General features: G+C 51.9%; 57 protein-coding genes (1 of these 57 running past the window's edge). 50 read left to right on the top strand and 7 right to left on the bottom strand.

Features of this window, described 5'->3' with window-relative positions; translation table 11 throughout:
* From B5E77_RS10595 to B5E77_RS10545, 11 genes are all read left to right on the top strand, one after another.
* On the top strand, positions 1–294 hold the 3' end of the coding sequence (locus B5E77_RS10595; protein ID WP_087165354.1) for a carbohydrate ABC transporter permease. The gene continues 591 nt to the left of window position 1, outside the view; 294 of the gene's 885 nt are visible here — the last part of the coding sequence; its start codon lies off the left edge, out of view; it ends in the stop codon at positions 292–294.
* A gap of 11 nt (positions 295–305) precedes the next feature.
* Positions 306–1,196, top strand: coding sequence for a carbohydrate ABC transporter permease (locus B5E77_RS10590; protein ID WP_087165353.1), 891 nt, complete (start codon positions 306–308; stop codon positions 1,194–1,196).
* Between the two features lie 9 nt (positions 1,197–1,205).
* Entirely contained in the window at positions 1,206–1,406 is a 201-nt protein-coding gene (locus tag B5E77_RS10585) for a DUF6903 family protein (protein ID WP_087165352.1), read from the top strand.
* Positions 1,407–1,422: 16 nt separating this feature from the next.
* The gene (gnpA, locus tag B5E77_RS10580) at positions 1,423–3,600 is read left to right on the top strand and encodes a 1,3-beta-galactosyl-N-acetylhexosamine phosphorylase (protein WP_087165351.1); all 2,178 of its coding nucleotides are present in this window, start codon (positions 1,423–1,425) and stop codon (positions 3,598–3,600) included.
* Positions 3,601–3,636: 36 nt separating this feature from the next.
* Complete coding sequence (locus B5E77_RS10575) at positions 3,637–4,806, top strand: ABC transporter ATP-binding protein (RefSeq protein ID WP_087165350.1); 1,170 nt, start codon at positions 3,637–3,639, stop codon at positions 4,804–4,806.
* A gap of 188 nt (positions 4,807–4,994) precedes the next feature.
* A complete protein-coding gene (locus B5E77_RS10570) occupies positions 4,995–6,800 on the top strand; it encodes an ABC transporter ATP-binding protein (protein ID WP_143468618.1) in 1,806 nt (601 codons plus the stop codon).
* The gene (locus B5E77_RS10565; protein ID WP_204248045.1) at positions 6,790–8,526 is read left to right on the top strand and encodes an ABC transporter ATP-binding protein; all 1,737 of its coding nucleotides are present in this window, start codon (positions 6,790–6,792) and stop codon (positions 8,524–8,526) included. Before B5E77_RS10570 ends, B5E77_RS10565 begins: the two co-directional genes overlap by 11 nt.
* Before the next feature lie 165 nt (positions 8,527–8,691).
* Entirely contained in the window at positions 8,692–11,106 is a 2,415-nt protein-coding gene (leuS, locus tag B5E77_RS10560; protein WP_087165372.1) for a leucine--tRNA ligase, read from the top strand.
* 78 nt (positions 11,107–11,184) lie between these two features.
* Positions 11,185–11,790: a transglutaminase-like domain-containing protein gene (locus B5E77_RS10555; protein ID WP_330394679.1), complete on the top strand. Its 606-nt coding sequence runs from the start codon at positions 11,185–11,187 to the stop codon at positions 11,788–11,790.
* A 46-nt stretch (positions 11,791–11,836) separates the two neighbouring features.
* The gene (locus B5E77_RS10550; protein ID WP_087165347.1) at positions 11,837–12,715 is read left to right on the top strand and encodes an MBL fold metallo-hydrolase; all 879 of its coding nucleotides are present in this window, start codon (positions 11,837–11,839) and stop codon (positions 12,713–12,715) included.
* Between the two features lie 73 nt (positions 12,716–12,788).
* Complete coding sequence (locus tag B5E77_RS10545) at positions 12,789–14,111, top strand: chloride channel protein (protein WP_087165371.1); 1,323 nt, start codon at positions 12,789–12,791, stop codon at positions 14,109–14,111.
* Between the two features lie 242 nt (positions 14,112–14,353).
* Here B5E77_RS10545 and B5E77_RS10540 read toward each other — a convergent pair whose 3' ends face one another.
* Entirely contained in the window at positions 14,354–14,743 is a 390-nt protein-coding gene (locus B5E77_RS10540; protein WP_087165346.1) for a hypothetical protein, read from the bottom strand.
* 87 nt (positions 14,744–14,830) lie between these two features.
* Here B5E77_RS10540 and B5E77_RS17015 point away from each other — a divergent pair, with 87 nt between their 5' ends.
* Entirely contained in the window at positions 14,831–14,989 is a 159-nt protein-coding gene (locus B5E77_RS17015) for a hypothetical protein (protein WP_162609683.1), read from the top strand.
* A 59-nt stretch (positions 14,990–15,048) separates the two neighbouring features.
* Here B5E77_RS17015 and B5E77_RS10535 read toward each other — a convergent pair whose 3' ends face one another.
* Positions 15,049–15,291: a chorion class high-cysteine HCB protein 13 gene (locus tag B5E77_RS10535; RefSeq protein WP_087165345.1), complete on the bottom strand. Its 243-nt coding sequence runs from the start codon at positions 15,289–15,291 to the stop codon at positions 15,049–15,051.
* Between the two features lie 209 nt (positions 15,292–15,500).
* On the opposite strand from B5E77_RS10535, the gene B5E77_RS10530 reads away from it, so the two are divergent.
* The 7 genes from B5E77_RS10530 to B5E77_RS10495 all read left to right on the top strand — a co-directional run bounded on the left by B5E77_RS10530 (position 15,501) and on the right by B5E77_RS10495 (position 24,340).
* The gene (locus tag B5E77_RS10530; protein ID WP_087165344.1) at positions 15,501–16,289 is read left to right on the top strand and encodes a zinc dependent phospholipase C family protein; all 789 of its coding nucleotides are present in this window, start codon (positions 15,501–15,503) and stop codon (positions 16,287–16,289) included.
* A gap of 79 nt (positions 16,290–16,368) precedes the next feature.
* Positions 16,369–17,607, top strand: coding sequence for an MFS transporter (locus tag B5E77_RS10525; protein WP_087165343.1), 1,239 nt, complete (start codon positions 16,369–16,371; stop codon positions 17,605–17,607).
* Positions 17,608–17,639: 32 nt separating this feature from the next.
* On the top strand, positions 17,640–18,554 hold the full coding sequence (locus B5E77_RS10520) for a S8 family peptidase (RefSeq protein WP_087165342.1): 915 nt from the start codon (positions 17,640–17,642) through the stop codon (positions 18,552–18,554).
* A 53-nt stretch (positions 18,555–18,607) separates the two neighbouring features.
* On the top strand, positions 18,608–20,305 hold the full coding sequence (locus B5E77_RS10515) for a S8 family peptidase (RefSeq protein WP_162609682.1): 1,698 nt from the start codon (positions 18,608–18,610) through the stop codon (positions 20,303–20,305).
* A gap of 175 nt (positions 20,306–20,480) precedes the next feature.
* Positions 20,481–21,698, top strand: a complete 1,218-nt coding sequence (locus tag B5E77_RS10510) for an NADP-dependent isocitrate dehydrogenase (protein ID WP_087165340.1) — start codon at positions 20,481–20,483, stop codon at positions 21,696–21,698.
* Positions 21,688–23,133: an MBOAT family O-acyltransferase gene (locus B5E77_RS10505; RefSeq protein WP_087165339.1), complete on the top strand. Its 1,446-nt coding sequence runs from the start codon at positions 21,688–21,690 to the stop codon at positions 23,131–23,133. The genes B5E77_RS10510 and B5E77_RS10505 overlap by 11 nt, the downstream gene beginning before the upstream one ends.
* Before the next feature lie 208 nt (positions 23,134–23,341).
* Entirely contained in the window at positions 23,342–24,340 is a 999-nt protein-coding gene (locus tag B5E77_RS10495; RefSeq protein ID WP_087165337.1) for a hypothetical protein, read from the top strand.
* On the opposite strand, the gene B5E77_RS10490 is transcribed toward B5E77_RS10495, so the two are convergent.
* The gene (locus B5E77_RS10490; protein WP_087165336.1) at positions 24,334–26,241 is read right to left on the bottom strand and encodes an ABC-F family ATP-binding cassette domain-containing protein; all 1,908 of its coding nucleotides are present in this window, start codon (positions 26,239–26,241) and stop codon (positions 24,334–24,336) included. The two genes, B5E77_RS10495 and B5E77_RS10490, sit on opposite strands and share 7 nt — an antisense overlap.
* 263 nt (positions 26,242–26,504) lie before the next feature.
* On the opposite strand from B5E77_RS10490, the gene B5E77_RS10485 reads away from it, so the two are divergent.
* The 16 genes from B5E77_RS10485 (at position 26,505) to B5E77_RS10410 (ending at position 42,023) form a co-directional block, all read left to right on the top strand.
* A complete protein-coding gene (locus B5E77_RS10485; RefSeq protein ID WP_087165335.1) occupies positions 26,505–27,176 on the top strand; it encodes a redox-sensing transcriptional repressor Rex in 672 nt (223 codons plus the stop codon).
* Positions 27,177–27,296: 120 nt separating this feature from the next.
* Positions 27,297–28,487 (top strand): alanine racemase, encoded by a 1,191-nt coding sequence (alr, locus tag B5E77_RS10480; protein ID WP_087165334.1) that lies wholly within the window; start codon positions 27,297–27,299, stop codon positions 28,485–28,487.
* Positions 28,488–28,616: 129 nt separating this feature from the next.
* Positions 28,617–28,964: a type II toxin-antitoxin system PemK/MazF family toxin gene (locus B5E77_RS10475; protein WP_087165333.1), complete on the top strand. Its 348-nt coding sequence runs from the start codon at positions 28,617–28,619 to the stop codon at positions 28,962–28,964.
* Positions 28,965–29,086: 122 nt separating this feature from the next.
* On the top strand, positions 29,087–29,815 hold the full coding sequence (locus B5E77_RS10470) for a YebC/PmpR family DNA-binding transcriptional regulator (protein ID WP_087165332.1): 729 nt from the start codon (positions 29,087–29,089) through the stop codon (positions 29,813–29,815).
* 12 nt (positions 29,816–29,827) lie between these two features.
* On the top strand, positions 29,828–30,613 hold the full coding sequence (locus B5E77_RS10465) for a CFI-box-CTERM domain-containing protein (protein ID WP_087165331.1): 786 nt from the start codon (positions 29,828–29,830) through the stop codon (positions 30,611–30,613).
* Positions 30,610–31,881 (top strand): O-acetylhomoserine aminocarboxypropyltransferase/cysteine synthase family protein, encoded by a 1,272-nt coding sequence (locus tag B5E77_RS10460; RefSeq protein ID WP_087165330.1) that lies wholly within the window; start codon positions 30,610–30,612, stop codon positions 31,879–31,881. The genes B5E77_RS10465 and B5E77_RS10460 overlap by 4 nt, the downstream gene beginning before the upstream one ends.
* Before the next feature lie 137 nt (positions 31,882–32,018).
* Positions 32,019–32,762 (top strand): ClpP family protease, encoded by a 744-nt coding sequence (locus B5E77_RS10455; RefSeq protein WP_087165329.1) that lies wholly within the window; start codon positions 32,019–32,021, stop codon positions 32,760–32,762.
* A gap of 201 nt (positions 32,763–32,963) precedes the next feature.
* On the top strand, positions 32,964–35,633 hold the full coding sequence (locus B5E77_RS10450; protein ID WP_087165328.1) for an FtsK/SpoIIIE family DNA translocase: 2,670 nt from the start codon (positions 32,964–32,966) through the stop codon (positions 35,631–35,633).
* 30 nt (positions 35,634–35,663) lie between these two features.
* The gene (locus B5E77_RS10445) at positions 35,664–36,614 is read left to right on the top strand and encodes a chitobiase/beta-hexosaminidase C-terminal domain-containing protein (RefSeq protein WP_087165327.1); all 951 of its coding nucleotides are present in this window, start codon (positions 35,664–35,666) and stop codon (positions 36,612–36,614) included.
* A 95-nt stretch (positions 36,615–36,709) separates the two neighbouring features.
* Positions 36,710–37,012, top strand: a complete 303-nt coding sequence (locus B5E77_RS10440; RefSeq protein WP_162609681.1) for a Dabb family protein — start codon at positions 36,710–36,712, stop codon at positions 37,010–37,012.
* A gap of 142 nt (positions 37,013–37,154) precedes the next feature.
* Positions 37,155–38,039 carry a sulfide/dihydroorotate dehydrogenase-like FAD/NAD-binding protein gene (locus B5E77_RS10435; protein ID WP_087165325.1) on the top strand — a complete coding sequence of 295 codons (885 nt, stop codon included), beginning with the start codon at positions 37,155–37,157 and terminating at the stop codon, positions 38,037–38,039.
* Positions 38,039–39,427 (top strand): NADPH-dependent glutamate synthase, encoded by a 1,389-nt coding sequence (gene gltA, locus B5E77_RS10430; RefSeq protein WP_087165324.1) that lies wholly within the window; start codon positions 38,039–38,041, stop codon positions 39,425–39,427. Before B5E77_RS10435 ends, gltA begins: the two co-directional genes overlap by 1 nt.
* A 187-nt stretch (positions 39,428–39,614) precedes the next feature.
* Positions 39,615–40,415 carry an MBL fold metallo-hydrolase gene (locus B5E77_RS10425; protein WP_087165323.1) on the top strand — a complete coding sequence of 267 codons (801 nt, stop codon included), beginning with the start codon at positions 39,615–39,617 and terminating at the stop codon, positions 40,413–40,415.
* Positions 40,416–40,422: 7 nt separating this feature from the next.
* On the top strand, positions 40,423–40,902 hold the full coding sequence (gene rlmH / locus B5E77_RS10420; protein WP_087165322.1) for a 23S rRNA (pseudouridine(1915)-N(3))-methyltransferase RlmH: 480 nt from the start codon (positions 40,423–40,425) through the stop codon (positions 40,900–40,902).
* Positions 40,903–41,080: 178 nt separating this feature from the next.
* Complete coding sequence (locus B5E77_RS10415; RefSeq protein WP_087165321.1) at positions 41,081–41,677, top strand: hypothetical protein; 597 nt, start codon at positions 41,081–41,083, stop codon at positions 41,675–41,677.
* A gap of 16 nt (positions 41,678–41,693) precedes the next feature.
* Complete coding sequence (locus B5E77_RS10410; RefSeq protein WP_087165320.1) at positions 41,694–42,023, top strand: DUF1648 domain-containing protein; 330 nt, start codon at positions 41,694–41,696, stop codon at positions 42,021–42,023.
* A 105-nt stretch (positions 42,024–42,128) separates the two neighbouring features.
* Here B5E77_RS10410 and B5E77_RS10405 read toward each other — a convergent pair whose 3' ends face one another.
* Positions 42,129–43,529: an alanine/glycine:cation symporter family protein gene (locus B5E77_RS10405; RefSeq protein ID WP_087165319.1), complete on the bottom strand. Its 1,401-nt coding sequence runs from the start codon at positions 43,527–43,529 to the stop codon at positions 42,129–42,131.
* Positions 43,530–43,647: 118 nt separating this feature from the next.
* On the opposite strand from B5E77_RS10405, the gene B5E77_RS10400 reads away from it, so the two are divergent.
* Positions 43,648–44,535 (top strand): LysR family transcriptional regulator, encoded by an 888-nt coding sequence (locus B5E77_RS10400; protein WP_087165318.1) that lies wholly within the window; start codon positions 43,648–43,650, stop codon positions 44,533–44,535.
* Here the strand turns inward: B5E77_RS10400 and B5E77_RS10395 are convergent.
* Together B5E77_RS10395 and B5E77_RS10390 are read right to left on the bottom strand one after the other, a co-directional pair.
* Entirely contained in the window at positions 44,487–45,845 is a 1,359-nt protein-coding gene (locus B5E77_RS10395) for an MATE family efflux transporter (protein ID WP_087165317.1), read from the bottom strand. The two genes, B5E77_RS10400 and B5E77_RS10395, sit on opposite strands and share 49 nt — an antisense overlap.
* A 5-nt stretch (positions 45,846–45,850) precedes the next feature.
* Positions 45,851–46,303, bottom strand: coding sequence for a MarR family transcriptional regulator (locus tag B5E77_RS10390; protein ID WP_087165316.1), 453 nt, complete (start codon positions 46,301–46,303; stop codon positions 45,851–45,853).
* A gap of 184 nt (positions 46,304–46,487) precedes the next feature.
* Here B5E77_RS10390 and B5E77_RS10385 point away from each other — a divergent pair, with 184 nt between their 5' ends.
* The 4 genes from B5E77_RS10385 to B5E77_RS10370 are packed head-to-tail and all read left to right on the top strand — an operon-like array spanning position 46,488 to position 48,478.
* Entirely contained in the window at positions 46,488–46,667 is a 180-nt protein-coding gene (locus B5E77_RS10385; RefSeq protein WP_087165315.1) for a hypothetical protein, read from the top strand.
* Positions 46,664–47,044: a hypothetical protein gene (locus B5E77_RS10380; RefSeq protein WP_087165314.1), complete on the top strand. Its 381-nt coding sequence runs from the start codon at positions 46,664–46,666 to the stop codon at positions 47,042–47,044. The genes B5E77_RS10385 and B5E77_RS10380 overlap by 4 nt, the downstream gene beginning before the upstream one ends.
* Before the next feature lie 16 nt (positions 47,045–47,060).
* Positions 47,061–47,312 (top strand): hypothetical protein, encoded by a 252-nt coding sequence (locus B5E77_RS10375; protein WP_087165313.1) that lies wholly within the window; start codon positions 47,061–47,063, stop codon positions 47,310–47,312.
* A complete protein-coding gene (locus tag B5E77_RS10370; RefSeq protein WP_087165312.1) occupies positions 47,309–48,478 on the top strand; it encodes a D-alanyl-D-alanine carboxypeptidase family protein in 1,170 nt (389 codons plus the stop codon). The genes B5E77_RS10375 and B5E77_RS10370 overlap by 4 nt, the downstream gene beginning before the upstream one ends.
* A gap of 67 nt (positions 48,479–48,545) precedes the next feature.
* Here B5E77_RS10370 and B5E77_RS10365 read toward each other — a convergent pair whose 3' ends face one another.
* The gene (locus B5E77_RS10365; RefSeq protein WP_087165311.1) at positions 48,546–48,884 is read right to left on the bottom strand and encodes a hypothetical protein; all 339 of its coding nucleotides are present in this window, start codon (positions 48,882–48,884) and stop codon (positions 48,546–48,548) included.
* 312 nt (positions 48,885–49,196) lie between these two features.
* On the opposite strand from B5E77_RS10365, the gene B5E77_RS10360 reads away from it, so the two are divergent.
* The 10 genes from B5E77_RS10360 (at position 49,197) to B5E77_RS10315 (ending at position 57,409) form a co-directional block, all read left to right on the top strand.
* On the top strand, positions 49,197–49,799 hold the full coding sequence (locus B5E77_RS10360; RefSeq protein ID WP_087165310.1) for a hypothetical protein: 603 nt from the start codon (positions 49,197–49,199) through the stop codon (positions 49,797–49,799).
* A gap of 36 nt (positions 49,800–49,835) precedes the next feature.
* A complete protein-coding gene (locus B5E77_RS10355; RefSeq protein WP_087165309.1) occupies positions 49,836–50,315 on the top strand; it encodes an NAD(P)H-dependent oxidoreductase subunit E in 480 nt (159 codons plus the stop codon).
* 21 nt (positions 50,316–50,336) lie between these two features.
* Positions 50,337–51,323 (top strand): diaminopimelate dehydrogenase, encoded by a 987-nt coding sequence (locus B5E77_RS10350; protein WP_087165308.1) that lies wholly within the window; start codon positions 50,337–50,339, stop codon positions 51,321–51,323.
* 33 nt (positions 51,324–51,356) lie between these two features.
* Positions 51,357–51,917, top strand: coding sequence for a DUF2284 domain-containing protein (locus B5E77_RS10345; RefSeq protein WP_087165307.1), 561 nt, complete (start codon positions 51,357–51,359; stop codon positions 51,915–51,917).
* Positions 51,914–53,128, top strand: a complete 1,215-nt coding sequence (locus tag B5E77_RS10340) for a zinc-dependent alcohol dehydrogenase (protein ID WP_087165306.1) — start codon at positions 51,914–51,916, stop codon at positions 53,126–53,128. The genes B5E77_RS10345 and B5E77_RS10340 overlap by 4 nt, the downstream gene beginning before the upstream one ends.
* Positions 53,129–53,221: 93 nt before the next feature.
* Positions 53,222–53,452, top strand: coding sequence for a YabP/YqfC family sporulation protein (locus tag B5E77_RS10335; RefSeq protein WP_330394678.1), 231 nt, complete (start codon positions 53,222–53,224; stop codon positions 53,450–53,452).
* Positions 53,446–54,684, top strand: a complete 1,239-nt coding sequence (yqfD, locus tag B5E77_RS10330) for a sporulation protein YqfD (protein ID WP_162609680.1) — start codon at positions 53,446–53,448, stop codon at positions 54,682–54,684. The genes B5E77_RS10335 and yqfD overlap by 7 nt, the downstream gene beginning before the upstream one ends.
* 25 nt (positions 54,685–54,709) lie before the next feature.
* A complete protein-coding gene (locus B5E77_RS10325) occupies positions 54,710–55,720 on the top strand; it encodes a PhoH family protein (RefSeq protein WP_087165303.1) in 1,011 nt (336 codons plus the stop codon).
* On the top strand, positions 55,698–56,198 hold the full coding sequence (gene ybeY / locus B5E77_RS10320) for an rRNA maturation RNase YbeY (protein WP_087165302.1): 501 nt from the start codon (positions 55,698–55,700) through the stop codon (positions 56,196–56,198). Before B5E77_RS10325 ends, ybeY begins: the two co-directional genes overlap by 23 nt.
* Entirely contained in the window at positions 56,195–57,409 is a 1,215-nt protein-coding gene (locus B5E77_RS10315) for a DUF3048 domain-containing protein (protein ID WP_087165301.1), read from the top strand. The genes ybeY and B5E77_RS10315 overlap by 4 nt, the downstream gene beginning before the upstream one ends.
* The last annotated feature ends 3 nt before the right edge of the window (positions 57,410–57,412 follow it).

Below are 57,412 nucleotides of genomic sequence, written 5' to 3'. Positions count from 1 at the left end.
GGGCGGCTTACACAGTTTTTTCAGATTACAATTCCATTGATTTGGACAAACATCCGGACCACGCTGACCTTTTTTATCATATCCACGATCAACATGGCGTTTCTGTTTGTGAAGGCCATGACCTCGGGCGGTCCAAACGGGGCTTCGGATGTGGCGCTGAATTATATGTACAGCCAGAAGGACGCGGGCCTCTACGGCTACAGCATGGCTATTGGAGTTGTGATCTTTCTGTTTTCCTTCGCGCTGTCCGCTCTGGTAAATAAGGTTACAGAGCGTGAGACTTTGGAATTCTGAGGAGGACGTATATGGGTAAGAAGAAAAATACAGCTTCCGGTGAGCGGCTCTACAAGGCGTTTATCTATGTGGTGCTGATTGCGCTGGCGGTCACGATCATAGTTCCGGTGGCCTGGGTGTTTATGGCGTCCATCAAGGAGAACAGTGAATTTTATGGTAACCCCTGGGCGCTGCCCAAGGGCTTTTACTGGCAGAATTTTGTGGACGCATGGAATTCTGCAAATATGGGAAGCTATATGCTCAATTCTGTAATGGTGACGGCGCTGGCTCTGGGTATTCTGCTGATCGTGGCGCTTCCGGCAGCCTACTGTTTGTCCCGCTTCCGGTTTCGGGGGAGAAAGCTTTTAAATACGGCATTTATGGCAGGCCTTTTTATCAATGTGAACTATATTGTGGTTCCGATTTTCCTGATGCTCCGGGATGGCGATTTGTGGCTGAGGAAGGTGTTTGGAAACGGCTTTCTGCTGAATAATCTGGTAGTCCTGGCAGTGGTTTACGCAGCTACAGCCCTGCCGTTTACGATTTATCTGCTTTCTGGGTATTTTGCGACCCTGCCTCATGATTATGAGGAGGCGGCCTATATTGATGGAGCGGGCTATGGCAGAGCTATGTGGAATATTATCTTTCCGATGGCGAAGCCTTCGATTATCACGGTGATTTTATTTAATTTTTTGTCATTCTGGAATGAGTATATCATTTCTATGACGCTGATGAGCTCGGCGACTGGACAGAAGACGCTGCCGGTAGGCCTTTTGAACCTGATGCAGGCCCAGCAGTCTGCGGCGGAGTACGGTATTATGTATGCAGGCCTGGTGCTTGTCATGCTGCCGACGCTGATTCTGTATATCTGTGTGCAAAAGCAGCTGACAGAAGGAATGACAGTGGGCGGATTGAAAGGATAAGGTGAAGGAATGAAGTTTTGGAAAGAGCATGTAACGCTGAGATGCGCGCTGATTGCGGCGTTTTTTATCCTTGGCCTGAGCCTTGTGATTATTGGATGGAAGATGACCGGGCAGCTTGCCGGGCTGGGCATCATGATTCTGGGGACGGCATGCCTGCTGGCGGCGCTTATGATTTACAACAAACCCTATGAGACACCCGCAGGGAAATAATAAGGAGAACATATATATGGCAGAAATAAGACAGGCAGAAAAGACAGGACGGGTAACAATCCCTACGGATCTGGATGTGGTTCCGGAGACAATAGAGATTCTGAAGCGCTGGGGTGCAGACGCGATTCGGGACTGTGACGGCACAGAATTTCCCGAGGAGCTGGTGAATACCGGGGCGAAAATCTATTCTACCTATTATACGACACGCAAGGACAATGCGTGGGCAAAAGCGAATCCGGATGAGATTCAGCAGTGCTATATTATGACAGGCTTTTATACAGCCGGAGACGGGAGCCTCGAAATTCCTCTGATGAGCGGAATATCCGGTGAGCTGCTCCAGGTAAATACCAGAGATGATATCCGGCGCTGGTGGGAGGTCATGGATCGTACGCTCGGAGAGGTGGTTTCGCCGGATGCCTGGAGCTACTGTGAAGAGACGGGCTGCGTAGTGATTCCGGATCCAAAGGCGTACCATGAATATACGGTAAGCTTTCTGGCTTATATTATCTGGGATCCGGTACATATGTACAATGCGGTGACGAATGACTGGAAGGATTTTGAGCATCAGATTACGTTCGATGTAAGACAGCCGAAGACACACCAGTACTCCCTGGACCGGCTGCGCCGGTTCTGCGAGGAGAACCCCTATGTGAATGTGATTCGGTACACGACATTTTTTCATCAGTTTACGCTGGTGTTCGATGAGCTGAAACGGGAAAAATACGTGGACTGGTACGGCTATTCTGCTTCCGTAAGTCCTTATATTCTGGAACAGTTCGAAAAGGAGGCAGGATATCCCTTCCGGCCGGAGTATATCATTGATCAGGGCTATTATAATAACCAGTACCGGATCCCGAGCAGGGAATACAAGGACTTTCAGGCGTTTCAGCGCCGTGAGGTGGCAAAAATTGCGAAGGAGCTGGTAGACATTACCCATGAGTATGGAAAAGAGGCCATGATGTTTCTGGGCGATCACTGGATCGGCACGGAGCCTTTTATGCCGGAATTCGCCAGCATTGGTCTGGATGCGGTCGTGGGAAGCGTGGGCAATGGCAGCACACTTCGCCTGATTTCCGATATTCCGGGCGTAAAGTACACGGAAGGACGTTTTCTTCCATACTTTTTCCCGGATGTATTCCATGAAGGGGGAGACCCGGTGCGGGAAGCGAAGGAAAACTGGGTGACAGCCAGGCGTGCTATCTTAAGAAGCTCTGTGGATCGTATCGGCTATGGTGGATATTTGAAGCTGGCACTGAAATTTCCTGAATTTGTAGAGTATGTGGAGAGCGTGTGCAGGGAATTCCGGGAGCTGTATGAGAATGCAAAGGGCACGACTCCTTATTGTGTAAAGACGGTGGCTGTATTGAACAGCTGGGGAAGGAGCCGAAGCTGGGGATGTCATATGGTACACCATGCGCTGTATCAGAAGCAAAACTACAGCTATGCAGGCGTCATAGAAGCTCTGTCCGGAGCGCCCTTTGATGTCAGGTTCATTTCCTTTGATGATATCCGGGAGAATGAAGGAATTCTGGATGAAATTGATGTGTTGATTAATGTAGGAGATGCGGATACGGCTCACACCGGCGGATATGAATGGGCGGATGAAGGAATCGTGACGGCAGTACGCAGGTTTGTGAGTAAAGGCGGCGGCTTCATCGGTGTGGGAGAACCTTCCGGTCATCAGTATCAGGGACATTTCCTGCAACTTGCCTGTCTGCTGGGCGTAGAAAAGGAGACGGGACTCACGCTGAATTATGACAAATATAACTGGGAAGAGCATCCGGAACACTTTATTCTGGCGGATACAAAGGAGCCTGTAGATTTTGGAGAGGGCAAAAAGGGAATTTATGCTTTTGAGGGAACGGAAATTCTGGTGCAGCGGGAAAAAGAGGTACAGATGGCCGTAAATTCTTTTGGAAGGGGACGGAGCGTCTATATCAGCGGCCTTCCCTACAGTTTTGCCAACAGCCGGATTCTTCTGCGGAGCATTCTCTGGAGTGCCCATGGGGAAGAGGAGCTTCACAGATGGTTCAGCACGAACTGCAGAGTGGAGGTCCATGCGTATGTAAAGAACGGAAAATACTGCGTAGTAAATAATACCTATGAGCCTCAGAGCACGATCGTCTACAGGGGAGATGGAAGCAGCTTTGAGCTTCAGCTTGAGGCGAATGAAATCAAGTGGTATGAGATTTAATATTTGGACTGCAGATACTGCAGAAAGGAATAAGAGATGGCAAGTTTATCTTTAAAAGAAGTGAAGAAGGTTTATCCGGTTTCCGCTGGCGGAAAAAAGAAGAAAAGGGGAGCGCAGGAGGAACAGAAAAGCAATCTTCTCGTAACAGAGGAGGGAGTAGTGGCCGTCCAGGAGTTTAATCTGGAAATTGCGGATCGGGAATTCATTGTTCTCGTAGGCCCCTCTGGCTGCGGAAAATCCACGACGCTGCGTATGGTGGCTGGCCTGGAGGAGATTACCAGCGGAGAGCTGTATATAGACGGAGTCCTGGTAAACAATGTGACGGCAAAGGACAGGGATATCGCGATGGTTTTCCAGAGCTATGCTCTTTATCCGCATATGACGGTCTATGAAAATATGGCGTTTCCGTTGAAGCTGAAAAAAATGAGCAGGGAGGAAATCGACAGCAAGGTTCAGGAAGCAGCTCGGATACTTGGCATTACCGAATATTTGAACCGCAAGCCCAAGGAGCTGTCCGGCGGACAAAGACAGCGTGTGGCGATTGGACGGGCCATCGTACGTAAGCCCAAGGTGCTGCTGATGGACGAGCCTCTTTCCAATCTGGACGCAAAGCTGCGCAACCAGATGCGGGCGGAGATTATCAAGCTGCGCAAAAGCATTGATACGACCTTTATCTATGTGACACATGATCAGACAGAGGCTATGACCCTGGGGGATCGGATTGTGATCATGAAGGACGGTGTAATTCAGCAGGTGGGAACCCCCCAGGAGGTCTTTGATCATCCGCTGAACCTGTTCGTAGCTGGTTTTATAGGAATGCCGAGGATGAATCTGTTTGATGCGGAGCTTGTAAAAGAGGGCGGAAAATATGCAGTGTCTCTTGGTGGAATTACAGTGGAGCTCTCTGAGGAAAAGCAGAAACGGCTGGCTGCGAACCATGTGGAGCCCAGGCCTGTGACTCTTGGTGTCCGCCCGGAGCATATTTCACTTCAGGGAACAGAGATGCTCCATGGAACTGTGGATGTATTTGAGATGATGGGTAGCGAAATTCATTACCATGTCTCTGTGATGGGACAGGATGTAATCATTATTGTTCCCACAATCAATAATTCTGTGATCAATATGGGACATGAAATTGCCTTTACCTTCGGTGGAAATGTAGCCCATGTATTTGACAAAAATACAGGGGTGAATCTGGAGGCTTAAGCTGAAGGCGTAAAAAGTAAAAACCAGACATCAGTCCTGCAGGAGGCTGTTTAATTGTTCCGGCATATTTCCGGTGTGATGCCGGACGGCCTCCTGCATTTTGTATGACGGCTTGTCATAACCGCCTTGTTGGTGTAAAATACCCTTGTTCTCCCGTTTCCCGGGAGCCAAAAGGAGGATTTTACCCAATGAGGCGGTTATTATATTTTATGAGAGACTACCGGAAGGAGAGCATTCTGGGGCCTCTGTTCAAGCTGCTGGAAGCCAGCTTTGAGCTGCTGGTGCCTCTGGTCGTGGCAGATATCATTGATGTGGGAATTGCAGCCGGCGATTCCGCCTATGTGCTTGGCAGAGGCGGGATTCTGATTCTGCTGGGACTGATCGGTCTCATAAGCTCCATCACAGCCCAGTATTTTGCGGCGAAGGCGGCAGTGGGCTGCAGCACCCAGATGCGGGGAGCCCTGTTCCGCCATCTGAACAGCTTTTCCTATAAAGAGCTTGATACTATCGGCACGTCCACGCTGATCACCCGGATTACCAGCGACATCAATCAGGTTCAGACGGGCGTGAATCTGGTTCTCCGCCTGTTTTTACGCTCCCCCTTCATTGTGTTCGGCGCCATGATTATGGCGTTTACCATTGATGTAAAAGCGGCGCTCATTTTTCTTGGCGTCATACCCATTCTTTTTGCGGTGGTTTTCGGTATCATGGGGATTACGGTTCCTGTATACCGGAAGGTTCAGGGGCAGCTGGACCGGGTGCTCCTTCACGTGAGGGAAAATCTTTCCGGCGTCCGTGTTGTGCGGGCGTTCAACCGTCAGCAGGACGAGCGGGCGGCCTTCCACGCGGACAGTTCGGTTCTGATGAAGACCCAGCTCTTTGTGGGAAAGATTTCAGCGCTTCTAAATCCGCTTACCTATGCGCTCATTAATGGAGCCGTGATTCTCCTGGTCTGGACCGGTGGAAAGCAGGTGGACAGCGGCGCCCTGACCCAGGGACAGGTCGTGGCTCTTGTCAATTACATGTCGCAGATTCTGGTGGAGCTTATCAAGCTGGCGAATTTGATTGTGAATGTGACACGTTCCCTGGCCTGCCTGTCCAGAATTAACGCGGTCTTCGATCAGGAAGCAGGCATGAGAGAGGGAAGCTATACAGGAGAAAAGGGCGTGAAAACAGGAACGACAGGAGCAGCAGGAGCAGGCAGCAGAGCGGCTGAACTGGAAGATGGAGCAGATGGCGTCCCTGTCGTGGAATTCCGGGATGTGAGCATGACGTATCAGCAGGGAGCGGAAGCCTCTTTGGAGCATGTAAGCTTTCAGGCATGGCCGGGCGAGACAATCGGAGTCATCGGAGGAACCGGTTCCGGAAAGTCTACGCTGGTCAATCTGATCCCGAGATTTTACGATGTATCAGAGGGTAGCGTGCTGGTGGACGGTGTGGATGTGCGAGAGTATGAATTTCAGGCGCTCCGCCAGAAAATCGGCGTGGTTCCCCAGAAAGCTGTGCTGTTTTCCGGCACTATCCGCGACAATCTGTGCTGGGGAAAGAAGGACGCTTCAGATGAGGAGCTTCTGGAGGCGCTGAAGACGGCCCAGGGACTGGAAATCGTGGAGAAGAAGGAAAAGGGGCTGGAGGAAGAGATCCTGCAGGGAGGCCGGAACCTGTCCGGCGGACAGAGACAGAGACTTACGATTGCCCGGGCTCTTGTACGGGATCCGGAGATTCTGATTCTTGACGACAGCGCTTCGGCCCTTGATTTCGCCACGGACGCAAGGCTCCGCCGGGCGCTCCGGGAGAGAAAGAAGGGAGCGGCTGTTTTTCTGGTATCCCAGCGGGCGGCCACAGTCCGGCAGGCGGATAAGATCATCGTGCTGGACGATGGCGAGGTCGCAGGCATCGGGACACACGGAGAGCTGTTTGAGACCTGCGAGGTTTACCGTGAAATCTGTCTTTCCCAGGCGTCGGCAGAGGAGGAAAAAGCACATGAAGCATAAATCGGCTCTGAAAAGGATTCTTCATTATATCGCGGGCTACCGCTTCTATCTGGCGGCCTCTCTTATCCTTGCCGTACTGACGGTAGCGCTGACTTTGTATGCTCCGGTACTGACCGGAGATGCCATTGACTATATGATCGGCATAGGACAAGTGGATTTCGAGGCGCTCACGGCGCTTCTGATACGGCTTGGCGTCGTGGTTGGAGCCACTTCGCTGTTTCAGTGGCTGATGAACCTCTGCAACAATCATATGACCTATAAGGTCGTCATGGATGTAAGGACAGAAGCCTTTGACCATATGCAGGATCTGCCCTTGAGTTATATCGACAGCCATCCCCAGGGAGATATTGTGAGCCGTCTCATCGCAGATATCGACCAGTTTTCCGATGGCCTTCTGATGGGATTTACCCAGCTCTTTACAGGAGTGATGACGATCTTCGGAACCCTTCTTTTCATGCTGTCCGTCAACGTGTGGATCACCCTGGTGGTGGTCTGTGTGACGCCGGTGTCCTTCCTTGTGGCGAATTTTATTGCAAAAAATACTCACAAAATGTTCCAGCTCCAGTCGGAGACGAGAGGAGAGCTGACAGGGCTGATTGACGAGATGGTGGGAAATCAGAAGGTGGTGAAGGCCTTTGGGTATGAGGAGGAGTCTGTTTCCCGTTTTGACAGCATCAATCGGAGGCTGGAAAAGCACAGCCTGCGGGCGATCTTCTTTTCCTCTATCACAAACCCGGCGACCCGTTTTGTCAACAGTCTTGTGTATGCGGGAGTAGGTGTGGCCGGAGCCTTTGCGGTCATCCGCGGAGCTTTAAGCGTCGGACAGCTTTCGATTTTTTTAAGCTACGCCAACCAGTACACAAAGCCCTTCAATGAAATATCCGGTGTGGTGACGGAGCTTCAGAATGCTTTTGCATGTGCAGCCCGGGTTTTTGCGTTTATCGATCAGGAGCCCATGACGCCGGATCCGGAGGAAGGACCGGTGCTCGAAAGGGCGGAGGGACGCGTGGACCTTTCGGAGGTGGAATTTTCCTACACGAAGGAGCGCCCGCTGATTCAGGACCTGAATCTCCATGTGGAGCCGGGCCAGCGGATCGCCATCGTGGGCCCCACGGGCTGCGGAAAAAGCACGCTGATCAATCTGCTGATGCGCTTCTATGACGTGGACGGCGGGCGGATTGCGGTGGACGGCTGCGATATCCGGGAGCTGACCCGGAAAAATCTGCGGGAGCAGTACGGGATGGTGCTTCAGGAGACCTGGCTGAAATCTGCTACGGTACGGGAAAATATCGCTTACGGAAAGCCGGACGCCACGGAGGAAGAGATCATTCAGGCGGCAAAAGCGGCTCACGCTCACAGCTTTATCCGGCGTCTGCCAAAAGGCTACGATACGGTGCTTTCCGAGGACGGAGGCAGCCTGTCTCAGGGACAGAAGCAGCTTCTGTGTATCGCCCGCGTCATGCTCTGTCTGCCGCCTATGCTGATTCTGGACGAAGCTACCTCATCCATTGACACCCGTACGGAGCTGAAGATCCAGAATGCCTTCGTTAAAATGATGGAGGGAAGGACCAGCTTTATCGTGGCCCACCGCCTGTCTACCATCAAAGAGGCAGACCTGATTCTGGTTATGCGGGACGGCCAGATCATCGAGCAGGGAACTCATGAGAGCCTGCTTGAAAGAAACGGTTTTTACGCGGAGCTGTACAACAGCCAGTGGGCGGTTTAGTCCGGCATTTGACTTGACAAATCGGCTCTGTATGATTATGATAAAATGCAGTGAAAGTCTGCGCCTGCAGACTCGCCGGCCGTAAAAATCTGCGGACAGGGCCGGCAGCGGCAAGACAATACCCTGCAGCAGGCTGTGGGAGTAAATAAGAGGAGTGGAATGAAAATGGCAGTACCCTTTAACCACCGCGCGGTGGAAGAGAAATGGCGTAAGAGATGGGAAGAGCATCCGGTAAACGTCAATGACGGCAAGAAGCCGAAATATTATTGTCTGGACATGTTCCCCTATCCGTCCGGAAACGGACTCCATGTGGGACACTGGAGAGGCTATGTCATCAGTGACGTGTGGAGCCGCTATAAGCTGATGCAGGGACACTATATCATTCATCCCATGGGCTGGGATGCGTTCGGTCTTCCTGCGGAAAACTACGCTATTAAGATGGGCATTCATCCGGCAGTTTCCACAGAGGAGAATGTAAAGAATATCAAGAAGCAGATTAACGACATCGCAGCGCTTTACGACTGGGATATGGAGGTCAACACGACCGATCCGAAGTTCTATAAGTGGACCCAGTGGATCTTTGTACAGATGTTCAAGAAAGGTCTGGCCTATGAGAAGGAGTTCCCGATCAACTGGTGTCCTTCCTGTAAGACAGGTCTGGCCAATGAGGAAGTGGTAAACGGCGTCTGCGAGCGCTGCGGAACCCCGGTTACGAAGAAGAATCTGCGTCAGTGGATGCTGAAGATTACGGCATACGCAGACCGACTTCTGAACGACCTGGACAAGCTGGACTGGCCGGAGAAGGTAAAGAAGATGCAGACCGACTGGATCGGCAAATCCTACGGCGCCGAGGTGGATTTCCAGGTAGAGGGGCGCGACGACAAGATCACTGTGTACACCACCAGACCGGATACCCTGTACGGAGCTACCTTTATGGTACTTGCTCCTGAGCACGCGCTGGCAAAAGAGCTGGCCACAGATGAGACGAGAGCAGCCGTAGAGGATTACATCTTCAAGTCCTCCATGCGTTCCAATGTGGACCGTGTGCAGGATAAGGACAAGACGGGCGTATTTACAGGAAGCTATGCCATCAACCCGATGAACGGAGCGAAGCTTCCGATCTGGCTGTCCGATTACGTTCTGGCTGATTACGGTACGGGAGCCATCATGTGCGTTCCGGCTCACGACGACCGTGACTTTGAGTTTGCGAAGAAATTCGACATTCCGATCATTCAGGTTATTGCGAAGGATGGAAAAGAAATTGAAAATATGACCGAAGCCTATACGGAGGCCAGCGGAACCATGATCAATTCCGGCGACTGGAACGGTATGGAATCCGCAGTCCTCAAGAAGGAAGCTCCTCATATCGTGGAGAAGATGGGCGTCGGAAGAAAGACGGTCAACTACAAGCTGCGTGACTGGGTATTCTCCCGCCAGCGTTACTGGGGCGAGCCCATTCCGATCATCCACTGCCCGCACTGCGGAAATGTTCCGGTGCCGGAGGATCAGCTTCCTCTGGAGCTTCCGGAGGTGGAGAGCTATCAGCCGACAGGAACAGGCGAGTCTCCGCTGGCAGCCATCGACGAGTGGGTAAATACCACCTGTCCGGTCTGCGGCGCTCCTGCGAAGAGAGAGACGAACACCATGCCCCAGTGGGCAGGCTCCTCCTGGTACTTCCTGCGCTATGTGGACAACCACAACGACAACGAGCTGGTAAGCCGTGAGAAGGCAGACAAGTATCTGCCGGTAGATATGTACATCGGCGGCGTGGAGCATGCGGTGCTGCACCTGCTGTATTCCCGGTTCTACACCAAGTTCCTCTGCGATATTGGAGTTATCGACTTTGACGAGCCCTTTACGAAGCTGTTCAACCAGGGAATGATCACCGGAAAGAACGGCATCAAGATGAGCAAGTCCAAGGGAAATGTGGTATCACCGGACGACCTGATCCGCGATTATGGCTGCGATTCCTTAAGAATGTACGAGCTGTTCGTGGGACCGCCCGAGCTGGACGCCGAGTGGGATGACCGCGGAATCGACGGCGTATCCCGCTTCCTGAAGCGCTTCTGGAATCTGGTTCTGGACAACAAGGACAAGGGAACCAAAGAAACGCCGGAGAGCGTGAAGCTGCGCCATAAGCTGGTTTATGATATCACCAGCCGTCTGAACAGCTTCAGCCTGAATACGGTTATCTCCGGATTCATGGAGTATAACAACAAAATGATCGATCTGGCGAAGCGCCAGGGCGGCATCGACAAGGAGACGCTGGAGACAGCCGTTACCCTGCTTGCGCCCTTCGCTCCCCATGTGGCAGAAGAGCTCTGGGAGCAGCTTGGACACAGCGAGACCGTCTTCGGACACGGCTGGCCGGATGCGGATGAGGAAGCCATGAAGGATGACGAGATCGAGATCGCCGTTCAGGTCAATGGAAAGACAAGAGGTACGGTAACGCTTTCCACCAGCGTTTCCAAGGAAGACGCCCTTGCAGCAGGAAGGGCCGCTGTACCGGAGTGGCTGAAGGGAACGATTGTGAAAGAGATTTACGTGCCCGGAAGAATCCTGAACTTCGTAGTAAAATAAAGAATAAAACACTTAGAGTGTAATGAGAAATGGCGCGGATAGTGGAGACATTATCTGCGCCGTTTCTCAAAAAGAGCTGTGAAGCGCACAAAAGCGGTTTATGAATTTGTCCGTGATGAAATCCGGTTTGGCTATAATATAGATGATCACATTCCGGCTTCCAGGGTGCTTGCAGATGGTTATGGACAGTGCAATACAAAAGGAATTTTGTTTATGGCGCTGCTCCGCGGAGTGCATATCCCCTGCAGGATTCATGGCTTTACAATTGACAAAAAACTGCAGAAAGGAGCCGTGACAGGCATTGTATATAAAAATGCTCCTCAAAATATCTTTCACAGCTGGGTGGAAGTATATTTAGAAAAGGTATGGTATGAGCTGGAAGGCTTTATATTGGATAAGCAATATCTGGCGCGGCTGCAAAGCATCCATGCGGACTGTCAGGGCCCTTTTTGCGGTTATGGTGTTGCTGTAAAGGATTTTCGTAATCCGGTTATTGAGTTTGAAAGAAATCATACTTATATTCAAAGTGAAGGAATCACGCGTGATTTCGGAATATATGACTGCCCGGATGATTTGCTTCAAGAGCATCACCAGGAAATGTCCGGATTAAAAATTTTTTTGTACAGATATCTGGGAAGACATTTGATGAATTGCAATATCAGAAAAATAAGAGATTCCAAATAGTAAATTATATTGTACAGGAAAACTATAATTCGATGGAGGAAACATCATGTATGAACTGATACAGATTTCGGAACACGATTATTACATACAGAGCCCGGCGAAAATCGGACTGGTAAAGCTGAACGATACGGAAGTCTGCCTGATTGACAGCGGGAATGACAAGGACGCGGGCCGGAAGGTCAGAAAGCTTCTGGATGAACATGAATGGACGCTGAAAGCTATCTATAATACGCATTCCAATGCGGATCACATCGGCGGCAATAAGTATCTGCAGGGACAGACAGGCTGTAAAATTTATGCGCCGGGAATTGAGTGTGATTTTACCAGGCATCCGATTCTGGAGCCTTCCTTGCTGTATGGCGGCTATCCATGCAAAGATCTGAGGCATAAGTTCCTGCTGGCGCAGGAGAGCGGCGCGGAATATCTGACGAAAGAGACGCTGCCGGAAGGCTTTGAACTGATTCCGCTGCCGGGACATTTCTTTGATATGGCAGGTTTCCGGACGCCGGATGATACCGTATATCTGGCAGACTGCCTTTCCAGCCGGGAGACTCTGGACAAATATCAGATCGGCTTTATCTATGATGTGGCGGCTTATCTGAATACGCTGGAAAAGGTAAAGACGCTGAAAGCCAGGCTCTTTGTGCCTGCTCATGCGGAAGCGGCGAAGGATATCACAGAACTGGCTCAGTATAATATAGACAAGGTAAATGAGATAGCGGATAAAATCGTAAGCCTCTGTAAGGAACCTCTTGGTTTTGAAGTGATTCTGCAGCGCCTGTTCACAGAATACGGCCTTGTCATGAATTTCGAGCAGTATGTTCTTGTGGGAAGCACCGTCCGTTCCTATCTGGCCTGGCTGAAAGACACAGGAAGACTGAACGCAGTATTTGAAAAGAATCTCCTGCTCTGGGAGAAGATATAAGAAAAGAGGGGGAGCCGGAAGACAAAGCTTCAGGAACAAACAGGAAGAAAGCAGGATTCCGGCGGTGTGCATTATGAGTGAAGAAAGAAATGAAAAAACAGAACATAAGGAATCAGAGTTGAAAGACCTTGTGCCTCAACTGGAGGAGCGGTTCCGGGTGACCATCTGGAACCGTCTGCTGATGCTGGCCCGGTGGCTGATTTTTGCGGCGCTTACAGGGGTGATTCTGGGACTTGTGGGAACTGCCTTTGGAAAGGGTGTGGAGCTGGCTACAAAGTTCCGCGTGGCCCATTCATGGATTCTGTTTGGCCTTCCTATAGCAGGACTGGTGATCGTCTGGATGTACCACTGGGAGAGAAAACAGGAGAGAAGCAGTACCAATATGGTGCTGGACGCGATTCACGCGGAGAGGGAGATTCCCCTGAAGACAGCTCCGCTTATCTTTGCGGCGACGATTCTGACCCACCTGTTCGGAGGCTCTGCGGGACGTGAGGGAGCGGCTCTGCAGCTGGGCGGAAGCATCGGAAATTTTCTCGGAAAAGTCTTACGGATCGATGAAAACGACAGACGCGTCATGATTATGTGCGGCATGAGCGCGGCCTTTTCCGCGCTGTTTGGCACGCCCATGGCGGCCGCAGTCTTTTCCATGGAGGTTGTGAGCGTCGGAATTATGTATTATGCGGCTCTGGTTCCCTGTGTGGTGGCTTCCTACACGGCCTATGCAGTAGCCTGCCGCTTTGGTCTGACCGGAGAACGTTTTTCTCTCGGCATTCTGCCCGATTTCACTTTACTGAGCGCCGGAAAAATACTGATTCTCGGGCTTTGCTGCGCGGCGGTCAGCATTCTTTTCTGCGTGGCGCTGCATAAAACAGAAGAACTGTTTGCGGAAAAATTTGCGAACGCATATCTGAGAGCCGTGGTTTCCGGCTGCCTGCTGATTGTTCTGACTCTGATCCTGGGTACAACAGATTATCTGGGTACGGGTATGCAGATCGTAGAGCGGGCTGTTGTGGAAGGACAGGCCTTCTGGGGAGCGTTTCTTCTGAAGATCCTGTTTACGGCAGTGACCCTTTCCGGCGGCTTTAAGGGAGGAGAGATTGTCCCCTCCTTCTTTGTAGGAGCGACCTTTGGCTGCATCTTTGGCCAGTTGTTTCACATCTCGCCCTCCCTTGCGGCTGCCTGCGGCATGGCGGCGGTTTTCTGCGGCGTCACGAACAGTCCTATATCTTCTCTGCTTATCAGCCTGGAGATGTTCGGCTTTGAGGGCGCGCCCTTTTTCTTTCTGGCTGTCGCCGTCAGTTATATGCAGTCCGGCTATTACGGCCTCTACCGCAGCCAGAAAATTATGTATTCCAAGGTAAAGACCAAGTTCATCAACCGCAATGCCAAGGAATAACCGTGCCCGGCCCCATAGAGCCGGCCACGAAGAAAGACACAGATTTGGTCACAGAGACAGAGAAGTGGCCATGAAGAAAGAATAGATTTGCCTGCAAAGACAGAGAGCCGGCCCTTCCCGGCAGAAACCCTCTGAGGACGCCGGTACTTAGACGGCCGGGGTGCTTTTTCCCGGGCGTCTTACGTATCCGCTGCGTCCGAGGGGAGCGCAAGCGTGTTTCTGCCGGGAAGGGCCGGCTCGCATTATTTCATAAAGCTTCTCGCAAGCTGCACCATCTGCTCCATCCGAGCGACCTCTTCTGCGGATTTTCCCTGCTTCAGCGCTTCAAAGAGCTGATTGAATTCGTCCTGGGTCATCTGATGATCCGACTGACGGGCGGTGTTCATAAGCTTCTGAAAATCATTTGGATTCATCCCTTCACTCCCTTCCGGCGGAGACTGAGAAAAGGCGCCAGGCTCTTCCGGCGAGCCTGGCTGCATATCAGCCTGGAATTCGGACATCATATTGGAATACTGAATGTAGGTGGCAAGCATTTCCATCATTCGTATGATGGAATCTATTTTCTGGCTCAGCTCATTGCATTTTTTCTGTACGTCATAAAGTACCCTATAGCCGTTGTTTCCCAGACGCATACAGTCTCCTCCCATTCTCTACAGTATATGTGCAAAACGGAGGAGTATGAATATAATAAAGAGATAAAGAAATAAGGAGGGAGCGCTGTGGGCCGTCTGATTATAGAGGAGACAAGCGTGTACGAGCTGGATGAGGAATGCATGTGGGAAAAGGAGCTGGAAAGAAGGCAGAAGAAACGGGAGCCGGACGATCCGGAGGACAAGAGGCAGATAGAAAAAACATCCTTTCCCTGCAAAAAAGGATGAAATAGGAAAGACCGGGAATCCCACAGGAATTCCCGGCCGGCACATGGGGCAGAGAGCGATTAGCAGCCGCAGCCGCCGTTTCCGCCGAAGAAGCTTCCATTTCCGCCGAAGCCGCCGCAGCAGCACAGCAGAAGGATGATCCACAGGCAGCTGTTGTCGCCGCAGCCGCCGTTTCCGCCAAACCATCCGTTGTTTCCGCCGCAGCAGGAGGACAGCAGAAGGAGCCAGATCAGGGTATTGCAGCAGCTGTTGTTGCCATTGTCGCAGCCACATCCGCAGTTTGTCGCAGTTAAATCACTCATGAGAATTTCCTCCAGAAAAATAATTATTTACAATGTCATAGTATGTGTAAGAAAAAAATGTGTGAATCGTTCTGCAAATGACCGGCGCGCACTGGCTGGAAGCCTTTGAGACCGGCTAACAAGAAATTTACTTGTATAAGCAGTTGTTTTGTGAGAAAATAGGAAACAGGTGAAAATCAAGAAAAGATAACTGGAAAGGAAGCGTGTTTATGCCTGCAGTATATGCACATTATAAATTTGGCAAAAGGGTGTACCGGGCTCTGCCCAAAGAAATCCGGCAGCTCGTGAGGGAGAATGCTCCGGCCTATTGGCTGGGACTTCATGGCCCGGATCTTTTGTTTTACTACCATGCCCTGGGAAAGAACAGGGTGAATCAGCTTGGCGTCCGGATGCACGGGGAGTCGGCACGTTTTTTCTTCGAAAAAGCACGGAAAACCTATCAGAAACGGCCAAGCTATGTGCTTTTGTCCTATCTCTGCGGATTTTTGTGTCATTTTATGCTGGACAGCGAGTGTCATCCCTATATCAGCCGGTATATGAAGGAGCATAGGCTGGGACATCTGGAAATTGAGACGGATTTTGACCGGGAGCTGATGGAGGAGGACGGGCTGGATCCGCTAACCCACAACTGTACGCGCCACCTGATCCGGGATCTGGATACCGAGGAAGCGATCGCCTCTGTTCTGGAAGGAATTACACCGGACGAGGTGGATGAGTGCATTATCGGATTTCACCGGATTATCCGGCTGTTCCAGTGCCCGAGGGCAGGAAAGGCCAGATTTCTGACAGGCTTTTTCGCATTGATAGGGCAGAGAAAGGGACTGGCTGGACTTGTGATGACGGGAAAGCCGAATCCCGGGTGTACGGAGAGCCGCATAGCTCTTGGAGAACGAATGGAGAATGCCGTCAGGATGACAGCGGAGGAAATCGAGCGCTACGTCCGCGTCATTGATACGGACGAGCCCTTAAGCGTCCGCCTGAACAGGGATTTTGAATAGAAGGCTGCCGGCGGGGCCAGGCCGCGTCCGCTTGGCTTGCTGCCCGCGAAAATGAATGAAAAGATGGGAGAAAGACGTTATGAATCAGAAGCTGACAAAACTGGAAAAGCGGTGGATCCTGTATGACGTGGGTAATTCGGCCTTCGTTCTTCTTACCTCCACGATTATACCGATTTATTATAAGAACATTGCCTCGGCAAGCGGAATTTCGGATGCGGATTCGACGGCATTCTTTGGCTATGCCACCTCTCTGGTGACGATTCTCGTGGCAGTGCTTGGGCCGGTGCTGGGTACGCTGGCTGATACAAAGGGCTTTAAAAAGCCGGTGTTTACCTTTTTTATGATGATGGGCGTGCTGGGCTGTGCGGGACTGGCGCTTCCGACCACCTGGACTCTTTTTCTGGCGGTCTATGTGCTGGCAAAGACAGGACTGAATGCGAGCCTGGTTTTCTATGATGCGATGCTTCCTGACGTGACGACAGACGAACGGATGGATGTGGTGTCGGCCCAGGGCTATGCCTGGGGGTATATCGGAAGCTGCATTCCGTTCATTATCAGCCTGGTTTTCGTCCTCTGCTCGGATCTGATCGGGATCTCCGGCAGCATGGCAATGGCAATTGCCTTTCTGCTCAATGCGGCGTGGTGGCTTCTGGTGACGCTGCCGCTGCTTGGGTGCTACGAGCAGAAGCATTATGTGGAGCGCTCTGCCCATCCTGTGCGCGACAGCTTCAGCCGGCTGGCGAAGGTTTTTTCCGAGGTGAGGAAAATGCCGGAGGTCTGGTTTTTCCTTCTGGCCTTTTTCTTTTATATCGACGGAGTGTACACGATTATCGATATGGCCACCTCTTACGGCAAGGATGTGGGAATCAGCGATACGAACCTTTTGCTGGCGCTGCTTCTGACCCAGGTGGTAGCCTTCCCCTGCTCGATTCTTGTGGGACAGCTTTCCAAAAAAATGAAAAATACGTCCCTGATTCAGATTTCCATTGTGGGCTATTTCTTTATTGTGCTGTTTGCGCTGCAGCTTGACAAGGCATGGGAGTTCTGGTTCCTGGCTGTCTGTGTGGCAGTATTCCAGGGAGCGATTCAGTCCCTGTCCCGCTCCTACTTTGCGAGGATTGTGCCGAAGGAGAAGGCTACGGAGTTTTTCGGGTTTTTTGACATCTTTGGGAAGGGAGCCGCTTTTATGGGAACCATGCTGATGGGAATCTCGACGCAGCTTTTTGACACCTCCAGGGCAGGCGTAGCCCTGCTGGCTGTGATGTTTGCTGTCGGTTTTGTCCTGTTCCGAATAGCAGTCCGGAAAGCAGAAGCATAAGATAATAGAAAAACGCAAGGAGTTTTTCTGTTATGAACCGTGTACGAGAGCTCGTGGGAGCCTCCCGTGCGTATGAACGGGGAATTTGGGGAGCCGGAATCGGAGTGGCAGTGCTGGATTCCGGCGTAAATGGACAGCATCCAGATCTGCGCGGCAGACTGGTTTATGCCTATAATTATCTTACAGACATGGCAGAGGGAGGCGATGACTGCGGTCACGGCACCCATATCTGCGGAATCATAGGAGGAACGGGAGAGGCATCCGGCGGCAGGTATCAGGGACTTGCGCCGCGGTGCCATTTCCTTTCTCTGAAGGTGCTGGACAGAGATGGAAACGGGAGCAGTGGGATTCTGGTCCGGGCTCTGTACTGGCTGATCGATCATGCGAAGGAATACGATGTCAGGATCGTGAATATTTCTGCTGGAAGCGCAGAGATTAAAGGAAGGAAAAGGATTGGCCTTTTAAAGGCAGTGGAGGATGCCTGGGACGCAGGACTTGTGGTCTGTGCGGCGGCCGGAAATCAGGGACCGGCCCGTTCCAGCATCACGGTGCCCGGGACGAGTCCGAAGATTATCACCGTAGGCTCCTCTGATGATGGGCAGGCGGTGCAGTTTATGGGAGGAAAGCGGAGAAATTATTCCGGGAGGGGACCGACGCCGGCCTGTGTCTGTAAGCCGGACGTGACGGCGCCTGGAGCTTATATCAGATCCTGCAGCGCGGATTTCGAGAAGCCGGGCCACAGGCTTTATACAGAAAAATCAGGCACCTCCATGGCGACTCCGGTAGTTTCGGGAAGCCTCGCTCTTTTGCTTTCTGCAGACAGAGAGCTGACCAATAAGCAGGTGAAGCTGAAGCTTCGTTCCTCCTGCCGGAATCTGGGCCTTCCGCGAAACCAGCAGGGGTGGGGACAGATTTGGGTGCCGGGACTGCTGGGGATTCGGGAATGACCCGGAGCAGGCGGGCATATTTTATATGGAATGCAGAACAGCAGGAGACAGTTATGGCACTTACCTGCAGAGAACAGGCAGTTTCTGAGGATTATGTAGATTTTATCTGGCAGATGAACCTGGGGAAAGAGGAGCTGAACCACTTTTTTCCGGATATCTGCCGTCAGGTGATCAACAATTTTTATGTGACCTTTTATGTGGAGCGTGCTTCCCTGCCTCCCGGGCGGGAGACGCAGTATGGATATGAGGTTCTTCCATCTCTCTATACGCTGCTGCAGAATGAGAGCCTGGAGGCCTCCAATATTCTCACGCTTCAGAACCAGCCGGTGCTGCAGCTGAAGGGCGAAGGAGTCATCGCCGGCTTTATTGACACGGGAATTGATTATACCAACGGCTGTTTCCGGGATCTGGCTGGCAAAAGCCGGATTCTGGCCCTGTGGGATCAGGAGGATCAGAGCGGGGAGACGCCCGAGGGGATCGGATATGGAACTGTATATACGCAGGCGGACTTGAACCGGGCTCTGGAAAGCGGGGATCCCTGGTCGGTGGTTCCGAGCAGAGACACGGCAGGCCACGGAACGAGGCTTGCGGCGATCGCTGCAGGCAGCGAGGACCGGAGCACAGGCTGGATCGGGGCCGCGCCTCTGGCAGAGCTTGCAGTGGTAAAGCTAAAGCCCGCAAAGCAATATTTGAAAGAATATTTTATGGTGCCGGAGGAAGCGCAGGCCTATCAGGAAAACGATATCATGCTGGGTGTCCGTTTCCTTCACGAGCTGGCTTTAAGAGAAAAAAAGCCTCTTGTGATCTGCATAGGCCTTGGGACCAATATGGGCAGCCATGCAGGGACCTCGCCTCTGTCCTTTTACCTCAATACAATCGGAACCATTGCGGGACGGTGTATTGTCATCGCGGCAGGGAACGAAGCAAATCAGGGCCACCATTTTTATGGAACGCTGAGTCAGGAAGGGGAGTACCAGGACGCGGAGCTCCGCGTGGCGGAGGGCGAGCGGGGGCTTATGATGCAGCTCTGGAGCAATTCGCCGGACGTTCTTTCCGTCTCGCTGATTTCTCCTTCCGGAGAGGAGGTGCCCAGGGTCACGTCCGGGATGAAAAGCCTGAAATTTGATTTCCTGTTTGAAAAGACTGTCGTCTATGTGAATTTTCAGTCGCTGGATCCCTACAGCGGGGATCAGCTTGTCGTGATCCGGATATCTGAGCCTACGCCCGGGATCTGGAGGATCCGCGTCTATGGAGAGACCGTCGTGGGCGGCGTCTATAATATCTGGCTTCCGGTCACAGGGTTTATCTCGGCGGATACGGTATTTTTGGATTCGAATCCGGATATTACGCTGACAGAGCCTGCAAATTCGGAGATCCCCATTACGGCAGCTGCGTACCGTACAGAAAATGAGAGCATCTATATCGATTCCAGCAGAGGATATACACGGAAGGGGAGAATTAAGCCGGATTTGGCGGCGCCGGGCGTGGCGGTCACCACCTATGGGCCGGGAAATGCTTTGTCTGCCATGACAGGAACCAGCGCGGCTGCAGCCGTGACGGCAGGCGCCTCCGCTCTGATGCTGGAGTGGGGGATTGTAAGGGGGCGCCGGCTTACCATCGGGACACTGGAAATTAAACAGCTGATGATCCGGGGGGCCAGACGTACCGGATCGCAGCTCTATCCGAACCGGATCTGGGGCTACGGAACCCTGGATCTTTACGGAGCTTTTTCCGCTCTTGGCCGCTTTTGAATGGAATTTGGGAGGAACGCCTGAGGGCCGGTTTTCACAAAAGGAACCGGCGCTCCGGACGTTTTTTGCCCGGAATGACTTGCACCGGGAGCCTGGATCGACTATAATAGGACACAAAGCGCCGCCGGAACGCGGCGGCCAGATTAGATACCATATTGATTTGAGGAGGACTGACATGGATAAGATAAAGATGACGACGCCGCTGGTGGAGATGGATGGAGATGAGATGACCCGCATTCTCTGGAAGATGATCAAGGACGAGCTGCTGCTGCCGTTTATTGATTTGAATACAGAGTATTATGATTTGGGGCTGGAGCACCGGAACGCTACAAACGATCAGGTGACCATCGATTCTGCCGAGGCCACAAAGAAATATGGCGTCGCCGTAAAATGCGCGACGATCACGCCGAATGCGGCCCGTATGGAAGAGTATCATCTGAAGGAAATGTGGAAGAGCCCTAACGGAACAATCCGTGCGATCCTGGATGGAACGGTATTCCGCGCTCCCATTATCGTAAAAGGAATCGAGCCCTATGTGAGAAGCTGGAAAAAGCCCATCACAGTAGCCCGTCACGCCTACGGAGATATCTATAAAGCGACGGAGATGCGGATTCCCGGCCCTGGCAAATGCGAGCTGGTATTTACGGGAGAGGATGGCACTGAGGTTCGTGAGACGGTTCATGAGTTCAAGGAGGGCGGCATCGCCCAGGGCGTTCACAATCTGACCAGCTCCATCGAGAGCTTTGCGAGAAGCTGCTTTTCCTATGCGGTTTCCCAGAAGCAGGATCTCTGGTTTGCCACAAAGGATACGATCTCCAAGAAGTACGATCACTATTTCAAGGATGTGTTTCAGGAGATTTATGAGAAGGAATACAAGGATCAGTTTGAGCAGCTTGGCATTGAGTACTTCTATACGCTGATTGATGATGCGGTAGCCCGCGTGATCAAGTCTGAGGGCGGTTATATCTGGGCCTGCAAGAATTACGACGGAGACGTAATGAGCGATCTGATTGCCACTGCCTTTGGCTCCCTGGCAATGATGACCTCTGTTCTGGTATCTCCCAATGGATATTTTGAGTATGAGGCGGCTCATGGAACCGTGCAGCGCCATTACTATAAGCATCTGAAGGGTGAGGAGACCTCCACGAACTCTGTGGCAACGATTTTTGCCTGGTCCGGCGCATTGAGAAAGCGCGGAGAGCTGGATGGAAACCAGGCGCTGATGGATTTCGCGGACAAGCTGGAGGAGGCTTCCATAAAAACGATTGAGGATGGAAGGATGACGAAGGATCTGGCGCTGATCACGACGCTGCCGAATCCGGTTGTGCTTTCCAGCGAAGGCTTTATCAAAGAAATCAGGAAGACCTTAGAGGAACTGCTGAATGCTGTTTAATTCCAATGCGTTTTACGTATTTCTGCCAATTGTATTTGCGGTTTACTGGCTGGCGCCCCGGCGGTACCGGTGGGGCGTCCTGCTGGTATCCAGCTATTATTTTTATATGAGCGCCGGCATAGAGTATGTGCCGCTTCTTTTTCTGACTACGCTTGTATCCTGGGGCACAGCGCTGCTAATAAGCCGGACGGAGAATAAGGGAAAGCAGAAGCTGTGTATGGCAGCGGCCCTTGCCGTCTGCCTCGGACTTCTGTTTTTCTTCAAATATTTTAATTTCCTGAGCGGAACCGTGACGGCCCTTCTTCGGAGTATTTCGCTTGAGGTCAGTGATGTAACGCTGAATCTGGTGCTTCCGGTCGGCATTTCGTTCTATATTTTCCAGTCCCTGGGCTATGTGATTGATGTCTATAAGGGAAAGACGGAAGCCTGCCTGCATTTTGGGAAATACGCGGTCTTTGTATCCTTTTTCCCGCTTCTGCTGGCAGGCCCCATCGAGCGGGCGGAGCATCTTCTGCCGCAGCTGGAAAAGGAGCACAGCTTTCATACAGAGAAAGCCATCGAAGGAGCGAAGCTGATTGCCTGGGGATATTTCAAAAAAATCGCTGTTGCCGATGTGGTAGTGTCCTGCGTGGATCTGGTGTATAATGATGTGACGTCCTATACAGGCCTGGCGCTTGGCGTGGCTACCTTTTTCTACGCTTTTCAGGTCTACTGTGATTTTTCCGGATATTCGGATATCGCAAGGGGAGTGGCGAAGCTTCTGGATATCGATCTGATGGTCAATTTCAAAAGCCCGTATTTTGCGGCTTCCCTGAAAGAGTTCTGGAGCCGCTGGCACATTTCCCTTTCTACCTGGTTCCGCGACTATGTCTACATTCCTCTGGGAGGAAACCGAAAGGGAGCATTGCGGACCAGATGCAATCTTCTGATTACATTTCTGGTAAGCGGCCTCTGGCATGGGGCCAGCTGGACCTATGTGATCTGGGGCGGCCTGCATGGACTGGGGCAGATCGTGGAGAAGGAATGGGACCGGCATTTCCCGCCAAAGAAGGGCAGGCGGAGTCGGATCCGCGTCCTGCTTGTGTTTGTATTTGTCTGCCTGGCATGGATTTTTTTCAGGGCCAATACCTTTTCCGACGCGGTCTATGTGCTGACGCATCTTTTTGAGGGAATTGGAAACCCGGTTTCCTATGTGAAAGCAGGCTATGACGCTCTACGGAACGCAGGCCTGATCCAGAGCGCCGATCTGAAGCTGGTATTTATCTGGATAGCAGTGCTTCTGGCGCATGATTTTATCGAGCTGAGGCAGAGCGCCTGGGAATGGCTGGGACGCTTCAAAAAGCCGGTGCGTTATGCGTTTTACTTTGCGCTGCTGTTTGTGGTGCTTTACAGCCGCCAGCTTGGCGAATATGAATTTGTGTATTTTCAGTTTTGATACTGTACAGCCGTGCAGAAAAAGACGGAGGCGGAACCCGGCAGATTTATCTGGCGGGAGACGCATACGGATTTTTCTATAGGGCGCTCAGCCCAAGCCATGACTTCAGAAGGAAGTTATGGCTTGCACGGATGTACAGTATCAAAAAGAGAGCCATGCAGAAAAAGACAGGAAAGCAGCTTAACTTGAATCAGAGCGAGAAATATATATGAAGAAATTTTTGTGGAAAATCTGCCCGTTCATCCTGTTTATCCTTTTGGTAGAGGTGGCGATCCCCATAGCGGTAGACCCCTATAATGTGTTTCATTGGAAGGAGATACGGGACAACGGCGTGGAACCGAACAGCAACTATATCAAGATGCAGTATATCCTTCACAATCCGGACAAATTTGATTCCTTTTTGTTTGGATCTTCCCGGACGGGCTTTGTCAATGTAGACCGGATTCCCTATGGAAAATGGTATAACATGTCCTACTCCGAAGGACTTCCGGCAGAGCATCTGGAAAACCTGGAGGAGCTGATTGAGAATGGAATTATCCCAAAGAACGTGATGATAGGGGTAGACAACATTTCGGCCTTCGTGGATCCGGCTCTTCATCAGGACCAGTTTTACCGGATTCCCTATCCGAGAGAGAATAAGCTGGGCTTTTATGCAAATTATTTCAGTATCAAGGGCGTACTTTTGTCCCTGGATGTAATTCTGAATTATGAGCCGGAGGATCCTGATTATGTGGAGAGATATTATGAAAACGGCTGTACGTTCCGGGATCCGTCTCTGGGGGGCACCTGGGATGGGGACGCGCCGTACTGGGACGATTATTACAGTGACCGTATCAGCTATGCCATCGAGGATATGAAGAAAATCGCCGCGCTGTGTGAGGAATATGACATCAATCTGATTGTGTTTACCAATCCGATTTATTACCGGACTTATCAGGAATCAGAGTTTTACGGGTATGAGAGCTTTCTGCTCTGGCTTTCCGGGGCTTCCGGCGGAGGGTATTACAACTTCAGCGGGGTAAACAAAATTACGGAAAACAGGGATTATTATTATGAATCCAGCCACTACACGGAGGAGCTGGGCGACATGATCATTGACCGTATTTTTTACGGGAAGACAGACGAGGCTTTGGAAAGCCAGGGCTTCGGCGTGTATGTGACGGACGATAATGTACATGAATTTATGAAAACGCTGGACAATCATTGAGCCAGCGTTTCCCATTGTTCATATAAAATTTCCAGACGGCTTTTCAGTTCCTCCTGCTCTTTGTGGAGCTTCTGGCATTCCGCAACATTTGTATAGACGTCCTCGTGCGTCATAAGCTCGTTGATTTCGGCGTCCCGGCTTTCCAGCTCGAAGATGAGCTCCTCAGTCTTTTTTAAGTCGTTTTCGCGTTTCCGTTGCTTTGCCTGCTCTTCCTTCTGCTGCTTCCAGTCCAGCTTCGCGGCGGACGCTTCTTCTTCCGGTTCTTTTGTTCCGGCAGGGGAAGAGGCGGGCGTCAGAATATCATGCTTTTCCAGATAATAATCATAATTCCCGATATAGTTTACCAGAGTACCGCCAGTCAGATCCAAAATCCGGGTGGCAGTCGTGTTGATAAAATACCGGTCATGGGAGACGTAGAGAACGGTTCCCGTGTACCGGTTCAGAGCCTGCTCCAGGATTTCCTTGGATACGATATCCAGGTGGTTTGTGGGCTCGTCCAGGATCAGAAAATTTGCTTCGGAGAGCATCAGCTTTGCCAGAGAGACGCGTCCCCGTTCGCCTCCGCTTAAATCGGAAATACGCTTAAACACGTCGTATCCGGTGAAGAGGAAGGCTGCCAGGGTGCTGCGTATCGTAGTGTTGTCCAGATCCGGATAGGCATCGGAGATCTCCTCAAATAACGTCTTTTCCGGGTGCAGCACATGGTGCTCCTGATCGTAGTAGCCGATTTGGACCTTGGCTCCGAGGGTAAAGGAGCCCTTGTCCGCATCGAGAAGGCCGTTTAAAATCTTCAGAATCGTCGTTTTTCCGGTTCCGTTATTTCCAATCAGGGCCACCCGCTCTCCGCGCTTGATCGAAAAATTCAGATCGGAGAACAGGTTCAGGGAGCCAAAGGCTTTGGCAAGATGCTCTACGGTCAGAACGTCGTTTCCGCTCGTGATCTTAGGCTCCAGCGTGATGTGCATTTCGGAGCGGACCTCTGTGGGCTTTTCCAGCACCTCCATCTTGTCCAGCAGCTTTTCCCGGCTTTCTGCCCGGCGGATGGATTTCTCACGGTTAAAGGATTTCAGCTTTGCAATTACCTCTTCCTGGTGCTTAATCTCGCGTTGCTGGTTCAGCCAGGCGTTCATCCTGGCTTCCCGGAGCTGCGCCTTTTTGGCTGCGTAGTCGGAGTAATTTCCCTGGAAAACGGTCACCTCGCCCGCGTCGATCTCAATGATCTTCGTAGCGATCCGGTTCAGAAAATACCGGTCGTGGGCTACTACCAGGACCGCTCCGTCATAATTTAGAAGAAAGGTTTCCAGCCATGCGATGGAGTTCATGTCCAGGTGATTTGTGGGCTCGTCCAGAAGAATCAGATCCGGGTGGGAGAGAAGAAGCTTTCCCAGGGAGACGCGGGTTTTCTGTCCTCCTGAGAGGGTGTTGACCTGCTTCTCGAAATCCTCTTCCTCAAAGCCGAGGCCCTTCAGTACGCCCACAACCTCGCTTTTGCAGGCATAGCCATTCTTCTGTTCAAATTCGTGGCTGAGACGGGTATATTGGGCGAGGGCGCCTTCCAGCTCGTCGCCGGCCAGCTCCTTCATCCGCAGCTCCAGCGCGTGCATGTCCCGTTCCAGATCGAGTACATCCTGTTTTACAGTCAGCAGTTCCTCGTAAATGGTATGTTCGCTTTCCAGATCCTGATGCTGGGCCAGGTAGCCGAGCGTCTTTCCTTTGGACAGCACAGCTTCCCCTGAATCAGCGTCCAGATCTCCCACAATGATTTTCAGGAGAGTGGATTTCCCGGCTCCGTTGATGCCGACGACGGCGGCCTTTTCCCGATCTTCTATATGAAAGGATGCATTCTTCAGTATAACGTCTGTTCCGAACGCTTTGTTTATGTTCTGGCATGAAAGTATCATAAGTAAGTACCTCTGTTTGTTTCCTGGTGTTTACCCTTGTCAATTTTGGGTATGGCCTCCTGGGCAGATTTCAGGCTGCAGGCCGGCAGAATTTATTATAACGAAAAAGGAGCCCGGAAACAAGACAATTCTTTGTGAAGAATTCCGCAAAGTCGGTTGACAATATTTTCTCAAATCGCTTATAATAAAGGCAGATTATATCTGGCCGGCAGGGAAGGCTTTTGCCGGCAGAAGACGAATATATGGATTGAGGGACATGCAAAATGAAAGACGAGCGCAACACGGAAGAAAGAGAAATTTCAAAGGCTGTCATCAAGCGGCTTCCGCGGTATTACCGGTATCTGGGCGAGCTGATGGAGAGCGGCGTGGAGCGGATTTCTTCAGGCGAGCTGAGTACGAGAATGAGCGTCACTGCTTCTCAGATCCGTCAGGACTTGAATAATTTCGGAGGCTTCGGACAGCAGGGCTACGGCTACAATGTAAAATATCTGTACGAAGAGATTGGAAAGATTCTGGGCCTGGACAAAAAGCACAATATGATCATCGTAGGAGGCGGAAATCTGGGACAGGCCCTGGCAAATTATGTGGATTTTGAAAAACGCGGTTTTTATGTCCGTGGGATCTTTGATGTGAATCCGGTTCTTAAGGGCTTAAGCGTCCGGGGAATCCAGATCCATATGCTGGACGATCTGGAAAGCTTTATCCGGGACGAGGATATTCAGATTGCGGCACTGACGCTGCCGAAGTCCAAAGCAGAGGAGATGACGGAGCTTCTGGTGAAATATGGGATTAAGGCCATCTGGAACTTTGCCCATATCGATCTGCAGGTTCCTTCCGATGTGCTGGTGGAGAATGTTCATCTTTCGGAGAGCCTGATGCAGCTCTCCTATAATATCACGCGGTATGAAAAGGAGCATCCGCGTTCAGAATCATAGAGAATGGATGAAAGGGACTGCTGGGAACCTGTTGATTCGGCTTTGCAATCCGAAGACATTTGCGGCAGGCCCTTTCTTTTTGCGTAAAACAACATATATTAAGATCAGGAGCTTAAAATCATGAAAAGACATCAGCGTGTGGCGGCCTGGGTAGATTTGGACGCCATCGAAGAAAACTTTGAGGCTATGAGGGCAGTGCTGCCGGCGGGGACGCAGATGGCGGCTGTCGTGAAGGCCAATGGATACGGGCATGGAGCGGTGCCTATCGCCTGCCTGATGGAGCCGAAGGATTATATCTGGGGGTTTGCGGCGGCTACGATAGAGGAGGCGCTGGCGCTGCGTGCACATGGAATCCGCAAGCCGGTGCTGGTACTGGGATATGTATTTCCGCAGGATTACCCGGCGCTGATTTCTCAGGATATTCGTGCGGCAGTGTTTCGCCTTGACATGGCACGGGAGCTGTCCCGTGAAGCAGAGAGGCAGAAGCGCAGGGCATTCGTTCATATTAAGCTGGATACGGGAATGAGCCGGATCGGCTTTCCGGACACGGCGGAGGGGCTGGATGCGGTCTGTGAGGCGGCAGAGCTTCCGGGGCTTGAGCTGGAGGGGCTGTTTACGCATTTTGCGAGAGCAGACGAAGCGGATAAGACTTATGCAGACAGACAGCTTGCGCGTTTCTTAAGCTTCCGCGCTGCCTGTGAGGACAGAGGCGTGCAGTTTCCGCTCAGCCACTGTGCCAACAGCGCGGCCATCATCGATATGCCTGAGTGCAGTATGGATCTGGTCCGGGCGGGCATCGCGCTGTATGGCCTGTATCCCTCTGACGAGGTGCAGAAGGAGCGTGTGGCGCTTACGCCTGCTATGGAGCTGAAAAGCCATATTGTGCATGTAAAGGAGATCGAAGCCGGAACACAGGTGAGCTACGGCGGAATTTACACAGCTTCGGAACGCAGGCGTATCGCCACGATTCCCGTAGGCTATGGGGACGGCTATCCCAGAAGCCTTTCCGGAAGGGGCTGTGTGCTGATTGCAGGAAAAAGGGCGCCCATCTGCGGAAGAGTCTGTATGGATCAGTTCATGGTGGATGTGACGGAGATTCCGGAGGCGGCGCCAGGCATGGAGGTTACGCTGTTTGGCATGGATGGGGGAGAAATGCTTTCCATGGATGAGCTGGCGGCGCTTTCGGGACGCTTCAATTATGAGTTTGCCTGCGATATTTCAGGAAGAGTTCCGCGGATTTACCTGAGGCATGGGAAAGTGACGGAGATTGCGGAGGACGTCTGGAATGCGCGGCCGGCAGAAGAGGGATAAGGCTTCGGGGGAAGAGCCGTAAGGAGCCGTGGAAATGCAGGTCTGTATACGTGTGAAGATTTTGGAAATACTTCAGATGAGGCTGCAAAAAGCAGCCGGAGGATTTTCAGGATCGGAGAGTGAACAGAGTTGGTAATCAGACGGGGAGATATCTATTATGCGGATCTTCGTCCGGTAGTCGGTTCCGAGCAGGGCGGCGTGCGCCCGGTTCTTGTGATACAGAACGATACAGGCAACCGCCACAGCCCGACTGTAATCGTGGCGGCGATTACGTCAAAGATGAATAAGGCGAAGCTTCCGACCCATGTGGAGCTGTCTGCAAGGCAGTGCCAGATTGTGCGGGATTCGGTGATTCTTCTGGAGCAGCTGCGGACGATCGACAAGCAGCGCCTGAAGGATAAGGTCTGCCACCTGGACGCGCAGATTCTCGCGCGGGTTGACGAGGCTTTGCGGGTAAGCCTGGAGCTGGGTACATAATGGGGCTTGCCTTTCAAAAAAAGTAGTGCTAGAATAGATGAGAAAGTCTGCGGCCAGGATACGGACGCGCAGATTTCCCGCCGGGCGGGAAAGAAAAGTACGAAAAGAATAGGAGTGTTTTTATGTCAGGACATTCAAAGTTTGCGAACATAAAGCATAAAAAAGAAAAGAACGATGCGGCGAAGGGAAAAATTTTCACCATCATCGGGCGTGAGATTGCCGTAGCAGTAAAGGAAGGCGGACCGGATCCGAATAACAACAGCAAGCTCCGCGATGTGATCGCCAAGGCAAAGGCCAACAACATGCCGAACGACACCATTGAGCGCGGCATCAAAAAAGCGGCTGGCAATGCGAATGCTGTCAATTATGAATATGTGTCCTATGAGGGATATGGACCGAACGGAATCGCGATTATCGTGGACGCGCTGACGGATAACAAGAACCGTACGGCGGCCAATGTGAGAAGCGCGTTTACCAAGGGAAATGGTTCTGTGGGAACCCAGGGATGCGTATCCTACATGTTTGATAAGAAGGGCCAGATTATCGTAGACCGGGAAGAGTGCGAGATGGATCCGGACGATCTGATGATGCTCGCCCTGGACGCGGGAGCAGAGGATTTCTCTGAGGAAGAGGACAGCTTTGAAATTCTGACAGATCCGGATTCCTTCAGCGAGGTTCGCCAGGCCCTGGAGGAAAAGGGAATTCCCATGGCTCAGGCGGAGGTGACGATGATTCCCCAGACCTATGTGACGCTTACGGATGAGGATGCTGTCAAGAGCCTTCAGAAAACCCTGGATCTGCTGGATGAGGATGACGACGTCCAGAACGTATATCACAACTGGGACGAGTAGGAGGAAGACAGTATGGAGATGGATATTGTAACGTATGGGGAGACCTACAACCGCGCCATGCAGGGCATAGAGGACATGCTGATCCGGGAAGAAAATCCCATGAAGTCCTTTAAGAAAAATGTGTATCCGGAGGCTTTTCAGGCATATCTGCGCCGCCATTTGGGAACGCTGGAGGCGATCGAGGCGATCTATCAGCAGGAGAAGCAGCCGGAGCTTTGGGCAGAAAAGCTGGCAGATCATCTGGTGGAGACTGCCAAGGCGGAGCTTGAGGCAATTCCAAAGAAGGGAAAGCGCAGCGAGCAGCAGATTAATTACAACATGGTGCTTGCAGTGTTTGTATTTCCGGCATTCCTGGAGCAGAAGGGGGTCTCTGCAGAGCCGGTGACTGATTTGATTGTGAAAAAATGGAATAAAGCTTTCCGCACCTCTGTAGGGAAGGCCAATTATGAAAAGATAGAGAGCGGCTTTCATAAGAAGTTTTGCTATATTACCACTGCGGTCTGTGAAAGCCAGGGAAAGCCGGACGACTGCTATGAGCTGGAGCTGCTTCGCTCCTACAGGGATGATTATCTTCTTGCCACGGACGGCGGCGAGGAGCTGGTAAAAGAGTATTACAACATTGCTCCCACCATCGTAAACCGTATTGGACGGCAGGAGAATTCGGAAGAGATTTACAGCGAGATTTGGGACTGCTGGCTGTCAGAGTGCATTCATCTGATCGAAGCAGGAGAAAAAGAAGCATGCCGTGAGAAATATATGGACATGGTTTATGAGCTTAAAGAGAGGTATATGGCATGAGGCTGGATACAATTTGTGTGCAGGGAGGCTGGAAGCCGGGGAACGGCGAAGCCAGGGTGCTCCCTATTTACCAGAGCACAACATTTAAATATGATACGTCAGAGCAGATGGGAAGGCTGTTTGATCTGGAGGAGAACGGATATTTTTATACCCGCCTTCAGAACCCTACCAGTGACTGCGTAGCAGCAAAAATTGCCGAGCTGGAGGGCGGTGTGGCAGCCATGCTCACCTCGTCCGGACAGGCGGCAAACTTCTATTCCATTGTGAATCTCTGCGAGGCAGGCGATCACATTGTCTGCTCTGCAAAGGTGTATGGAGGAACCTTTAACCTGTATGCGGCTACGATCAAAAAGCTGGGAATCGATTGCACCTTCGTGGATCCGGACGCGCCGGAGGAAGAGATCGAAAAAGCCTTTCGTCCAAATACCAAGGCTGTGGTCGGGGAGACTATTGCGAATCCGGCTCTTGTGGTTCTGGATATTGAAAAGTTTGCCCGGCTTGCCCATAAGCATGGCTGTCCTCTGATTGTGGACAATACCTTCGCGACGCCGATCAACTGCCGTCCCTTTGAGTGGGGGGCCGATATTGTGACGCATTCCACGACAAAATACATGGATGGGCATGCGATGGCTGTGGGCGGCTGCATCGTGGACAGCGGCAATTTTGACTGGGAAGCCCATAAGGAGAAATTCCCGGGACTGACGTCACCGGATCCTACATACCATGGAATCGTATATACGGAGCGTTTTGGAAAGCTGGCTTACATCACAAAGGCGACCTCGCAGCTGATGCGGGATTTGGGAAGCATTCCTTCGCCTATGAATTCCTTCCTGCTGAATGTAGGGCTTGAGACACTGCCGCTCCGCGTAGAAAAGCACTGCAGCAATGCAAAGGCTGCAGCGGAGTTTCTGAACGCCCATGAAAAGGTAGAGTTTGTGAACTTTGCGGGGCTGGAGGGCGATCCCTACCATGAGCTCGCTGAGAAATATATGCCGAACGGCACCTGCGGCGTGATTTCCTTTGGCTTAAAGGGCGGAAGGGAGGCTGCCGTCCGTTTTATGGACAGCCTGAAGCTGGCGGCTATCGTAACGCATGTGGCAGATGCCCGCACCTGTGTTCTGCATCCTGCCAGCCATACGCACCGGCAGATGACCGATGAGCAGCTTCTGGAGGCAGGCGTGACGCCGGGCATGATCCGGCTGTCTGTGGGAATCGAGAATCCGCAGGATATCATCGAGGATCTGGAGCAGGCGCTGCGTCAGGCTTGAGGCCGGTCACGGGTGTGATTTCCGCAGGGACACTGCCGGACCTCTGACCGCCCGGCGTGCCGCTGGAAGAGACTGCATAGAAGCCCTGATCTTTTCACATACTAAAGAAAACTGTGTGGAAAGGTCGGGGTATTTTTATGGAAAAGAAAAACAGAGAGTTCCAGGTGTATCAGGCTGCTGGAGAGATCCGGGACAGCGTGGGGGAACAGGAGCAGGATGGCCAGGAGCAAAAGGAGAGGGACCGTCAGGTAGAGGATTACGGGCAGCTGACCCTGGATGACGGAGAGATCCGCATCCATCTTTTGAATATTATAGGAGAGATAGAAGGGCACGAATGCCTCCCCTCCAACTCCAAAACAACAAAGTACGAGCATGTGATTCCGCAGCTTGCGGCACTGGAAGACAGCAGAAGGGTACAGGGCCTGCTGGTTCTGATCAACACGGTGGGCGGCGATGTGGAGTCGGGTCTGGCGATTGCTGAGATGATAGCCTCCTTGAGCAAGCCGACAGTTTCTCTGGTGCTGGGAGGAAGCCATTCTATCGGCGTGCCGCTGGCTGTCTCCACAGACTATTCTCTGATAGTGCCTACCGGGACCATGATGATTCATCCGGTGCGGATGAATGGGCTGATTATAGGAGTCGCCCAGACCTTTGAATACTTTCAGAAGATCCAGGATCGGATTTCGGGCTTTATCACCTCGCACAGCCGGATTTCCGAGGAGAGGCTGATGAAGCTGATGCTGGAAACAGGAGAGCTGACGAAGGATGTGGGCTCCGTACTGGTAGGGAAGCAGGCGGTGGAAGAGGGATTGATCGATGGGATCGGCGGAATCTGCGACGCATTCGAAAAGCTGCGGGAGCTGATCCGGGAGAGGGCCTGAAGCCTGCGGTTCGAAGACAGGCACAGGAGCCCGGAGACAGGCACAGGAATCCGGTGAAAGGGAGCGGAAAAGGAGGCGTACCTGAGGCCTCTGAGCCGCGTCTCCTTGTAAAACAAAAAAAATAATGGTATAATGTCGCCAGACATTATACCTGCCCCAAAGGGGAAAGATATAAATTGTGCAGTGGGAGGACGAGAAAAGATGGCATCAGGCACATCCGGCAGACGCCGGACGACGGCACGGAAAAAGACGGCGGCTTCCAGAAAAGCAGCCGCGAGACGAAAAGAAGAAAATGCATTTATCCGGGATGAGATTAAGGTTCTCCTTCTCTTTGCAGTCTCAATCCTGCTTCTGCTGAGCACCTTTGGCATCGGAGGAGCAGCGGGAGACGCGGTAAGCGGCGTTCTGTTTGGACTGTTTGGTATTTTTGCCTATGTTTTACCCATAGGCCTGTTTTTTGTGGCGGCGTTTTCGATTTCCAACCGGGATAACACGATTGCAGCCGTAAAGGGAGGAGCCATGGTTGTGGCGGGCTTCCTTTTATGCGCTCTTTTTCAGATGGTTGGCGGCGAGAAGGAGGGAGCCGGGACCGCGGCGGCCTTTTACGTCTTTTCTTCTGAGAATAAGACAGGCGGCGGCTTCTTTGGAGGAATGATCTGTAAGGCGCTGACGGGAGCGTTTGGAACGGTGGGAGCCTGGATTATCATTCTGGTGCTTCTGATTATCTGCGCTGTGATCATTACAGAGCGTTCCTTCATCGGAGGCGTAAAGACCGGAAGCAGGAAGGTCTATGATACTGCCCGCGAGGACGCCAGGCGCCACCGCATTCAGGCAGAGGAGCGCAGGGCTGCGAGACAAAAAGCAATGGAAGAGCAGGCCGCTCTGGAGCAAAGAAGGGCTCTGGAGGAAGAAAAGCGCCTGGGACAGAAGCAGGAGCTGGAAAAGGGAGGCGCGCAGGAGCAGGAGGCAGAGGGCGGCCAGAGAAGGAGCCGTTCGGATCATAAGGTTTCCGGCGTAGCGCTGGAAGAGACAACGATAAAAAAAGACACCTATACGGATGAAATGCGGGAAATCACGCTGGAGGACAGGGAAGGGCCAGAGCTTAAGGATCTGGACGAAATGTTTAAGATTCCCATTCACAGAGAGCGGAACAGCTTCCAGGAGACTTCCGAAGAGGAAGCGGCGTCTGCAGAAGAGCCGGAGGAACCGTATTTTGAAAGAGGGCCAGCCTTACGGGAGCTGCCGCCTGAGCCAGGGCAGGAGGTTCAGGAAAGCGTTTCGGCGCCGCATGCTTCCAGGGATCCCGCTGGCGGCAGGAGCGCAGAGGAGAGAAAGGCGGCTTCTGCTTCCCAGGCGGCCGATCCGATCCGGCAGAGCCTTCCGCCCAGGAAGAAGCGTGCTTACATATATCCGCCTTTACGGCTTTTGAATCAGGTAAAGCATAAGGAAAATAAGGATACGGATCGGATTCTGCATGAGACGGCTATGCATCTGCAGCAGATTTTGAGGGACTTCGGAGTCGGTGTGACTGTGACGGATGTGAGCCAGGGACCGGCGGTGACCCGCTATGAGCTGCAGCCGGATCAGGGAGTGAAGGTAAGCAAAATCGTGGCGCTGGCGGATGACATCAAGCTGAATCTGGCAGTGTCGGATGTTCGAATCGAGGCGCCGATTCCGGGGAAAGCGGCGGTGGGAATTGAGGTTCCCAATGCGGAGAACGCAATTGTTCCCTTCCGGGAGCTGGTGTCCTCCCAGGATTTCCGGAATCATAAGTCCAGGCTTGCCTTTGCGGTGGGCAAGGATATTGCAGGCAAAATCGTAGTGACAGATATTGCAAAAATGCCTCATCTGCTGATTGCGGGAGCCACCGGATCGGGTAAATCTGTCTGCATCAATACTCTGATCATGAGTATTCTCTATAAGGCGTCTCCAGACGAAGTAAAGCTGATCATGATCGATCCCAAGGTGGTAGAGCTGAGCGTATACAATGGGATTCCCCATCTTCTGATTCCTGTGGTCTCTGATCCGAAGAAAGCGGCGGGAGCCCTGAACTGGGCTGTGGCAGAAATGACGCACCGTTATAAGCTGTTTGCGGACTATAACGTACGGAATCTGGCGGGATACAACGAAAAGATAGCCGGCATGGCAGGAGACGGGGCGGAGGCAGCGCCGGAAAAGCTGCCGCAGATCGTCATTGTAGTGGACGAGCTGGCGGATCTGATGATGGTCGCGCCGGGGGAGGTAGAGGATGCGATCTGCCGCCTGGCACAGCTGGCCCGTGCTGCGGGCATTCATCTGGTAATTGCTACGCAGAGACCCTCTGTCAATGTTATTACAGGCCTTATCAAGGCAAATATGCCGTCAAGAATAGCGTTTGCAGTGTCCTCGGGAGTGGATTCCCGGACAATTCTCGATATGAACGGGGCGGAAAAGCTGCTGGGTAAGGGTGACATGCTTTTTTATCCTTACGGCTATCCGAAGCCAGTCCGTGTGCAGGGCGCCTTTGTCTCGGACGAAGAGGTGGGAACCGTAGTAGAATTTCTGAAGCAAAACAACAGCAGCGTGGATTACAGCGCAGAAGTAGAGGAGCACATCAGCTCTGTCCAGACTGAGACGCCTGAAAATCGGGCGAAAAGCGACGGACCGGAGAGGGACGCGTTGTTTGCGGAAGCAGGGAAATTTATAATTGAGAAGGATAAAGCGTCTATCGGCATGCTGCAGCGGTGGTTCAAGGTAGGCTTTAACCGTGCCGCCCGGATCATGGATCAGCTGGCTGAGGCGGGAGTCGTCGGAGAAGAGGCCGGGACGAAGCCGCGGGAGATTCTGATGACGATGGAAGAATTTGAACGCTATCTGGAAGAAAATGTGTAACAGTCTTAAAATGCAGAAGAGGGAATCCATATGAAATGTCCAAGCTGCGGCAGAGAACTGAAAACGGGACAGCTGTACTGTGAGCACTGCGGGCAGGAGATCCAGATTGTGCCGGACTATGATCCTTTGGATGAACTCCTGATTGGCCGGGAGGAGCCGGCAGAAAAGGCTCCTGATAAGCCTGGGAAAGCAGAAAAAGCTGCAGAGAGCAGAGAAAAGCCTCCCAAGGCGCCTCACAGGCAGGAAACAGGGAAAAAGCAGGGGGGAGCATTTCGGAAAAAATGGCTCCTGCTGCTGGGAAGCCTGGCGGCATGCTTTGTGATATTTGTCTGTGCCTACAGGCTGACGACCCGGGAGAACAGCTTTTCTTACCAGCTGAGGCATGGAAGGGCTCTGATGGAGGATGAGGATTATGAGGCAGCGATCCCTTATCTGGAGAGGGCAAATGAGCTGCAGGCCGATATGGAGGGAGCAGACGTAGAGCCGCTGGTGTATCTGGCTCAGGCGTATGCGCATACGGGAGCCGATGAGCTGGCAGCCAGCTGTATGGAGGACGCCATTGCCGTAGAGGAAAGCGTATGGGGAGACGAGAACCAGCTTCTGGAGCTTTATCTGGAATATATGGAGATTCTGAATCTGACCGGGCAGACCAGCGAAATAGAGACTGTCATAGAGGAATGTCCCTATTCCGATATCTGTGCCCAGCTTCTCCCGTACCGGGTAGAGAAGCCCTCCTGCGATGTGCCCGAGGGGACCTATGGCTATTACCTCCGGATGGAGCTGAGCGCGGAATATGGGACGATATATTACACGCTGGATGGGACAATGCCTACGGAGGAGAGCACACGCTATGAACGGCCGATTGAGCTGAGGGAAGAAGGCGAGACGCTTTTGACTGCAGTGGCAGTAAACCAGAAGGGCATGGTAAGCGAGCCGCTTGTGCTGGTATATAAGCTGGATTTCCAGGATGATGCCCAGTAGCGGAGAAGCAGAAATTTTTGTCTGACGCTGTTGAGAGAATGTCCTGGTCGATTTGGGATAGAATACAGGAATCTGAAAGAGAGGAGAAAAATGTTATGGTAAAGCATCTGGTTATGTGGAATTTCAAGGAGGACTTTCCGGAGGAAAAGAAGGAAGAGATGGCAAAGGAGGCAGACGCCAGGCTGAAGGCGCTGGTTGGGCAGATCAAGGGCCTGACCTTTGCGGAGATGAAGCGGAACAGGCTGCCGGGAAGCAGCCACGATCTTCTTCTGGTATCCGATCTGGAGACGGCGGAGGATCTGGAGGGCTATCAGGTACACCCGCTCCATGTGGCGCTTGCGAATGAGGTGATCAAGCCTGCCACCTGCAATAGAGCCTGCTTTGACTACGAGTACTAAGTTTTTTTGCAAATCCCTTCCCTAACCAGTTGAAATCTGGGCGGGATTGGATTATTATATTAAAGATAACAGTTGTCCGGATGAAGCGGCGGCTGTGCTGCGGGGAGGCACCCGCTTGAGACTATACTCCAGGAGGAAGCTTATGTTCAAGATTGTAAAGGCAGAGCAGCTCTCTGCAAGTGTTTACATGAAAGTCGTTGAGGCTCCAAGAGTGGCGAAAGCCTGCGAGCCGGGACAGTTTATTATCGTAAGACTGGACGAGACAGCAGAACGTATTCCGCTGACGATCTGTGATTACGACAGAGAGGCCGGAACGGTGACGATCGTGTTCCAGCCGATCGGCGTATCTACCAGCAAGATGGTAGACCTGAAGGAAGGAGACTATTTCCTTGATTTTGTTGGACCGCTTGGAAAACCGTCCGAGCTGGTGACAGATGATTTTGAAGAGGTAAAGAAGAAAAAGGTGGTTTTCATCGCCGGCGGCGTGGGAACAGCTCCTGTATATCCGCAGGCAAAATGGCTTCACGATCATGGCATCGAATGTGACATTATTGTGGGAGCGCGTACCAAGGATCTGCTGATTCTTGAGGACGAGCTGAAGAGTGTAGGAAATCTCTACCTGTGTACGGACGACGGAAGCTATGGCTTCCATGGCGTTGGAACTGCCATGCTGGAGAAGCTGGTAAGCGAAGGCCATCATTATGATCTGTGCGTAGCCATCGGACCGATGATCATGATGAAATTTGCCAGCCTGACGACCCAGAAGCTTGGAATTCCGTGTGTAGTCAGCATGAACCCGATCATGGTAGACGGAACCGGTATGTGCGGAGCCTGCCGTGTGCTGGTAGGCGGCGAAGTGAAGTTCGCCTGCGTAGATGGACCGGAGTTTGACGGCCACAAGGTAGATTTCGATCAGGCTATGAAGCGTGCGGCCATGTATAAGACAGAGGAAGGCCGGAGATTCCTGGCATACAAGGAAGGAGATACGCATCACGGCGGATGCGGAAATTGCGGAGGTGACAAATAATGGCTGACGTATTAAAGAAAGTACCGGTAAGAGAGCAGGATCCGAAGGTTCGCGCCACGAACTTTGACGAGGTCTGTCTGGGATATAACAAGGACGAGGCAATGGAAGAGGCGCAGCGCTGCCTGGACTGCAAGAAGGCAAAATGTATGGAGGGCTGCCCTGTTCAGATACATATTCCGAATTTCATCAAGGCAGTAAAAGAAGGCGATTTTGCGGAAGCATACCGCGTTATCAGCGAGTCCTCCTCCCTTCCGGCTATCTGCGGACGTGTATGTCCTCAGGAGAGCCAGTGCGAGGGACGCTGCATCCGCGGCATCAAGGGCGAGCCGGTATCCATCGGCAAGCTGGAGCGTTTTGTGGCTGACTGGGCAAGAGAGCAGGGCATGAAGCCGGAAGCTCCGGCCGAGAAGAACGGCAAGAAGGTAGCTGTCATCGGTTCCGGCCCCGCAGGTCTGACCTGTGCCGGCGATCTGGCGAAGCTTGGCTATGACGTGACGATTTTTGAGGCTCTGCACAAGGCAGGCGGCGTACTGGTATACGGTATTCCGGAGTTCCGTCTTCCGAAGGACGGCGTGGTTCTGCCTGAGGTAGAGAATGTAAAATCTCTCGGCGTAAAGATTGAGACAGACGTAATCGTAGGAAAGTCTGTAACCATTGATGAGCTGATGGAAGAAGAAGGCTTTGACGCCGTATTTATCGGCTCCGGAGCCGGACTGCCCAAGTTCATGGGTATCCCGGGAGAGACAGCCTGCGGCGTGTTCTCCGCAAATGAGTACCTGACCAGAAATAACCTGATGAAGTCCTTCGACGAGCATTACGATACCCCGATTGCAAAGGGACACAAGGTGGCCGTAGTCGGCGGCGGAAACGTGGCTATGGATGCTGCACGTACCGCTCTGCGTCTGGGCGCTGAGGTACATATCGTATACCGTCGTTCCGAGGAAGAGCTTCCTGCCCGTGTGGAAGAAGTTCATCACGCAAAGGAAGAGGGCATTATCTTTGATCTGCTGACCAATCCGGTAGAGATCCTGGTAGGCGAGGACGGCTGGGTCAATGGAATCCGCTGCATCCGCATGGAGCTTGGCGAGCCGGATGCTTCCGGAAGAAGACGTCCGGTAGAGGTTCCGGGTTCTGAGTTCGACATGGATGTGGATATGGTTATCATGTCCCTGGGAACTTCTCCGAATCCGCTGATCTCTTCCACCACAAAGGGACTGGAGACAGACCGCAGAAAGTGTATCGTGGCTACCGAGGATGTGGGAGCTACCTCCAAGCCGGGCGTATTCGCAGGCGGAGACGCAGTGACCGGAGCGGCTACGGTTATCCTGGCTATGGGTGCAGGAAAGGATGCCGCAAGAGGAATCCACGAGTATCTGAGCCAGAAATAAAAAATGATGATATGCCTTGCGTGTGGAATGCAGCTTCGCTCCGCATGCGGCATTCTGAAAGGAAAAAGAGCACTGCAAAGAGGTCTGCAGTGCTCTTTTATATCATTGGCGCCGGTGTATAAAGGGAATTTTCCCCGGCATACCGACGCTTTTCTATCCGAAGGAAGACGGGAAAGGAAAAGCAGACATGAAAATCACGATTTTGGGTACAGGAAACGCTCTGGTGACAGAGTGCTATAATACCTGCTATGTGCTTACCAGCGAGGAAGGCCATCTGCTGGTGGACGGCGGAGGCGGCGGTACGATTCTGGTGCGCCTGAAGCAGGCCGGAATCGATCCAAATGAAATCCATCATATTTTCGTGACCCATAAGCATATCGATCATGTGATGGGAATTATCTGGATGATGCGGGTCATCTGCCAGAACATGAATGCAGGAAAATATCAGGATGACGCCTATATTTATGCCCACGAAGAGCTTGCGGAGATGCTTCTGAAGCTGGCAAAGATGCTGCTGAATAAAAAGGAGATTAAGCGAATCGGAGAACGGCTTCACCTGGTGCCTGTGGGGGACGGAGAGAAACGCCGTATTCTCGGGCACGAGTACACGTTTTTTGATATCGGTTCCACGAAGGCAAAGCAGTACGGCTATATGCTGGATCTGGGAGAAGGACGGCGTCTCACCTGCTGCGGAGACGAGCCCTATAATGAACGGGAAAGGAAGTATGCGGAAGGAAGCGCCTGGCTGCTTCACGAAGCCTTCTGCCTGGATGCCCAGGCGGATGTGTTCCACCCTTATGAAAAGCATCATTCGACCGTAAAAGATGCCAGCATGCTGGCGGAGGAGCTGGGTGTGGAAAATCTGCTTCTGTACCATACCGAGGATCAGAATATCGCCCGCCGTCAGGAGCTGTACCGGGCAGAGGGAGAACAGTATTTCCATGGAAGCCTCTGGATTCCGGAGGACCTGGATGTGATTGAGCTGTAGGAGACTTATGAAGATTACCTGTGTTGCCGTAGGAAAAATAAAGGAAAAGTATCTGACAGAGGCCATCCGGGAATATGAGAAGCGGCTTGGCCGTTACTGCAGGCTGGAAATCACAGAGCTGGCGGACGAGAAGACGCCGGACGGAGCCAGTCCGGCAGAGGAAGCTGCCATCCGGGAACGGGAAGGCGAGCGGATTCTCAAGGCCATCAAGGAGGATTCCTATGTGATTGCTCTGGCTATTGAAGGAAAAATGCTGGATTCCGTAGAGCTTTCCAGAAAAATCGAATCGCTGGGAACGGGAGGAGTCAGCCATATCACCTTTGTGATCGGCGGTTCTCTGGGGCTGTCCCCGGCGGTGATGAAGCGGGCGGATTATGCCTTAAGTTTCTCGAGGATGACCTTTCCCCACCAGCTGATGCGGGTGATTCTGCTGGAGCAGATTTACCGGAGCTTCCGGATTATGAAAAATGAGCCGTATCACAAGTAAGTGCGGTTTGGAAGAGAGTGGTCAGTGATGTTCCGTACTCTTTTTGTATGAATGAGAAATCCCCTTAATTGACAAGGAGCGAATAGTCCCCTGTCAATTACTAGTAGAATGACAGGCAAATAAACGAATGGTATCATGAAGAAAAATCAGAGGACAGATAGGAAGTTGGAGAGACAATATGGCCAAGAGGAAAATACCAACAGTCGAAGAATTAAGGGAGTATCTTGAGAAAAAGGATGCATATCTTAAGGATTGTATTAAAAATAATAAAACGGTTGTGATAACCGGTCCTCAATTCCCGGGAGAATCAATCTGGGCAGCCGAAAGTACCTTGCCGTTATTGGAGGCTGCAGAAGCAGTAGGAACATCGAAAGAAGAAATATGGGAATTATGTAGTAAGATTGCAAGTGCAACTCATGCTCCTGTAACAAAAAAGGAATATGAAAGAATGATCCCTTTTGCAGAAAAGCCGGGCACAGTTGATGCAGTACTTAAATTCCTTGAAACCCATATTCCATACTATGATGATAAAAGCAAGAGTTTAAAGTTTGATATCATAGGATATTATTATTGTTACGCGTTGATTTCACTGTCAGATTATAGACAGAAAGACTGTGAGAAGCTCTTATGGGATACCGTCAGTTATTTTATTGAAAAAGATAAGAACAGAGGGACTATTTTGTTACGAAATATGAAGGTATTAGAGCGTACGCGGCCTTTTTTAACGCCAATGAAAGAGAAGCTGGAGGAAGCGCAAAATATATCACTATCATAAGCAGGGGGAGATACAGATGAAGCTGCAAATCAGTAAAAAACTATCGTACACGATCTGTATTTTGGGATGGCTGGCTGCTGCGGTCAGCATCGCCTTCCTTCCGGATTCCATTCCGATCAGCTTTACCGACGGAGTCCCGAGCAAATTTTCCGGCAGCTTTTCGATATTCATGTGGCCGCTGGTGCAGACCATCGTCGTGCTGCTGGGGAAAAACAAAAAAATGCTGCCCGAGCAGATAAAAAATGTTTTCTCCGAGTCGCAGTATAACTGGGCGGTATTTGGAATGAATTGTTTCGTGTTTGTGATGGAGCTGCTGGTCATATATTCGAGTTTAAGATTCATATAAGGGCAGATTCGTTTCAGAATAATGATAGAAAACCAGGCGGCCTGGCAGGAAAGCTCTCCCTGCCAGGCCGCCTGGTTTTGGCTTCAAGAATCATGAAAGCGGTTTTCAGCGCCTTTTTCTTCTGTGGTTTTGTTCGTAATCCTTCAGTGAATCAATGGCCTCCGGCGCCAGGGGAACCAGCGCGATCATGTTGAAAACAGTCATCAGCCCCACTCCGATATCGCCCAGATCCCAGACGGCCTGGTAGGCAGCCAGTCCTCCGATAAAGAGCATCACCAGTGCCAGCACCTTGTAGAGAGTCTGGGAAAGCCAGTTGTCTCCGAACAGGTAGGCGATATTCGGCCGGGCATAGAAGAGGATGCCGATAAAGGTGGAAAAGCTGAAAAGCCAGAGGATTACAGCTATGAAGACGGCGCCGAATTCTCCGATGTGGTACTGCATGGCAGTCTGCAGGAGATCCATGCCCTCCATGCCGTTCGTCAGCGGTTCAGGCGTCAGAAGCATGAGCATTGCAGTGCAGCTGCAGATGAGCAGGGTGTCGATGAAGACGCCCAGAGCCTGCAAAAGGCCTTCCTTGGCCGGATGGCTGATGTCCGCGGCGGCCGCGGCGCAGGGAGCGGAACCGGAGCCGGCCTCATTGGAGAACAGTCCTCTCTTGGCCCCGTTCATGATGACGGCGCCGATGCCTCCGGCCACAGCCTGCCGGATTCCGAAGGCTTCCAGGAAGATGCGCTCAAAGACAGACGGAAGCAGTCCGATATTCCGGATGATGACAAAAAGCGTGATGGCAAAGTACAGGCCTGCCATGACCGGAACCATAACGTCGAGCACCTTGACGGTTGCGTGCTTGCGAAGCACAATCACAGCGGCAAGAATGGTCAGGACGATGGTTGTCCAGATGGGCGGAATATGGAAGGCATTTTCAAAGGCGGAAGAGACGGAATTTCCGATGACCTGGCTGATGCCGCACCAACACAGAAGACCGGACAGGGCAAAAAGCGCCGCGATGACAGAATGCTTCCGTCCCGGTTTTCTGTTCTTTTTCATAAAAAGGGCATGAATATAGTAAGCAGGACCTCCGCGGTATCCGCCGTACAGGGGGTCCTTTTCCTTGTAAAGCTGCGCCAGGGTCGCCTCCACAAAGGCGGTGGAGGAGCCCAGAAGAGCGATAAGCCACATCCAGAAGACGGCGCCTGCACCTCCGGCAGAGATAGCGGCCACCACGCCAATCAGATTGCCCATGCCTACCCGGGTGGCAGTGGAGACAATCAGGGCCTGCACACCGGAGATAGCTCCTTTGTCGGCGGCCTTCTTTTTCTCAAGGGTAATGCGGAGCATTTCCGGGAAAAGACGGAAGGGAAGGCCTTTTGTCCGGATGGTGAAGTAAATTCCTGCCGGGATCAGGATCAGAACCAGAAGGGACAGTCCCAGGCTGCTGCCGCCGGGCAGCGGAATGGTAATCAGATCCCCCCAGAGCAGATTATAGAAAAATGTAATGCTTTTCATGATAAGGCGCCCCCTTTTTCGCTTGTAACTCTTAATTTTTTAGTATATAGTAAATTTATACATTTGTAAAATTGATAATCAGAATATAGTAAATCAAAATACTTCATGGAGGGGTTGCATGGATCTGAAAAATCTGATGACATTTATTCATGTGGCGGAGCTGAACAGCTTCACACGGGCAGGACAAAAGCTGGGCTTTTCCCAGTCTACGGTTTCCTTTCAGATCAAACAGCTGGAGCGTGAGCTCGGAACACAGCTTTTTGAACGGATAAATCATACGGTCGTGCTGACAGAACAGGGACGTGATGTACTGAATTACGCGCATCAAGTCAGCAAGCTGACCCAGGAGCTGGATAAAAGGCTGCAGAATGAGGAAGAGATTTCAGGAAATGTCCGAATTGCCATGGCAGATTCTCTCTGTGACAGTATGCTGCAGGAAGGGTTTGGGGAGTTTCGAGACAGATACCCGGGGATCTCGCTGAAAATCATTACGGCGGGCACGGAAGAAATGTTCCGACTGCTGAACCAGAACGAGGTAGATGCGGTTTTGACGCTGGACAATCATATTTTCCACGCAGAGTATGTCATTGCGAGGGAGGAAAAAGCAGGTGTGCATTTTGTGGCGGACAGCGAAAATCCGCTTTGCAAAAAGGACGAGCTTTTCCCGGAGGATCTGGCGGGCCAGCCGTTTCTTCTGACGGAAAAGGGGATGAGCTACCGGAGGCTGATGGATGAGAAGTTTGCGGAGCTGTCCATGGAAATACAGCCGGTGCTGGAGATCGGAAGCGCCGGCCAGATCTGCTCCCTTGTGGAGCAGGGCGCGGGGATCTCCTTCCTTCCGGATTATGTGACGGAAGAAAAGGTCTGCGCAGGCCGGCTTCGGTACCTTCCGGTAAAACAATTCGAAATCGAGATCTGGAAGCAGCTGCTCTATCACAGGGATAAATGGGTTACGCCTCAGTTGGAATCAGCGCTTGCGTATTTGTCCGAGCGGGAATTCCGCTGAAAACGTACCATCACGAAGGCTGCCAGGACGCCTGCCAGCAGAGAGGTGCCTGCGAAGTTCAGCCAGATTCCTGTAAGTCCGAGGCGCCAGAGAGCCACAATCAGAATCACTGGAAAAAGCAGTGCGACAGACAGGGAAATTACGGTGGCGCCGACAGCATTGCCCACTGCCAGCATATAGCTCTGGACTGCAAAGGAGAACCAGCGCGTCAGATAGGTCAGCGCAAAGAAGCGCAGGGCAGCAACGGCCATTGCAAAATAAGCGGAGGAGGTTTCTCCGATAAAGATCACAGCCAGCTGTCCCGGGAAAACGAAGATCACGAGGGCTGATACCAGAGATACGACGGCGCTGGCTGTGAAGCAGCAGCGTTCAATGGCGCCCACTCGTTTCCGGTCGCCTGCGCCCCAGTTATAGCTGACTGCCGGCTGCAGGGAATCGCACATGCCATAAAGCAGCGGCTGGATAAAGCCTTCCACGTACATCAGGATACCATAGACAGACACGGCAGTCTGTCCTCCCACACGCAGAAGGATCGTATTCAGCAGGATCGATGTGATACGTCCGGCAATGTTATTCAGAAAGTTCGGGCTTCCGCAGGCGATGATCTGCCGGATCATGCCAGAAGAAAAGCGCGGCTTCCGAAACCGGAGCTGAAGGCGTCCGCTGGTGAAGCGGGAAAGGGCCGTCAGAGCGCAGAATGCCATTCCAAGACAGGTAGCCAGGGCTGCCCCCCAGATTCCAAAACGGAAATAATAAAGAAAAACAAATTCAAATCCTGCAATCATTACGGACATTATCACATTCAGAAGCATACTGAAACGGATCTTCCCACAGATACGCAGGTAGTTGTCCATGGCAAACACAATCGTAGTCAGAGGCGAGCAAAGGGCGTAAACGCGCAGATAGCTCACAGCATTTTTAAGCAGCTGACCGTCTGCGCCCATAAGACGCATCAGAGCCGGAGCCCCAGCGAAAAGTATGGCGCCGACAGCCACGCCGGCGAGTACGATCATGAGGCAGGCGCAGGAAAAGATATTGTTGGCTTCCTCATCCTTCCCCTTTCCCAGATTCATGGCGATGGGGACAGAAGAACCCACGCCGATCAGGTCGGCCAGAGCAAAGTTGATAATGACAAAGGGCATGGCCAGGTTCAGAGCGGCGAAGGGCGTCTCGCCGAGAATCTGTCCTACCATCATTCCGTCCAGAAGCTGATAAAGAGCTGAGGCCAGCATGCTGACGGCTCCCGGCAGGGAGGCCATGAAAAACAGCCTTACTGGTGGTGTTTCTGCAAATAAAGTCCTGGATTCCATCGTTCTTAACTCCTTCTGTTTAAAATACTGTGATCAAATTCTTCCTGAAGATGCTTCGTAAAATCTTCCAGAGCCTCCACAAATTTCGGAGAAAACTGCTGAAGCGTGCGCCTCATGGCGGCTGCTTCGGCGGCGTAGATCGGTTCAAGAATCGAGTGGGCATATTCCCGTCCCCTGTCGGTCAGGGTGATGCTTTTTTCTTTCGAACCGTGTTCGCGTATAAGGGCGATATAGCCCTTTTCTGTGCACTCCCGCACAATGGTATTCAGCGTTGTCTTTGGAAACAGATATTCCTCGCAGAGCTGTTTCTGAGAATGAATCTTCCCGTCCCCAAGAGCATAAAAAAGAGCCAGCGTATTATCTTTGATATGAAGGCTTCGGGCGCTTTTGTAGTAGAGTCCGTCGATAATGTTGGTACAGCCCCAGAGCCTGTCTATATATTCCCGTTCCTGATTCAAAATGTCTCCTTTTTTGTGTTTTGCGTTTGTGGGTTTTGTATATGAAAAACAAAATCCGAATTCGTACCGTGTGCCGTAGGCCAGTATAATACGAATTCGGATTAAAGTCAAGCGGCAGATATGTAAAATTTATGTACAGAAATATGTGATATGAATTATAATAAAGAAAGAAGGGAGGGCGAAAATGGAATTAAATATCAATTCGCCTGCATACTATTCACAGGAGTATTGGGTAGATGACGAGATCTATTGGATGTGCAGACAGCTGGCTGCGGCAGTCAGGGAAAATAAATATAGTGATATTATAAATGTAATTGTAGTTTTTGACACCAGGAAATTTTACAAAGGGAACTATCTGGAATGAAAATTCCATCGAATGGATTAAGCGGAGCAGATATCATGAAAAAAGAAAAGAATAGGAAAGCCCGGATAATAAAAGAAATAAAAATAGTCCTGATTGTTCTGACAGTCGGCCTGGTACTCTTTATTGTATTCAATAACCTTCATTTCTCAAAAGCAGTGATCATACAATCTGCCGGAGGGCTGGAGTGGCCTGACGGCAGCTTTATGATAGATACAGAAGACGGGATATATGCCGATTCAGCGATCAATTTTGAAACAGCAAAAGAAAAATGGAATCTTGAGCTTTCCTATGGAGATTCTGTTTTTGTAGTATACATACCATCTTCTCATGAAATCTTTCCTGAACCGGCAGAGATCTGTTTTATGTGGGAACTGTGATAAGGAGGGAAGCAGTGTGAGCTTTCATGGGGAAATTCCATTTAGCATTACAGATGACAGGCATATAGATGTCGATTTTGGGAGTGGGTTTCAGCCAGTCAAAATGGTTCAGATGGAAAAAATTTCATCCGGATTTTTCTCCCGGATCAGCCACATGCCCCCTTGTCAACAGAAGGCAGTATCTGTTAAAATATCCGCAGAGTGTGAAGATATCAGGTCTGTTAAAAGAGAAGCAGGCTCGGAAATAGAAATGGAGCAGATACAGTGAGGGATTTTGAGGCAGAAGAGCGGATAAACCGGGCGCTTCGGGCGCGCAGAAGGGGGGAGATACGAAGGAGAAGAAGGCGCAGGGCAAGGATAAAGCGGGCGCTGGTTCTTGGAGGGACAGGCCTTTGCCTTTTTTTGATTATTCTGGCTGGCGTGGGTCTTGTGAAAGCAGTCTTTGGGCGAGATGCCCAGGCAGCGGAGCAGGCAGAACAGGCAGGAGAAGAAAATGGAAAAGCAGGAGGGGTTTCGGGAGCCCTGGCTTCCACGGGACAGCTACAAAATGCGATTCAGCAGCTGCAGCAGAGCTTTCAGGCAGAGGCGGAAAATGAGATAACGGCGGCGTCTGCAGAGGCTGCGGATTACTCCGTAAACGGACAGGATGCGGCGGCAGCGCTTACGAGCGAAGAGGTTATAAGTACCAGGGCTCTTCTGGTGGACTGGGATACGCGTACAGTGATAGCCCAGAGAGGAGCGGGGGATCGGATCAATCCGGCGTCTATGACTAAGATTCTGACGCTCCTGGTGGCGGTGGAGCATATCACAGATCTGGACGACACCTTTACGATCACAAGGGAGATTACAGATTACAGCTATTCCAATGACTGCAGTGCGGCCGGTTTTGAGGACGGAGAGACTGTGACTGTGCGGGATCTGCTGTACGGGACGATTCTTCCGTCCGGAGCGGACGCGGCGGCAGGCCTGGCCTTCTATGTGTCGGGCTCTCTGGAAGGCTTTGCAGACCTGATGAATCAGAAGCTGGAAGAGCTGGGGCTGTCTGATACGGCTCATTTTACCAACTGTGTGGGGCTTTATGACGAGAACCATTACTGCACGCTGTATGATATGGCGGTAATCCTGGGAGCTGCCATAGACAATGATATCTGCCGGGAGGTTCTGTCAGCTCATATTTATACGACTTCTGCTACGGAGCAGCATCCGGAAGGCCTTGAGCTCTCCAACTGGTTCCTGCGCAGAATCGAAGATAAGGACACTCACGGGACTGTGATGTGCGCCAAGACCGGCTATGTGGTACAGTCGGGCAACTGTGCTGCCAGCTACAGTGTATCCAACAACGGAAAGCAGTATATCTGCGTGACGGCGGATGCGTACAACAGCTGGCGGTGTATTTACGATCATGTAGCTATTTACCAGGAATATACGGAATAGCTCTTTTCTGCCCGCAGACATGAAAAAGGGCAGTCGATTTGCTCGACTGCCCTTATAATCAGCTGATTCATGTTCCTGTTTGGGTTAAATCCTCTGGGATGCATAGACGCCATTCGTCATCATATAACACGGCTATTCCATCCTCGACGTTTGCGTATGGCATTTCCAATTCCTGATTGAAATTAGTTTCCCCGTCCTGCTGCGGGAAAGTGTCGGTATAAGAGGAGGTGTATCCGATGATCGCACTTTCATCTACTTCTGCCGGCATTGAATCTGAAGTCAAAACATAGATTTCACCATTTACCATAATTGCCGCCGGGTAGTCCGTTTCTGTATCTGTTGTCGTGCAGCCGGCTAACCCGCACACAGAAATCAGTATCAATATAGCTGCTACAAACTTTCTCACAGTATATATCCCCTCCTTTATTATAAGTACAATAAGCTTTTATCTAAACGCAAAATTTTCTGTGATGTTCCTCATAATTATTATAAAATACAAAAATGTTTTCTACAAGACATGATAAACCAGTTCATCAAGCCTTTTGGGAAGTCGGGAAATACCGTTTGGTGAAAGCAATGGAGCTTAGCTGTCACTGCTTATCTTGAAAAGGGAGGCCAGACGGATTTCATTGACGAATTTGAGTAAAGATCATATAATGGTAGCTGTGAATTTGTTGAAAAAGGAAATTTCAGGAAAGGAAGCGGCTTAAATTAATCGATGCAGAAGGAACTGGACTATTTCACGATTGAACATTCATACGGCGGAAACCAGGACTGGTTCTGGGATCCGATGATGAAGATAGGCGGATGCGCGGCGCTGACAGCCTGCGACAGCTGCATCTATCTGGACTGCTATAAGGGAACGAAGGGACTTTATCCCTTTGAGAAAACGGCTCTTACAAGGAAGGATTATGTTCGCTTCGGGATGCAGATGAAGCCTTATCTGAGACCGAGGAGAAACGGAGTGGATGCTCTGGAAATCTATATGGAGGGCTTTGAAAAATACCTGGCTGACCGGGGATGCGCTTCGATTAGAATGAAGCCCCTTGCCGGTACAGAGGCGGTTTCCCGGGCAAAGGAAGCGCTGGCAGCGCAGATCGACCGGGGCTTTCCTGTGCCCTGCCTGGTGCTGAAGCATAAAAATCCCATGTTTAAGGACTATGTCTGGCACTGGTTTCTGCTGACCGGCTACGATACGGCCGGGGACAGCTGCATGGCGAAGGCGGTCACCTACGGCGAATGGCAGTGGCTTGATATGGACGAGCTGTGGGATACAGGCTTTGAGAAAAAGGGCGGACTGATCCTGTATGATATGGATTAGGCGGCAGTCAAATTCAGAAAGGCGGGATAGTGAAGCATGGAGGAAGAGGCGCGCATCCGGGAAATCCTGGACTATTACAGAGCCCAAAGGGACCGGGGCGATCAGTCTGTGATCGCAGAGCTGCTGAGAGAGCTCCAGGAGGTCCAGGGGTATCTGACGCCGGAGCTGAAAAAAGAAGCGGCAGAGGCAGCGGGGGCTTCAGAAAAGCTGATCCATATTTTGGTGCAGCGGTATCCTTCCCTGAAGGAAAGTCCTTTTGCACATGAAATACTGGCCTGTACAGGGGAGCGCTGCGGGAACCGGGAAGGAGCCAGGCTGCTCCAAGAGATCCGAAAGGAGCTGGAAATCGGAAAGGACGGCCTTTCCGGCGATGGACAGGTAATGCTCCGGACCCGGAGCTGCCTGAAGCGGTGCAGAACCGCTGTCAATATGGACATAGACGGCGTTCCGTACACAGGCCTGACGCCGGAGACCGGGCTGGAGCTGGTGAGAAGCATCTGTAAGAAAAATAAATAGAAGAAAAAGGAGAACTGTAAAATGAGTATCAGAATCGGAATTTTAGGGTATGGAAATCTTGGCCGGGGCGTGGAGTGCGCAGTAGCGCAGAATCCGGATATGGAGCTGAAAGCGGTATTTACCAGAAGAAATCCGGAGGATCTGAAAATCTGGTCCGAGACGGCAGAGGTATTAAATGTGTCTGAGCTGGAGAGCTGGAAGGACAAGCTGGACGTGCTGATCCTCTGCGGCGGCAGCGCGACGGATCTGCCGGAGCAGACGCCGGAATGCGTCCGGTACTTCAATGTGGTAGACAGCTTTGACACCCATGCAAAGATTCCGGAGCATTTTGCGGCGGTGGACGCAGAGGCGAAGAAGAGCGGGAAGGTAGCGGTGATCTCTGTAGGCTGGGATCCGGGCCTGTTTTCCCTGAACCGCATGTACGCGAATGCGATTCTTCCGGAGGGAAAGGATTATACCTTCTGGGGCCGCGGCGTAAGCCAGGGACATTCTGACGCAGTGCGCCGGGTGCCGGGTGTGAAGGATGCCAGACAGTATACGATTCCGGTGGAGAGCGCACTGGAAGCAGTACGTGCAGGAAAGAACCCGGAGCTTTCCACGAGAGAGAAGCACTTAAGAGAGTGCTTTGTAGTGCTGGAGGAAGGCGCTGATCCGGCTAAGGTGGAGCAGGAAATCAAGACTATGCCGAACTATTTTTCTGATTATGATACGACGGTGCATTTTATCAGTGAGGAAGAGATGAAGCGGGATCACAGCCGGCTTCCCCACGGCGGCTTTGTGCTCAGAAGCGGCGTGACCGGGCGGGAAAAGGAAAATCATCATCTGATTGAATATACGCTGAAGCTGGATTCCAATCCGGAGTTTACCTCCAGTGTTCTCGCAGCTTATGCAAGAGCTGCGTACCGCATGGCGCAGGAAGGCATGACCGGCTGCAAGACGGTCTTTGACGTCGCGCCGGCCTACTTAAGCCCGAAGAGCGGTGAAGAGCTTCGCGCTTCCATGCTGTAGTGCGTTACACGGCAGACTGTGGCGGAAAAAGACATGAACGAAGAGCTTAAGAAGAAAATCGAGGAAGAAATCACACAGTTTCCGATCTGTGAGTATGCCTTTATCCGGCCGGAGGAAATTCCGTTTTCTGAAAGGGTGCGCTATATCTGCGAGACCGAGTGTCCCAGATATGGAACCTCCTGGGCCTGTCCGCCCGCAGTGGGAACCCTGGAGGAGTGCCGCAGGCGCTGCCTCGCGTTTGAGGACGGCTTTATCTTTACGACTGTGTCAGAGGGGGCCGATCTGGAAAATATGGACGCGATGCTGGCTATGCGTACGGATCATGAGAAAATCACCCGCCGGATTGTGAAAATGTTTCGGGAAGAGTGCCGGGAGGTACAGGCCTTTTCCACAGAATCCTGCGCCATCTGCGAACATTGCGCCTATCCGGACGCCCCCTGCCGCCATCCTGGCTATATGCTTCCCAGTGTGGAGGGCTATGGCATCCTGGTGACGGAGCTGGCAGAGAAGCATGGGATGTCGTTTCTGAATGGCAGCGATGTGGTGACCTGGTTCAGCCTGATACTGTATACGGCGAAGGAGAATATGCGATGAAAACCATTTATTTTGAAAAGGATATTCCGCGGATTCTGATTACCAAATTTGCGGCCCGCTTCTGCAGGCCGCTGCTTTTTACGGGACTGAACGCGGTAAAATATAATAAAAAGCTTCCGAACGCGCCCCTTCCGGGACCGGACTGGGTGCGGGTGAAAAATACCGCCTGCGGTGTCTGCGGGACAGATGTGAGCTTCTTTTTGGCAACCACAGGGACCTCCTCGGCATTTGAGCCGATTCCAGGGTCAGCCAGAACCTATATGGGCCATGAGAATGTGGGTGTCGTCGTGGAGACAGGCCCCAGCGTGACGAAATTCAAGGCAGGCGACCGGGTTACGATTCGTGAGTATATGTCCGGCTGCGGCAACAAGGGCATCAAGCCGCCCTGTAAATATTGTGCCGAGGGAAATTATAATCTCTGCCTGAATTATGGGGAGCCAAGTCCCTTAAAGCTTCCTGATACGGGAGCCGGCATGGGCGATTACTTTCTGGCGCCGGAGCAGCAGCTCACGAAAATCCTAGACGAGCTGACGGACGATCAGGCGGTGCTTTTGGAGCCCTCCTGTGTGTCTGTACATTCTGTCCTGATGGACCGGCCGAAGAAGGGGGAAAAGATTCTGGTCTACGGCTGCGGCATGATTGGGCTTGGGATTGTGCAGGCTCTGAAGATCGTTCAGCCTGACTGTGAGGTCTGGGTGACGACGCGCAAAAAGGCAAGGCAGCAGCTTGCGAAAAAGCTGGGTGCGGATCACATCCTGTCCGGTGACATCTATGAGGAGACAGCCAGGGCCACAGGCGGAAGCCGGGTTTACACAGGCATGAATAAGAATAAAATGTTTTTTGGCGGCTTTGACCGGGTCTACGACTGTGCCGGAGGCGGAAAGGCAAACACACTGTGCTGCCGGCTTCTGGCGCCCAGAGGAACCTATATGAAGGTGGGCCACCATATGGCGGCAGTGACCTATGACGAGTCCCCGGTCTGGTGGCAGGAGCTGAAAATCATCGGCGTAGATGCACACGGCATGGAGGAGTGGCAGGGCAGACGGCTTTATACCTTTGACCTGGTTCAGGAATGGATGCGTGACGGAATCTATAAGACAGACGGCTTTATTACGCACCGTTTTCCGCTGGACCGCTATAAGGAAGCCTTTGCGGTGGCTCTGAAAAATCCTCCGGAGCTCATCAAGATTGTTCTGGACTGCACGAAATAGCGCGGAATAGAAAAAGGGAAAACAGCATATAGTAGGGGTAAGGAAAGCAAAGGTCCGGGTTTCATGAGCTTTAAGGAACGAGCAGCGGACGCTTTGAATCTGCCGAAAGATCTGACGCTCGGAGCAGTGATTATGACCATTACCGGAAAGCATGAGGCTTATGTGGAGAACTACATGAGCCTCATTGAATATACGGAATGCCTGATCCGGATTCAGACCAGGACCTGTAAGCTGGAGATTCATGGCGCGCATCTTTACATCGCCTATTATACCAATGACGAGATGAAGATTACCGGGGAGATTCAGGAGGTGAAATATTGCTGACAGCATTTTTCCGTTACCTGAAGGGATATGTGAGGGTCCGCCTGAAGGGCTATTCACCGGAACGGTTTCTGAATCTGTGCAGGGCCCGGAGCATTGAAATCTGGGACTTAAGGAGCAGCGGCCTTACTTATGAAATGAATCTTGGCATCCGGGATTTCCGGAAGCTGAAGCCCTTAAGGAAGAAGGCAAGAGCTCATGTGGAAATCATAGAGCGCCACGGCCTTCCGTTTTTTTTGCATCGTAACCGTAACCGAAAAATGTTTCCTGTGGGAATTCTGCTCTGCGTGGCCTTTCTGTATGTAATGTCGCTTTATATCTGGAATATCCATATAGAGGGGAATTATTCCAGGACTACGGACGTGATTCTGGATTACCTGGAAACCGAGCAGGTGGTTCATGGCATGAAAAAGAGCCAGGTGGACTGCAAGGAGATTCAGTCCATGATCCGGCTGGAATTTCCGGATATTATCTGGGTATCCGCGGAGGTGAAGGGAACGAGGCTTCTGATCCGCGTTAGGGAAAATATGGATACCGGGACAGAGGAGGCTTTGGAGGAGCCGGCGGAGAAAACAGATCTGGCGGCAGCCCGGTCCGGCGTCGTTACCAGCGTGCTGGTGCGGAGCGGCAAGGCCCTGGTACAGGCGGGGGATGAGGTGGAGAAGGGGCAGCTTCTGGTTACCGGCCGGCTCGATATCATGAGCGATTATGGGGAGGTGACCGGTTATCAGTACACGGCTGCCGACGCGGATGTGTATGCAAGAACGGAATACGAATATGACGACGAGTTTCTTTTATCTCATGAGGAACGTCATTTCACAGGAAAAAAACGGTATGGCTTTTATCTTCGCCTGGGAAACCGGAGGCTGGCTTTTGAAAAAAAGCCGGGATTTTCGGACTATACGACGCTGCAGACGGAATATCCGCTGCGTCTGACAGAGAATTTCTATCTGCCTCTTTCATTTGGAACGATTTTCTATGAAGAATATGAGACTTATACGGAAAACTATACGATAGAGGAGGCAAGACTGCTTGCTGAGACGAATCTGAACGGGTTTCTGGAAAATTTAATGGAAAAAGGGGTTCAAATTGTTGAAAATAATGTTAAAATAGAAGTCAGCGGCAGTCTCTGCCGGGCTTCCGGGACGATAGCGGCGCTGGAGGAGATCGGCGAAGCCGTGCCCACAGAGATTCTGGAGGATCCGGTTCAGGCGGAGAGGCCCGAGGAAGAGTAAAAGGATTGTAAGAGGTGCAGTATATTTGAGCAGTATTGTCGAAAAAATTCTGGATGTGCCGGCCGAGCATGAGAGCAATGTGTTTGGTCAGTTTGACAGCCATATCAAAAAAATAGAGCAGACGCTGAAGGTGTCTGTGGTGGCCCGGGACGGGGCTGTAAAGATTCTTGGGCCTGCCGGGAATACCCGGCAGGCTGCCAGGGTCTTTGAGCAGCTTCTGGAGCTTTCCCGCCGGGGAAATGTGATTCAGGAGCAGAACGTGGACTACGCTCTGGCGCTGTCCATGGAAGGGCAGGAGGAGGCTCTGGTGGAGATCGACAAGGATCTGATCTGCCATGCCATGAACGGAAAGCCGATTAAGCCGAAAACACTGGGACAGAAAAAATATGTGGACATGATCCGCAAAAATATGATTGTGTTTGGGACAGGCCCTGCCGGTACGGGTAAGACCTATCTTGCCATGGCTATGGCGATTACAGCCTTTAAGAACAACGAGGTGAGCCGGATTATCCTGACCCGCCCGGCGATCGAGGCGGGAGAGAAGCTGGGCTTTCTGCCCGGAGACCTGCAGAGCAAGGTGGATCCGTACCTGCGGCCTCTGTATGATGCCCTGTACCAGATCATGGGAGCGGACAGCTTTGTAAAAAATATGGAAAAGGGCCTGATCGAGGTGGCTCCTCTGGCTTATATGCGGGGGCGCACGCTGGATAACGCTTATATTATCCTGGATGAGGCGCAGAATACGACGCCGGCGCAGATGAAGATGTTTCTGACCCGTATCGGTTTTGGCTCCAAGGTCATTGTGACAGGAGACGCCAGCCAGAAGGATCTGCCCTCCGGGACCCGTTCCGGCCTGGAGGTGGCCATGAGGGTGCTGGCGAAGGTAGAGGACATTGGCTTCTGCGAGCTGACCAGCAAGGACGTGGTGCGCCATCCTCTGGTGCAGAAAATTGTACAGGCCTATGATAATTATGAGAGAGCCCAGGAAAAGCGGAGCTCCAGAAAGGAACGCTATGACAATCAACGTAGAAGATGAGAGCGGCATCAGCCTGCCGGGTGTAGATATCAAGGGCACAGCCGGGCGCGTGATTGAAGCAGCTCTCGATTATGAGGGCTGCCCTTACGAGACGGAGGTCAACCTGCTCCTGACGGACAACAAAGGAATCCGGATCCTGAACCGGGAACACCGGCATATCGACCGGCCCACAGACGTGCTCTCCTTTCCGATGCTGAGCTTTGATGCTCCGGCAGACTTTTCTGCCGCAGAGGAGGCTGAGCTGGACTGCTTCAATCCGGAGACCGGGGAGCTGGTTCTGGGAGATATCATTATCTCTGTGGAAAAGGTGATGGAGCAGGCGGAAAAATATGGGCACAGCCGGGAACGGGAATATGCGTTCCTGATTGCCCACAGCATGCTGCATCTGATGGGATATGATCATGAGGCTCCGGAAGAGGCGAGGGTCATGGAGGAAAGGCAGGCGGCGATTCTGGAAAGCCTGCAGATATTCCGATGATGAAGCCGTCTTTGGGTTCGTCCCGGTTTCCACGCCTGGCGCTGCTGATTGCGCTGATAAGTCTTTCGGGCGCCGCAGCCTCCGGCTGCGGGCATACGGCAGGACAGGCGCCGGAAACACAGGAGGAAGGGCAGGAAGCGGCGCAGGACAGCTTTGATACAGAGGCGGAGGTAATTGCAAAAGAGGATGCAGAGCTTTCCGGAGGACTGACCGCACATACAGTGCCGGAGCGCGAGGTGGTGGATGGAAAGGTCCGGAGCTATTTTACAGGGGAATGGATAGACGAAGAGCTGGGAACGCAGCGCCCTCTGGCCGTGATGCTGAATAACACTTCGGCAGCTCTCCCCATGTCCGGTGTTTCAAACGCTTCTGTGATTTACGAATGCCCGGTAGAAGGGCGCATTACCCGATGGATGGGAATTTTTGAGGACTGGAGAGATTTGGAGCGGATTGGCTCTGTCCGGAGCTGCCGTCTCTATTATCTTCATTTTGCGCAGGAATTTGATGCTGTCTATGCTCATTTCGGACAGGCCAGCTATGCGAAGGAGGCCCTGAACAGCGGCGAATTCGATGTGCTGTCCGGGGCGACCAAGGGAATAGACGATCCGGCTGCGGCTATGTATGGAAGGATTTCCCGTCCTGGCAGGGCCACAGAGCATACGCTCTATGCTTTCCCGGACGGGATCGAGAAGGATATCGAAAGAAAAGGCTTTGATATGGAGATGCCGGCGGACTATCCTGGAAAGTTCCGGTTTGCGCAGACCGGAGAGCCTGCGGAGTATGAGGGCTATCCGGAGGCCACAGTCTTAAAGCCTGGCGGAAATGGCGGAAGGAACGGCTTCGGCGGCGTAAAGGCTGTATTTGAGTACAATCCTGCCGACCGGAAATATTACCGCTCGACCTATGGAAGTCCTCATGTGGATGAACTGACTGGGGAGCAGGTAGCGGTGACGAATGTGATCTTCCAGTTCTGTGACGGCAATGTGCTGGACGCCAAGGATTATCTGCATTTTGCCTCCCAGTCTCAGGGAAACAGGTGCACGGTTTTTACAAATGGAAAAAGGATCGAGGGCTATTGGAGCAATCCGGGAGAGCTTGGGACTCCGGCCTGCTATTATGACAAGAACGATCAGGAAATTACGCTCAATACGGGAACCACGTTTATCTGTATCATTTGGAATGATTATGCGGAGGATGTGGTGATCGAATAAGGA

It is taken from the genome of Lachnoclostridium sp. An131, assembly GCF_002160825.1.
In the GTDB taxonomy this organism is placed as follows: Bacteria; Bacillota; Clostridia; order Lachnospirales; family Lachnospiraceae; genus Laedolimicola.
This window is presented reverse-complemented; position numbering and strand designations above follow the sequence as displayed.

Excerpts from the sequence above, each read along its gene's own strand:
- B5E77_RS10590 (WP_087165353.1), top strand. The coding sequence starts at position 306 with ATGGGTAAGAAGAAAAATACAGCTTCCGGTGAGCGGCTCTACAAGGCG.
- B5E77_RS10585 (WP_087165352.1), top strand. The coding sequence starts at position 1,206 with ATGAAGTTTTGGAAAGAGCATGTAACGCTGAGATGCGCGCTGATTGCG.
- gnpA (WP_087165351.1), top strand. The coding sequence starts at position 1,423 with ATGGCAGAAATAAGACAGGCAGAAAAGACAGGACGGGTAACAATCCCT.
- B5E77_RS10575 (WP_087165350.1), top strand. The coding sequence starts at position 3,637 with ATGGCAAGTTTATCTTTAAAAGAAGTGAAGAAGGTTTATCCGGTTTCC.
- B5E77_RS10570 (WP_143468618.1), top strand. The coding sequence starts at position 4,995 with ATGAGGCGGTTATTATATTTTATGAGAGACTACCGGAAGGAGAGCATT.
- B5E77_RS10565 (WP_204248045.1), top strand. The coding sequence starts at position 6,790 with ATGAAGCATAAATCGGCTCTGAAAAGGATTCTTCATTATATCGCGGGC.
- leuS (WP_087165372.1), top strand. The coding sequence starts at position 8,692 with ATGGCAGTACCCTTTAACCACCGCGCGGTGGAAGAGAAATGGCGTAAG.
- B5E77_RS10550 (WP_087165347.1), top strand. The coding sequence starts at position 11,837 with ATGTATGAACTGATACAGATTTCGGAACACGATTATTACATACAGAGC.
- B5E77_RS10545 (WP_087165371.1), top strand. The coding sequence starts at position 12,789 with ATGAGTGAAGAAAGAAATGAAAAAACAGAACATAAGGAATCAGAGTTG.
- B5E77_RS10540 (WP_087165346.1), bottom strand. The coding sequence starts at position 14,743 with ATGCGTCTGGGAAACAACGGCTATAGGGTACTTTATGACGTACAGAAA.
- B5E77_RS10535 (WP_087165345.1), bottom strand. The coding sequence starts at position 15,291 with ATGAGTGATTTAACTGCGACAAACTGCGGATGTGGCTGCGACAATGGC.
- B5E77_RS10530 (WP_087165344.1), top strand. The coding sequence starts at position 15,501 with ATGCCTGCAGTATATGCACATTATAAATTTGGCAAAAGGGTGTACCGG.
- B5E77_RS10525 (WP_087165343.1), top strand. The coding sequence starts at position 16,369 with ATGAATCAGAAGCTGACAAAACTGGAAAAGCGGTGGATCCTGTATGAC.
- B5E77_RS10520 (WP_087165342.1), top strand. The coding sequence starts at position 17,640 with ATGAACCGTGTACGAGAGCTCGTGGGAGCCTCCCGTGCGTATGAACGG.
- B5E77_RS10515 (WP_162609682.1), top strand. The coding sequence starts at position 18,608 with ATGGCACTTACCTGCAGAGAACAGGCAGTTTCTGAGGATTATGTAGAT.
- B5E77_RS10510 (WP_087165340.1), top strand. The coding sequence starts at position 20,481 with ATGGATAAGATAAAGATGACGACGCCGCTGGTGGAGATGGATGGAGAT.
- B5E77_RS10505 (WP_087165339.1), top strand. The coding sequence starts at position 21,688 with ATGCTGTTTAATTCCAATGCGTTTTACGTATTTCTGCCAATTGTATTT.
- B5E77_RS10495 (WP_087165337.1), top strand. The coding sequence starts at position 23,342 with ATGAAGAAATTTTTGTGGAAAATCTGCCCGTTCATCCTGTTTATCCTT.
- B5E77_RS10490 (WP_087165336.1), bottom strand. The coding sequence starts at position 26,241 with ATGATACTTTCATGCCAGAACATAAACAAAGCGTTCGGAACAGACGTT.
- B5E77_RS10485 (WP_087165335.1), top strand. The coding sequence starts at position 26,505 with ATGAAAGACGAGCGCAACACGGAAGAAAGAGAAATTTCAAAGGCTGTC.
- alr (WP_087165334.1), top strand. The coding sequence starts at position 27,297 with ATGAAAAGACATCAGCGTGTGGCGGCCTGGGTAGATTTGGACGCCATC.
- B5E77_RS10470 (WP_087165332.1), top strand. The coding sequence starts at position 29,087 with ATGTCAGGACATTCAAAGTTTGCGAACATAAAGCATAAAAAAGAAAAG.
- B5E77_RS10465 (WP_087165331.1), top strand. The coding sequence starts at position 29,828 with ATGGAGATGGATATTGTAACGTATGGGGAGACCTACAACCGCGCCATG.
- B5E77_RS10460 (WP_087165330.1), top strand. The coding sequence starts at position 30,610 with ATGAGGCTGGATACAATTTGTGTGCAGGGAGGCTGGAAGCCGGGGAAC.
- B5E77_RS10455 (WP_087165329.1), top strand. The coding sequence starts at position 32,019 with ATGGAAAAGAAAAACAGAGAGTTCCAGGTGTATCAGGCTGCTGGAGAG.
- B5E77_RS10450 (WP_087165328.1), top strand. The coding sequence starts at position 32,964 with ATGGCATCAGGCACATCCGGCAGACGCCGGACGACGGCACGGAAAAAG.
- B5E77_RS10445 (WP_087165327.1), top strand. The coding sequence starts at position 35,664 with ATGAAATGTCCAAGCTGCGGCAGAGAACTGAAAACGGGACAGCTGTAC.
- B5E77_RS10440 (WP_162609681.1), top strand. The coding sequence starts at position 36,710 with ATGGTAAAGCATCTGGTTATGTGGAATTTCAAGGAGGACTTTCCGGAG.
- B5E77_RS10435 (WP_087165325.1), top strand. The coding sequence starts at position 37,155 with ATGTTCAAGATTGTAAAGGCAGAGCAGCTCTCTGCAAGTGTTTACATG.
- gltA (WP_087165324.1), top strand. The coding sequence starts at position 38,039 with ATGGCTGACGTATTAAAGAAAGTACCGGTAAGAGAGCAGGATCCGAAG.
- B5E77_RS10425 (WP_087165323.1), top strand. The coding sequence starts at position 39,615 with ATGAAAATCACGATTTTGGGTACAGGAAACGCTCTGGTGACAGAGTGC.
- rlmH (WP_087165322.1), top strand. The coding sequence starts at position 40,423 with ATGAAGATTACCTGTGTTGCCGTAGGAAAAATAAAGGAAAAGTATCTG.
- B5E77_RS10415 (WP_087165321.1), top strand. The coding sequence starts at position 41,081 with ATGGCCAAGAGGAAAATACCAACAGTCGAAGAATTAAGGGAGTATCTT.
- B5E77_RS10410 (WP_087165320.1), top strand. The coding sequence starts at position 41,694 with ATGAAGCTGCAAATCAGTAAAAAACTATCGTACACGATCTGTATTTTG.
- B5E77_RS10405 (WP_087165319.1), bottom strand. The coding sequence starts at position 43,529 with ATGAAAAGCATTACATTTTTCTATAATCTGCTCTGGGGGGATCTGATT.
- B5E77_RS10400 (WP_087165318.1), top strand. The coding sequence starts at position 43,648 with ATGGATCTGAAAAATCTGATGACATTTATTCATGTGGCGGAGCTGAAC.
- B5E77_RS10395 (WP_087165317.1), bottom strand. The coding sequence starts at position 45,845 with ATGGAATCCAGGACTTTATTTGCAGAAACACCACCAGTAAGGCTGTTT.
- B5E77_RS10385 (WP_087165315.1), top strand. The coding sequence starts at position 46,488 with ATGGAATTAAATATCAATTCGCCTGCATACTATTCACAGGAGTATTGG.
- B5E77_RS10380 (WP_087165314.1), top strand. The coding sequence starts at position 46,664 with ATGAAAATTCCATCGAATGGATTAAGCGGAGCAGATATCATGAAAAAA.
- B5E77_RS10360 (WP_087165310.1), top strand. The coding sequence starts at position 49,197 with ATGCAGAAGGAACTGGACTATTTCACGATTGAACATTCATACGGCGGA.
- B5E77_RS10355 (WP_087165309.1), top strand. The coding sequence starts at position 49,836 with ATGGAGGAAGAGGCGCGCATCCGGGAAATCCTGGACTATTACAGAGCC.
- B5E77_RS10350 (WP_087165308.1), top strand. The coding sequence starts at position 50,337 with ATGAGTATCAGAATCGGAATTTTAGGGTATGGAAATCTTGGCCGGGGC.
- B5E77_RS10345 (WP_087165307.1), top strand. The coding sequence starts at position 51,357 with ATGAACGAAGAGCTTAAGAAGAAAATCGAGGAAGAAATCACACAGTTT.
- B5E77_RS10340 (WP_087165306.1), top strand. The coding sequence starts at position 51,914 with ATGAAAACCATTTATTTTGAAAAGGATATTCCGCGGATTCTGATTACC.
- ybeY (WP_087165302.1), top strand. The coding sequence starts at position 55,698 with ATGACAATCAACGTAGAAGATGAGAGCGGCATCAGCCTGCCGGGTGTA.
- B5E77_RS10315 (WP_087165301.1), top strand. The coding sequence starts at position 56,195 with ATGATGAAGCCGTCTTTGGGTTCGTCCCGGTTTCCACGCCTGGCGCTG.